Origin of the sequence: Paenibacillus sp. UNC451MF, assembly GCF_000686845.1 — a bacterium.
Lineage (GTDB): Bacteria > Bacillota > Bacilli > Paenibacillales > NBRC-103111 > Paenibacillus_S.
Genome location: NZ_JMLS01000003.1, coordinates 346029 through 403699, shown reverse-complemented (window position 1 = coordinate 403699; position 57671 = coordinate 346029). Strand labels below are relative to the sequence as shown.

The following is a 57671-nucleotide window of genomic DNA, read 5'->3' as shown; positions in this document are numbered from 1 at the left end:
GAGACAAGTACACGCTTGCCAGCCAAACGGACCAATTCCTGAAAAACGGTACGGCAGCCATGTACCTCTCGCTGAGCGGAACGAGGCCGGAAAACTTTAACTGGGATATAGTCTCGCACCCGGTTTACAAAGACAAGCCCGGCATCGGACCGCAATCGTACCCGACCTACTTCTATATTACGAAAACGTCCAAAAACAAAGATGCCGCATTCCAGGTGCTTGATTATATCGCCTCCGAGGATTTCCAGAGGTTTATGGTCAAGGCAGGTACGGCAAACACCATTCTCAAGGACGGCGCCAAATTCGCCTCCGATTTTGGCATAGACGATCCGAAGTTGAAGGGCAAAAACTTCAAGTCGCTCTTCCCGCAAAAATATGCGGCGCCGACAATTAAGACGAAGTACCAGGGTTTGCTTGAGACTGAACTGTACACTGCGCTCATGGAATACCAGAAGGGCAGCGATGCCAATACGGTGTTAAGGGCTGCTGCCGAGCGAGCGGATAAGGCTATTCAGAGCGAGATAAAGAAATAATCGCATAGCACATGTCAAGGACTTGTATGCCTATCCAAGCCTTTGGACTTGACTAGGCTGCTGTTGGGACAATTCAAGTGTATGGGGAGTGACACATGGATATCGGGACGCGCAGCGGCATTTACGGCAGTAAAGAAGCTTGGGAAGCATGAAGGAGTTGAGATCCATGAGAACTTTAGTCGCCCATAACGGTACTGTCATTATGCAAGACGAACCGGTTCCCGACTTTGGCGAAGAAATGGTGCTGATTCGAACCTCTTATTCGACGATTAGCCCAGGTACGGAGATGACGGCTGTCGGCCGAAGCGGCGAATCCAAACTGAGGATCGGATACAGCGCAGCAGGAATCGTCGATCAAGTCGGGAAGAAGGCGAAGCAATCGTTCTGGCCGGGTCAGCGAGTCGCATGCTACGGCGGACCCTATGTGAGACATGCGGAATATTTGGCCGTGCATAAGCATTTGGTAGCGACCGTTCCCGATCACGTTTCTTTGGATCAGGCTTCAACCGGCGGTTTGGGTGCGATAGCCATCCATGCAGTCCGGCAGGCGGGCTTGCAATTTGGGGAAACCGTCGTCATCATCGGCCTAGGCATATTGGGCCAAATCATTGCAAGAATATGCCGCGCGGCTTGCCTAAGAGTGATCGCCTGCGATCATGTTCCCGAACGTCGAACGGCTCTGTCCGAAATCGAAGGCATTCGCATATGCTCTAAGCCAGAGGACATCCAGCTTGCGACAGCGGAGGCTTCTGGCGGTATCGGTGCCGATGCGGTCGTCCTGTGTGCCAGCGGAAAGCAGATGGAGCTGCTCGACTTGAGCTTCGACTGGATACGCGACCGCGGGAAGATCGTCATTGTAGGGGACCTGCATATGGAATTTACGCGGGCCAAAATGTTCAAGAAAGAAGCTCAGGTGCTCATTTCCCGAGCAGGGGGCCCCGGACGATACGACAGTATGTATGAAGCCCTAGGCTTCGATTATCCCGCCGGCTATGTGCGCTGGACGGAAGGCCGAAACTTGGAAGAGTACATCCGTCTTTTGGCCGAGCATCATATCAATATCGGGAATCTGCTTACGAAACAGGTTCCGCTGGCAGAAGCACATAGAGTGTTCGACCTGTACAAGCACGATCCCGCAAGCATTCTCGGCGCCGTGCTCGACTATAATTCAGAATCGTAACAAGGAGGCTGTTCCAATGAAGCAAATGAATATCGGTATTATCGGCCTGGACACTTCTCATGTCGTACAGTTTACGAAGCTGTTGAACGATCCGAGCCACGAATTTCACGTGAACGGCGGCAAAGTCGCTGTCGCGTTCCCTGGCGGCTCTCCCGATTTCGAATTGAGCCACAGCCGCGTTGAAGGGTTTACGACGCAGCTGAGCGACGAATTCGGCGTAAGCATCGTCGATTCGCCGGAGGCGGTGGCCGAAGCGTGCGACGCCATTCTGCTGGAGTCCGTGGACGGCCGCGTTCATTTGGATCAGTTTCGTCGGATCGCCTCTTACCGCAAGCCGGTTTATATCGATAAGCCGCTGACAGTTCGGGCGGACGAAGCGCAGGAAATCGTCACCATCGCCAAAGCAGAAGGCATTCCGATTATGAGCTCCTCCGCGCTGCGGTTTGCCGAAGGAATGAAGGCCGCAGTCGCTCAGACGGAGCTTGGCGACATCATCGGCGCGGACTGCTATGGCCCAATGGCGCTGCAGCCGACTCAGCCCGGATATTTCTGGTATGGCATTCATTCGATTGAGATGCTGTATGCGCTGCTTGGCAAAGGCTGCGCCGAAATATCGGTTAAAGCGAACGCGGATCACGACGTCATTACAGCCGAATGGCAGGACGGCCGCATCGGCACCGTGCGCGGCAACCGCAAGGGTAGCAGCAAGTTCGGCGGGGTAGCGCATAGAGTCAAAGGCTCAATCTTCGTTGATGTTTACGCTAATCCGAAGCCGTATTACGCGAGTCTGCTGGATAGTATTATCCGCTTGTTCCAAACCGGTTCCGCCGACGTTACGATTGAAGAAACGCTAGAGATCATTCGTTTTATCGAAGCAGCAAACGAAAGTCGCGCCACTGGAAAATCCATTCGCTTGGCCTAAACTATCGAAGAGGTGATTTTATCATGGAAAGAAAAATGCGTTTCGCCCTAGTCGGAGCAGGAGTCATTTCAACAAGCCATGCCAAAGCCATTACAAGCAACTCGCACGCGGAGCTCGTCGCGGTATGCGATAAGGAAATCGAAAAAGCTCAAAAGCTGGCGGAAACGTATCAAATCGGTTCCGTCTACCAGGATTATCAAGAAATGCTGAAGCGGGACGATATCGACGTCATCAACGTCTGTCTGCCGAGCGGCATGCACTCCGATTACACGGTTGAAGCTGCGCAGGCAGGCAAGCACATTTTGTGTGAAAAGCCGCTTGATATTACGAGAGAAAAAATGGACCGGATGATAAACGAAACGCGCAGCCGTGGCGTTAAGCTCGGAGTTATCTATCAACGGCGCACGTTCCCAGCGGCAGTCGCCACCCGCAATGCGATTCAAACGGGTAAGCTCGGCAAAATGGTGCTCGGGGATGCATACTTGAAGTATTACCGTTCGCCGGAATATTACAAGAGCGCAGGTTGGCGCGGAACGTGGGCGCTTGACGGCGGCGGCGCGCTCATGAACCAAGGCGTGCATGGCATCGACTTGATCCAGTGGATGATGGGCGATATCCATTCCGTGTTTGCGTATTCCTCTGCGCTTGTTCGTGACATTGAGGTGGAAGATACGGCAGTGGCGGCAGTCAAGTACAAAAGTGGCGCGTTCGGTGTCATTCAAGGAACGACCTCCGTATATCCGGGACAGGAAACCCGTTTCGAGGTTCACGGCAACGACGGTTCGATCATTTTCGGAGACAGCGGCTTCAAGCAGTGGAAATTCCAGGGCAGCGACGAAGAGGCGCCGCAGGTGGAAGCTACGGCATCGGCAAGCAACGATCCGAAAAACATTTCGGCGAACGGCCATTTCATTCTAGTAGACGATATGATCAAGGCGATCTTGGATAATCGAGATCCGATGGTCACCGGCGAAGAAGCCCGAAAAGCAGTTAACGTTATTTTGGCCATTTACCAGTCGGCGAGAGAAGGCAAAGAAATTGTTATCGGCTAACTGGAACGATAAGGAGTGGGAACGGCTGAAGTGTGGACAAGAATGGCCGTACTTAGCCAGAAAGGGCTGCTGACTGGAGATGCGGACGCTTATTTGAAGCAGGCGCGGCTTACTTGTAGACAAGATGGATGGATAATGACATTAAACTAATCCCTAGTCAAGAAGTTGCGACATTAAAGTAGTCCCATACAATAAACTGTATTCCTACAGAGAAACAAGTGAAATGAAAATAGTACTCCCATATATATTTGGGAGTACTTTAGTGTCACCGCGATTGCGATTAAATTTTAGGGAATGGAACCATTTTAATGTCAATTAAGAGGACTACTTGACAAGTGTCCAATGACACAAATAAAAAAAAGTTATGATCGTGATGAATTCACAATGGCGATGTGTGCTGAAGGCGGCGAAGGTGCAGATATTGAGTATGTCACGCCGAGGGCTTGAACCAATCGTACGCTTCGTCCTAGTTCTGGAAGTCCGGCCGGATCAGCCTGATAACATCCCGGTCGGCTGCTAGGTTGCCGATCTAAGAAGGTATCAAGCCAACTTTGAAAGATGCCACATTGCGAGGTGGCTAGATCATCGTGACAAATTTAACGCAAACGAAATGATAACAAAGATGAAGCAGTTGTCTTTAAAGGAAGAAAATCGCCAATAAGGGATTTATTTTTATGCAAGGCACAAATTAAATCACTGCCCGATCTTTAAGTTCTAACGGCGAAAGATAGCGCCGCGATGGAACAGAACGATTACTGTTTTTAATTGTTGCGCCGTTTGGCTCACCTAACGGGCAGCAGGATAGGGAAGCTTACAAATAAGGGGAACCTTAAGATGTCGGAATACAAGGAACAGAGGAAAGAAAAACAAAATCGTTATGTGATATCTATTAGTGACCCTGACAAGAGAGCAGTAAGCATCATTACGGAGGTTAATCCTATGAAAATCAAAGGCGTTGCCCATCGCGGATACCCGGTCAAATTGCCGGAAAATACGCTGTCATCCTATAAGGCGGCATGCGATATGTCGTACACCCATTTAGAGCTGGATGTGCATTTAAGTAAGGACGGTGTGCCAGTATTGATGCATGATTACTCAGTCGACCGGTTGACGAACGGTAAAGGTTTAATCAAAGAACATACACTGGATGAATTGAAGCGGCTGAAGGTAAAAGGCGTGGAAACGATTCCAACACTAGAGGAGACGCTACAGGAGTTGAAGGGCCGCATCTCGATTCTGGTCGAGCTGAAGCAGGCTGGCAACATCTACCCGGGACTTGAGGAAAATACGCTGGACCTCATCCGCAAAACCGGCACGTTGGACCAGGTAAGAATCATCGGCTTCGACCACTTTTCAATCGCGAAAATGCGTCAGCTCGATAAGGATGTGCGCATAGGCATGATTTGCAGCGGCAGCATGCCGTACGTATTTCCGTTCATGAAGGAAATCGACTGCGATTTCCTAGGCGTTAATTTACGGTTTATGACGCCTCAATACTCGGATATGATCGAGGGACGAGGCATCATCTCAGCGCCATGGCCGGTCGATACACTGGCTGACATGGAAATGATTGCTGACAAATACCCAAATGCGTTAATTACGACCAATGAGCTAGACCGCTGGGCCGAGTTTTACCGCAATCATCTTGTTTTGCATGAAAAGTTCTGATTTTCGATATACGGAACCGTAAGCTTTTGGCTTATGGTTCCGTTTTTTCTTAAAATGCAGTAAAATATAGGGCAAAGGCAGGTGAACAATGTGGAAAACAATACTCCAAGCACCCAAAAGAAAGTAGAGTCCATGACTGGAAATGACCGAAAAAAAGAAATCATCTCTTTGCTTGAGGATTTGGGTATCGTACGCGTTTCCGACATGAGCAAGCGATTCGGCGTAACGGAGGAGACGATTCGACGCGATTTGGAGCGTCTCGAGAACGAAGGACTGTTGCTGCGAACGCATGGGGGGGCGGTACTGAACCGGAAGGATGGGCCGGAGCTGCCTATCCTGCAGCGCGAGCTCGTAAATCTGGAAGATAAGAAGCTGATCGGCGAGTACGCCGCTTCAATGGTTAAGGACGGCGAAGTGATCGCAATGGACGCCAGCACAACCTGCCTTCAAATGGCCAAGTTGCTGCCTAACAAGGAAATTACCGTTATCACGTATTCGATCGCGATCACCTACGAATTGATCAAAAAGACAAATATCCAAGTTTTCCTCATCGGTGGATATTTGGACCGGCATTCGCTCGGCAACACCGGAACGCCTGCGGAGAAAATGCTCGAAGGCTACCATGCCGACAGGTTTTTCTTCTCGTGCCAGGGTTTTGATCTGCAACGGGGCGTCAGCGAGCCATACGAAGCGCATGTACAGTTGAAGAAGAATATGGCCGCTATTGCCGACCAGCTCGTTTTGATGGCGGATAGCAGCAAGTTCCAGCGCAAATCGTTAGTCCGGTTGATAGAAATGGAAGCGATCTCGACGCTGGTGACGGATCGTCAACTGCCCGAGGAAGAAATGCAGGAAATGGAAGCATGCGGGATAGAGGTTGTTGTTGTCAACTAGTAGTATTCAAGAAGCTAAATACCCTTCACCTTGTCTCTCGGCAATGTGGAGGGTATTTGTCTTTTACAAAATCAATATATTCCGAAAAATAAATTAAATATTGGGTTGTTGCTTTTATATGTTGAAACCAAAGAATAACAGGTGTATAATTTTGTTATCCGGTTGGTTTTTCAACATTTTAGTCCGAAACAAATATATAACAATTTCAAAACTAACATTTTAGATGAGGAGGGGTTAGTTCTAGAATGCAACCGTATTGCAAGGGGGATGTTCAGACCTGGTACTGCACGGTGATTTGACCTTGATGAAGCTGGATGCCCCCGAAAACATCGTCGGTCATATGTATCGGAGAGGTTTCGGCCACGTGTGGATATCCTGAAAATGGAAACTAACTTTCGTTATTCTTGTAAGCGTTTTATTGGACAGAGTCTGATTTTGTCGATAGACATTCCAGATTCCATATCCAATTTAATTAAGACCAAATCAAATGATCGTGGAGGAGCTTAATATGTTGAAGAGAAAAAAAAACATCCCATTGCTAGTCACTATGTCTGTTCTGGGGACGTTCATCCTCGCAGGCTGCGGAAAAGAGGCTGCGACAGGTGAAGGAAAAGCCGTCAACCCGGATGCTTACAATAACGAGCCGGTCACGCTTACCATTTACTCCTACAACGCCTCGGTACTTAACGATACCGATTTGGAGGAGCTTGTCACGAGATCAATTAAGGCTAAATTCCCGAATATTACACCGCAGCTGATCCCCCAATCCGCAACAACCCTGGATAAAATGATTGCCTCCGGCGAGATTCCCGATATGATCTTGTCGACAAGCTATTGGTATTACGATCTGTTGGATAGGGGGCTTGTTTCGGATCTGAACTCGTTTATCAAGAATGAGAATATCAGTTTCAGCAAGTTTGAGCCAGAAGCAATCGATGTTATGAAGAGCTTCAGCGATAAAGGGGAAATCCTTGGCATGCCTTATTCGATCATGTATAACATGCTGATATACAACAAGGACATCTTCGATAAATTTGCAGTTCCCTATCCGAAAGACGGCATGACCTGGGATGAAACGATCGAGTTGGCTAAAAGGGTAACAAGAGTGGAGCAAGGCGTTCAGTACGTCGGTCTGGATATCGGACCGCCGACGAGGTTGACCCGTCAATTAGGACTTCCTGCTATCGACGAGAAAGGCGAAAAGGCCGTTTTCCAGACCGAAGGATACAAGAAGGCATACAGCCTGCTTGAAAAATTGTACGGTATTCCAGGCATTGTGGAGCCAAATAAACGATATGAGTACGGCATTGATTTCTTCCTTAAAGATCAAAAGCTCGCCATGTATCAATTCAATACTGCAGCAATAACAGCCCGTCTTCCACAATTAAAGGAAACCGGTAAAGATTTCAATTGGGATGTCGTGTCGTTACCGACATTCGAGGATAAGAAGGGTTACAGCAGAGAGCCGGAAGTACAAATGGCAGCGGTTACACCGAACAGTAAAAACAAGAAAGCGGCATATGCGGTTATTAAGACGATGATAAGCGAGGAAGCGCAAAGGGCTATGAATCGTGGCTCAAAAGCAACTGTTCTTGCCGACCCCGCCATGAAAAAAGAATATGCTTTAGACACAAAGCTTTACGAAGGCAAAAATATAAAAAATGTTTTCGTCCCCAAATTAACCAAGGTACCACGGCAACACAAATACGATATTAAGGTCTATCCCTTCCTGAATGAAGCCGCCAAAAAAATCGCATACGAGAAGAAGGACATCAATACAGTACTTCGGGAAGCAGAAGAGAAAGCAAACAAATGGATTCAGGAAAACAAATGATCTATACAAACAGTCGATTAATTGGCGGTAAGAGCAGCTAACGCAAGGGCAGCTAGTGAAGGATGGCGGTTTACATGAGACAAAACAATTTGAACCTAACGTGTCTTGGTTATTCCGGCCGCAACAGTTTGTGCAAGCGTATTTTCATGCATGCTGTAATTGGCTTCATTGAAATCATACGCGAGAAACATCGCGGTACGCCAATCGCTGTAATGTCGCCGATTTGCACACCAGTTTTGGAGCGACTAGAAACGTCTTCGTCTCCATAGCTTGGCTTGGAGCATCGGCAAATGACACATGGCTATATAAAACGAAGGAGGTAGCAGGTTTGACTACTCTTTATATCGTCCGGCATGGAGAAACAGAGTGGAACAACGAGGATCGTTATTGCGGGAGAACGGATATTCCATTGTCAGATGTAGGGGTTGAGCAAGCGAAACAAGTGGCATTATTCCTGAAAGGTGTCCCTATAGATGTCATGTATGCATCTACAATGATCCGGGCGAAGGAGACAGCCGAGCCTATCGCGAGCGTCAAAGGTTTGCATGTGAAGACTGATCGTCGCATCATAGAAATCGATTTTGGTTTGTGGGAAGGCCTGACAGCTCGAGAAATTCGTACTCAATACCCGCAGCCATGGAAGCAATGGCATCAAGCGCCGGAATCGTATCCTGCGGGGATAACAGGCGAGAATGCCGATGCTGTTTTTCGCCGGATGACCCATTTCTTTAGAGACATTGAAGCAAGATATCCGCACGAACACGTGCTAGTTGTCGGACACAGTGTGTCGATCCGCATATACTTGGCTGGCATAATGTCCATGCCGATGCTCGCTTATCGCCGTTTGGTCCACAGTAACACCGGTATTTCGGTGCTAGAGACGACGAAAGAAGGGCCGCGCATCCGTTTATTAAATTGCCGATACGATACTTTTACAGAACAGCAGTACACTGCTGGTCAATAAATCTACTTTTATTGGAGGGATAGTGTATGAATCATATTTTTAATGAATATACACAAAGGTCTTTGGGTCGCAACTATCGATTTATCTTAACTGTAGTCCTTATTCTCTGTACCGTGATTATGGTTCCGGTCACAGCCAGTGCAGCCTACTATAACACTTACAGCACTGTCGCAACACTCGGCAATGCCAATAGTTGTTTCTCCTCGCAGGGGTTTGCTGTAGGCTCCACTTACACTTATTCAATTAAAATTAACAGTGATGAATCCAAGGCCGTAATATACCGCACCAAGATGAGTGATGGAACCACTACACTTATGACAAACGGTGATACATCAACAACTTACGCTACCTATCTCGGCCACGCGAACGATATGGTGCTTAGTACCATCGACGGAGAATTCTACATGTTCATTCTCACTACGTACACCGGAAGCATGAGTCTGGTAAAACTGAAATATGTAGATTCGACCTTTTACAAAGTGGGAAATTACACAATCAAATACAATGGCACAGATAAGGGAATGTCCGGAGTGAAAATTACAAGCAAAGACTCTAGCAACATTAATTTCCTCTTTAAGTCCGGAAAGACCTTTTACAATGGCGCACTTCCACTGACTGCAAACAGTGGTACCATTGATGTAACCAGTGCCTTTTCCATTAATATTGAAGATGCCTTAGTCAATGGAAATACTGTCTCAAATATCAATTCGTTTTTATTCCAAGGCTTCGCTTATTACAATAATACGATTTACCTGCCCCTAACCTATGAAAATATTAGCATTGTACTTGTGTACCGCAATATATCAGCCGCTACCGGCACCATCTATTCGGATGCTGACTTGTCATTCCGTATTACGTCCTCCGCGTACTCTGACCTTTTTGAAATAGAAAGCGTCGGCATTGCAAATGGGGGTAAACTATGGTTTAACACCAACCGTAGAGCGGATTCAAGTGATACCACTAGTGATGGTGTTCACTATTTCAACGATTACACTGCCTCCTAACAACAAGGATATAACCGATATGTACTAATTCTGCTTAAGCTTAAAAGGAAAAGAAGCACTGAGCTACTCCCCGGTTAATGTGAAAGGGGATATGCTGCAAATGCTGAAGAAGCCTCAATACAGGCTTCTTCAGCATAACGAACAATGATTTGGAGAGATTCTTCCATCAAACGAGGGTGGAGCATCGTCGTATTATCGGACCATAATTGGAGTACATACATCCAGCGTAATGTCGAGATGATCGTATTATTGAGTGACGCATTTTAATGAACCAATTCTTGGAGGTCTGCCATGAAACAAATACTTAATGAACCTTACAGTAGCAGCAATCACGAGCTACAAAAGATGGACTTGTTCATACCGGGCGACAACGCCAACGGTGTCGGACTTTTTTTCATTCATGGAGGAGGCTGGAAATCTGGCAACCGAAAGCATTGGCATCCGGTTGCTGCCTATTTTTGTGCGAAGGGGTACACGTGCGTCTCCGTAGGCTACCGGCTCGCGCCTAGATCGGTTTATCCGTCACAAATCGAAGATGTCCGGCTTGCCATGTCCGTATTCATGGAACGTGCGGGGCAGTATCGTTTTGATCCCAGCCGGATAGCTGCTGTCGGTTCATCGGCGGGAGGTCATCTGGCCGCATTGCTGGGGACGATAAATGCTGGTGACAAGCTTGGCTGGACACCGGAAATGCCTATACTTGATACGAGACCAAATACACTCATACTCTATTATGCAGCGACCAATCTGCATCCCAAAGACAATTATGACAATACGAAGGAGCTCATAGCCGGGCTGTTCGGACGGTCTGACGAAGAAGCCGCAGGAGTATATGAATCAGCATCGCCGGTTGACCGAATCAACGGCAGCGAGCTCAATGCTTTGCTTATTCACGGCGACGAAGACCACATTATTCCGCTTGAGCATTCCATCCAGTTTCGCGATAAACTCCTTGACCAGGGAGGGGAGGCGGAACTTGTGGTTTTGTCTAGCGTAAAGCACGGTATAAAGCACAGTATTGGAAGCGGAGTAACAACCTCCGCGCAAGCCGAAGCGCTGCAAGCTGCAGATCGATTTTTGACCGATCAGTTTTTTTAATCTGGAATCGATCATGAAATATTCAAACGATTTTTGGAAAAGTCGATTACGATAAAAGAATTAGAAAAGATGGCTGAATGTGAATCTATATAGATGAGTTTGTTGAGAAAAGAAGTCAGTTGATTGAAACGATGTCTGCAATCGACAGTGATGTAAAATTTATTATTGGTTCGGGAAAACGCCAATTTACAGTTACCAAGATACAGTATTGGTTTCGTGAAAAAACTTCAGTAAAATACAACAACAACACCTATTGTAATTGGATAATACAGTAAGGTGTTGTTTTTTTTTGCTCACTTTTGATTTCAGGGAGGAAACAATCGGACAATGTTTGTGTCGTCCGACAACTGTCCAGTGACACAAAAATGCCAACATAAAAATTATTGCAAGAGCTTGAGAAATCATGCTTTTTTATTTTTATGTAGACACATTTATCTCATCTAAAAATGCACAAATGTGCCTACATTGTCTTACAGTGACACAAATTAACTCACATTGTGGCAAAGTAAATGGATTTCAATTTTTTGATACTGTGTCAGATCAAGGGATGTAAGTCACATTTTGGCGAATAGGGGGTCATTTATGGTTTCGTCCGATGTCGGGTGACAAGAACTTGATCCCATTCACAAATCAAAATGAAGATAGCTTTTATCCGACCAAATGACAACGTTAGCTTTTGTTGGGTTTCTATGATGCAATAACACGTCCCTTGAATTTCGCAGAATGAAACATCTGTTGCATTTTAATTTTTTGAGTGGTAATCTGAAATCATCTGGAACAAGGGGGCATATGTTTTTTGGATAAGGATCGCTCTTGGATTGTTTTGTCTTATAAGGTACCGTCCGAACCATCCACTATTCGAGTGAGGGTTTGGCGTACATTAAAAGCGCTCGGTGCTGTTTATATTCAGCAGTCCGTTTGTGTTGCACCAATTACTGTCGAAGTACTAAAGAAATTACAATCTTTAAAAAAGCTCATCGAATCAAATGAAGGCGAAGCGCTTTTGCTTGAAGTAAATAAATTCTCCCCCTCTACTGAGGAAGAGCTGATAGTGATTTTTAATAACCAGCGGATAGCGGAGTATGAAGAATTTTTAGAGGGCAGTAGGAACTTTTTAAATGAAATCGAGACTGAAACAAAAAAAGGAAAGTTTACTTACCATGAAGTCGAAGAAAATGAGGCAGAGCTTGCTAAACTGAAAAGATGGCACAACAAAATTTTAAAAAGAGATTTTTTCTCTTGTACAAATTCAATTCAGGCAAAGCAAAAGCTCAATGAATGTGAGCAAAGATTTGGTGAATTTATAGAAACTGTCTATGCGACAGAAGGTCAAGTTGAAGGAGAAGTAGCAAAAGATATTGGAGGTTATTATGGGAGAAGCACGGGCGCTAGAAAAAATAAAGAATAAGGCAAGAGAGATAAAACGAAATGTTTTCGTTCTATATTTAGCCTACAAAGATCCAAGAGTCCCGTGGTATGCAAAATTGTTTGCAGCATTAGTAGTCGCTTATGCTTTCAGTCCAATCGATTTAATTCCGGATTTTATCCCCGTTTTGGGTTATCTCGATGATCTAATCATCGTTCCATTAGGAATTGCGCTAGCCCTTAAATTGATACCACAACCTATTATTGCGGAGTGTAGGGAAAGAGCCGAGGAAATAAGGAAGAATGGGAAACCGAAAAATTGGTTGACCGGTGCATTATTCATATTAATTTGGGTCTTAGTAACAATTTGGATCGGAAGTATCTGTTATAAAATTATCACATAAGGTGAGTCGTCTTAAATGAGATAAATATATTTTTCATTCTCTTGCAAAGCGCATATTTGCAATAGCGTTACCAACGATCGGTGAAGTCAATCTACAAAGCCTTCTGGTGTGCTGGACGCATTTTTTATCGCAAGGCTGTGCCTTCTTTCCATGCCGTTGGAGGAGTGAAGCATCGCATCGAGAATCCTTTCAGCCTCTGAGAGTGGGGGACAAAGACCAGGCAAGCTGGGCGATGAATCACAGGGCGTAGGGCGTTATTTTAGGATTACCAAAAGGAGCAAGGCGAGTACGCAAGAACAAAGGGGTTACAATCGGCATGTCCGAGATGTAACCCCTTTTCATTTGTATTAGTTAATGTTACAAGCTAAGCCAAAATTGATTAGAAAGATTTTTTCATTCATTAAATAACATAATGGGCAGCCAAACAATGCAGGAAAATTTGTGTCAGTAAAAAATGCACAAATTCCCTACATTGTAGTACCGTGACACAAAATCGTCAACTAAAAAGGAGATAAAAGAAAATCACACACTAAACTTTTTAATTATTATGGATTCCATGTAATTACAAATATTGTAGACGAGAACAAAGTAATTGAGTGCAGGACAAGTCGATAAGGGAGCGGTATTAAACAATTTTATTTACATATGTACAAAATACTATGTAATCTACATTTACTTGTTCGACAGGAAATGCTAGTGTTTAAGCGGGTTTTTATGGGTTGTGTCACAATATATCAAAAGCAAAACTAAAGGCTGAGGAAATTCTATTTACGGGCAGCGGAAACGTTGTCTTATTTCGTCGTTTTAGAGCTATGTAGTCAATAAGAATTGTGGTAGAATTTCCTAATAGAGGCGTTTGTTGTTAACCATAATTCAGTAATAGGATCTGTAATTAAACACTTTCAGATATGAGGAGATAAAGATATGAGACTTGCTAAAGTGAAGTTGCAGAATTTTCGATCTTTTAGTGAAGAAGAAGTAATTACATTAAGTGATTTAACCGCGATTATTGGAAGTAATAGCAGCGGTAAAACGACATTTTTTAATGCGTTGCTTAAATTATTTGGAGAGAGTAGTAAGGATAGAGAAATAACACGAGCTGACTTTCATCTACCTGTGGGTACTACCCAGACGGTCTAATCCAAAGCGAACTTTGGATCGAATCAATATTTGATTTCCTCGAAGTAACAACAGAAAATGGAATTGAAAAATACACTGGCCCGCCCTTTTTTAACAATTTCGTTATTGAACCAGGGGAAGGAAATCCCCCTTATATTAGGATTCGTTTAGAAGCGACTTGGCAAAGAAGCAATCAACCGGAGGGGATAGTAGTAACTAATCTTTATTTCGTTACTGCTCCTGAATCAACTCCATTAATTCCTCAAGATAAAAGACCCATTTCTCAAACACAAATATCCCAAATAAAAATAATATATGTTCCTGCACTTAGAGATCCCTCTATTCAACTACGCATGGTATCAGGAACTTTGCTTTGGAGACTTATTCAACGTATTAACTTTGATAGTTCTTTCAAGCTTGAAATTAGTCAAAAAATGCAAGGGGTCAAAGAAATATTAAATAAGCATCAAGGTGTTGCTCAGGTAAAAGAGATTATTGGTAAGACATGGAATGAATATCACGCGGATTCACGTTACACTGACGTTGACTTACATTTCAATACACAAGATATTGAAAGTATATTAAGAAAAATAGATCCTTTCTTTTCTCCTACAGAAATTGAGAATGGTTATACAGTTGATTCTTTAGGCGATGGTTTACGATCTTTGTTTTATTATCATTGGTCGCCTCATTACTAAAAACTGAAGAAATAACACTTAAAGAGATGTTAGAAGATCCTGATAGATCGATAGATGAAAGAATGTTCAGTATAATTCCTCCATGTCTAACTATTGTATGTGTAGAAGAACCGGAAAATCATGTTGCACCACATTTACTGGGTAGAATCATTCAAAACCTCCAAACAATATCGAGTAATAGTAACTCTCAGGTAATCTTATCGTCTCTTAGTCCAGCGATTATTAAGAGAATAGACCCTTCTCAAATTCGTCATTTCAGAACATGCAAAACTAAAAGATCAACGCTAATTCGCTCTATACTACTCCCAGATGATAGTGAAGAAGCTTATAAATATGTAAAAGAGGCGATAAGAGCCTATCCTGAAGTTTACTTCTCAAGTTTGGTTATCTTAGGTGAAGGCGATAGTGAAGAGATTATTATTCCTCATTTCATGGACTTAGTTGATCTGAGGATAAATATTCATGAAGTTTCAGTTGTACCACTTGGAGGTAGACATGTAAATCATTTTTGGAAGCTTCTTTATCAATTAGATATACCGTTCATTACACTCCTAGACCTAGATCTTGAGCGAGATGGAGGTGGTTGGGGACGTGTAAAGTATTGCCTAGTACAGTTACTTGAAAATGGAATAGATAGAACAGTATTACTAGAAACAGCAGATGGAGAGACACTTAGCAACAAACAATTAGAAGGTATGCATTTATGGGATCCCCAAAGTGAAAATTTACAAACTTGGGTAGACTTTCTGGAATCGTATAATATTTTCTTCAGCGCGCCGCTAGATATTGATTTTCTTATGTTAGAAGCTTACTTAGATTACTATTTAGCTGGTATTAGTGATAATGAAGGTCCGGCTATAAAAATAGGTACAAAGAGTAAGAAGATTTTGAAATTAAGCGATGCCGAAAAAGCATGTGCTGAATTTTTAACGCGTATTGATACGGATGTAGCGACTACTCTAAAAGACGATTCCAAAAAAGGTGAACTTTACTCAGAACAGCAAAGAAATTTAATGATTTGGTATAGATATTTCTTTTTATATCGTGGAAAGCCATCAACACATATGAGAATCCTATCGGAAACAGAAAATGACACGCTTTTAGCGAATATGCCGACAGTATTCAAAAATATTGGGAATATAATTAAGCAGAAATTAAACATAAAGGATACTACCAAATGATACGATACACATCGAGTGGAGAATGGAAACCTGTAGATCAAATGTCTTTTGATCCCACTACCCTGAATATTATTAAAGCTGAAGTAAATACAATGGTTTCTGCTGGTTCCGGAGCTGGAAAAACCGAATTGTTAGCACAGAAAGCCTCATATTTACTTCAAACAAACAAAGTTGGGTATCCTAGACAGATTCTAGCATTGAGTTACAAAGTTGATGCAGCAAAAAACTTATCGAGACGAGTTACTGATAGATGCGGCGATACTTTTTCGAGAAGATTTGTTTCTAAAACCTATGATGCCTTTGCTAAGAACATCCTAGATCAATTCGGTAATCTTTTACCTGATGACCTTAGGCCAAGATATGACTATGCAATTGCCACTGATAGTGATGTAACTGCTGCCTATGCTGGCGGTAGGATATCAAAAGATAATGCAAAAAAAGAGGAATTTCTACTTAAGAACATATCTAGTACAGTATAAATTGCCATTTGTTGAGACTGAATATGGGGACATAGCGAGGAGAGTATGGCCATTACTAGCCCAGATGAATGGACTTTTTTAATTAGAAGCTTAAAGCATTTGTTTGGCTTTAATTCAAGAACTTCAACTTCGTTGCTAGTTGATTTAGAAACCCAGTTAACAAACTTTATATTACTACTTAAGAAAAAAATAGACAGTGTAACCTCGAAAGAAGAATTAGACCAAGCAGTAAACTTAGTAATTAATTTCTTGGACCCTGCTAAACTGATTGCAGTTTACAAAAATTATGATCAAAGATATCTAGAGAATTTAAAAAATGAATTTGTAAACTTGTTATGGCATGAATATAGTATTTGCAATGATTGACAATTGTCTATACAAAGATTCAAGGGATCTCACTCTATCCCGATAATGTCCATACATAAAAGTAAAGGATTGGAATACAAAGCAGTATTTCTTATTGGGCTAGAGGATTCTGCATTTTTCGGAAGCAACATGGATGAAGAACTTTGCACTTTCTTTGTGGCTGTTTCAAGAGCAATTGAACACCTGTACATAACAAGGTGTGTAAAAAGGAATGACGAAGGAAATACAGTTTCAAAAGTAAAACTTTTTTGATATATGGTGTGAATCAGGAGTTGGGCAACAGGTATTATTTAAGAATTTTGAAGATGCAAGCAAAAACTATTTTAATAAAGACTCTTCAAATTTTATTAGCAATTAATATAAAAGAGGCAAGTGAATCCTGAAAGGATGTTCACTTGCCTCTTTTAATAATATTATAAATTTCCATTATCATTCTAACATCTGAAATATCTCTCGATAACAACTCTCCACAAAACACTTCAATTAACTCTTCTTTCTTTAGTTTATCTGAGGTAATGATTTCTCCAAAACTAAAAAACTCTGAAAAGACATGTTAAGTGCCTTAACATTGCTGCCTCGATTCCCGATGGGCCGGATCGGTCTTCCAGAAGATGCAGGCCGTCTGATCGCTTTTCTAGCAAGCGACGATTCCCATTTTAAAGGTGTCTTAAAGAAAGCGAACTCAAAAAGGGCCATCCGCGTGTGTTTCGGGGTGGCCCTTTGGTCAAATCCTACTATTTTCTAACCACAGGAACCCAAAATTCACCGTAGAAAGTGCCGTCACCGTTTTCTTTGCGATAAGTCGCATTGGGACCGCCGATGTAAGCATAGTCAGTGATTTGAGACAATACTTCGCCAAAAGCACGATAAGTCAACTGATCAAACAAAGTTTCCTTGTCGCCGGTTCCTGCGAGCACTATGTACTCGCTCTCTGGAAACTCGATGATGCGTGTTGCGTCAGCCACCGATTTGCTAGCTTCTACCGCGAAATAATTCCACGGTCTGCCTTGATAAACCTCGTTAACTGACCATTCGCGATCATCTTTTGCGGCCGCTTTGAGCTTATCAAAACGCCCGTCAGCCTTGAGTCCTCCCCAAAACTCTGCTTTTTCCTTCTGCAAAGCTGGCGCGTCTTGGAAATTGGATTGAATAGAAAAACCATAAGCGGTCAATGTAAATGATTTCTTATGTTCAACTGTGTAATTTGCCATGGGAGTGCTCCTTTGACTGAGATTAGACTGCTACTTTTTTTGCACGAAGCCACATTTCGCCGTAGAATGTACCGTCTTCAGCTGCTTTGACGAATGTTGAGTTACCAGGACCAACGTATTTGTAGTCTGTGATTTCTTGCAGCAGGCCACCGAAAACCTTGCCTGTTATTTCGTCAGCAAGGCGGTCTTTGTCAGCGCCTGTGCCACGCACCACAAGGTAGTCCCCAGCGAGGAAGTCAAGAACGACCGCGCCTTCCACGTCGTATGCACCCATCACGCCGAAGCCGCGCCAAGCCTTGCCGTCGATGACGTAGTTGATTTGATATTCTTGCCCGTCAGCGAGCGCGAGAAGTTCGGCAAGCTTGCCGTTTTCAGTGATTTCAGCTTTTTTCGCTGCAGTTTTTGCTGCATTGCCTGCCCAGTCGTTGTAGTCTTCAAGTAAAACACCGAAAGCAGTCATTTTGTAGTTTTCTGAGATGGTTTGGATGGAGTAGTTAGACATCTTAATCTCTCCTTAGCGGATTTGTTTTTACAAGATTGATAATATTTTCTAAATGTATCAAAAAACGATACCTTTTATCGAATATCAAAAAGTATTGCAAAAACAGAATCAAAATCGGTACTGGTGCTACATTTCTGATACAATAAAATCATGAAAAAGACAGAACGAGTGAACCTGATCATGCGCTTCATCAATAACCGCGCGCATTTTACGATTGCAGAGATTCAGCGGGAGTTCAAGATTTCTCGCGCGACGGCGATCCGCGACATAAACGAGATTCAGGCGATGGGTTTTCCGCTGACGACCGAGCTTGGGCGCGGGGGCGGCTACAATGTCCTGCAAAATCAGTATCTGTCCGCCGTCCGTTTCACGCCAGAAGAGCTGAAAGCGATATTTATCAGCTTTATCGCCTCGAAAAATTCGCAGCTGCCTTATTTGCAAAATCGCCGCTCCATCACTGAAAAACTCATCGGCATCGCGTCGCAAACCCAGCACGACGAGCTGATCGAGCTGAATAATATCTTGCTTTTTGAAAATACAAATCCTGCTAATCCGAATCTTTTGGAACTCGATGATGCGGCGCCTGCGGAGTTGAACCAGCTGATTTCGCTTGCCGCGCGGGATAAGCACTTGCGCTTGACGTATGAGCCGAGTCCTGGCTGGCCGCAGTTGATGGATGTTTTTTTGATTCATATTTTTAACTCAAACGATCGTTGGCTGGTCGAGGTTTATGATCTTGATACCGATGAGTTTCGTTATTTGCCTGTTGAGATGCTGCGGGATTCGGCCATTTCTGAGCAGAAGATGAGGCGGTCTGAGCAAGAGATTTTAAGCAAAAAACGGCTTGGCGCACGTGAGTCCAATCTGATTGTAAAGCTTGATACGACAGGGATTCAGCGCTTTAAGCGCTTGCACCCACCGGGGATTATTTTGTCCTTTACAGGGATGTTCCAGTCGAGTGGGATTTTCAATGCTCAGCTGGATGTGACCGATGTTGAGGCGCTAGAATATTATGCGGATTGGCTTTTGTTTTTGGGGAAAGGGGTCGAGTTTGAACGGATTCCTGATGAGCTGCGCTTGATTTTGGAAGAGCGGTTAAGGGGAAGTGCTGACACTTTAACAAAAACACGTTAGGCCAATAATCGGACTGCAACGTTTGCGAGCCCGAGTTGGCTTGGTGCGCAGCAACCTAAAAATTTTAGCGCTCACTCTATTTAACATGCGAAATATCAGAACGCCGCGGCGCGCTGATATTTCGCTTTAGAGCTGATACGGGGAACCGTACCACAAATAGTGGTAAATGTAGGAGGATAAGAACATATATGCATAAGAAGCCGCGGTTTACGCGTTTTTTGACACCCCCTTCACCGAATCGAATACTTAAACTGTATATACTATACCTTATAGAAATAATCACTTCAATTGTAATAAAATTCCCATGACGGAGGGATATCCAAGCACCAGCCCCATTTATCCCTCAATGATACCCGTCCAAGAATTTTGAACTCCCTTCACATATATTGATTTTGGGAATAAGCATTCCCTTAAAAAAGAGTGTTGAGAGGAGAATCGACTATGGGTTTTGGTTTAGGTGGAGTTGGTGGCAGCTGCTGCGGAGGTATCTTTACAAGCACAGGCGTCATCTTGGTACTGTTCATACTTCTGGTCATCGTAAGCCGTTCTTTTATCTAATCGTCCAATAATGCAAATAACCAATCCTTGTCCATAGATGGGGATTGGTTTTATTTGTGTCTCCCACATACCAGCCTCATGCCAAGCTCTTCTCTTCCATACGACCGTTAATATCGCGAAACGTAAACTAGCGGACACCCCATGGCTTGGACTCGATCTCTTTAATGATCTTAGCACCCTGCTTCTTAATGGCGTCGCAGCCGCTTCTTCCGGTTATGTCTCTCGGCATATCTCCATAATTAACCCATACATATAGGAATGATTTACACAAACAATGAAGGAGTTGATTCCGTGACAAAAATATTATTAATTATTCACCTAATTGCCGTTTGTTGTTGGCTCGGCGGGGCGATATATGAGCGAATTTTTATAGTTGGCGGCATTCACAGGGCGAAGGGAACTGAATTGGAGGCTTCCCTGACCAAGCTCTTGTTATCTACGGTAACGTTCTTTTTAACGTCTGTGTTGACCATTCTAATTACTGGTATTATCATGACGGTGTCGAGCGGCTATGGGTTTCTTGAATGGACGTGGATCGGGGTCAAACAGTATATTCTATTGGCCATCATCTTGGTTTTCTTCCTCTATATTGGACCGCGAATGGGGCGCATAGGCAAACAGTTAAAAGCAAGCTTGGAAAAGAACGAAGGTGTCGATGAGGAAACCCGCTCGTTGACGCGTCATAATGCCGTTATTTTTGATATAGTCCATTTGGGCGTTCTCATCAATCTCATTCTTGGCGTTACGAAGTTCTTTTGATGCTTAGCAAGACCAGCAGCTAGAGCTTTCTATGAGACATTGCATGGTTTAGTTAATCAGAAGTGGGTTAAGGAAACAGCTTCATAAAGCTAAACCTGGAAAAAGGGGCTGCCGTTGTTGGCAGTTTTTTTGTCTTTTACATCTAAACAAAACAAACACATCATATGCGGATAAGGGGGTGTACAGCGTGAGGCTAGTAGACCGCATTGATTTGTTCTCGAAATTGAAGGAGGAAGACAAGAGAACTCTCGAAGGCGCAATGAGAACCAAAACTTATGCTAAAGGAAATAACATCTTTCTTGAATACGATCCGGCCGATGCATTGTATTTCGTCTTAGATGGGATTGTATCGATATACCTCGATCGGACATGCTATGTCTCTCACAAGGGCGAATTTTTTGGAGTAGAGGGTGTTTTTTCCGATGGGCTCTTACATCTGGTTGCGGCAAAGGCAGAAGAAAACACAAAATTGATCCTCCTTTCAAGTGCTGTATTCCTGAAGCTGTTCGACGACAAGAAAGAGGAAAAGGAAAAGAACGGCCGGAACGTACATCTTCTTAAAACTATTCTGCTACATACAAATCGTCGTATGTATCAATCATTCCATAAGATCCACGCGCGGGCAGGCGGGAATATCGGTGCTGTGGCCAATATGCTTAATATCTATATCGAAAAGGGAGAATACACGGTTACGGAAAAAGGAAAGAAAATAAAGCACAAATTAAGTGAAAGGTGGATAGCGGAGTATTGCGTATGTCATAGATCTACTGTCCAAAGAGCTTTGTCACAATTGTATGAGGAAGGGAATATCGAAAAGCCCGATCGATATATTACCATTCTGGATTCGGAATGATTACGAAAGAAACAATACGAAGAAATTTAGGAGGAACATAAATGATGAATAAAATTCGAGAGATCGGAGCGGATCTGTTAGATTACATCTTAAATAACATTACGCGGATCGGGTTATTTTGCATTTGTATCTTTATTATAATAATACTGCTCTTAGACTACGAGAACTGATCCAGCACGGTAGGAAACCTCGCAGCGCAGATTGATAATCAGGAGATCAAACTAGAAGTTGCACACTATATCATGGATTCGCTTGCGTAAAAAATGCTTCTCAATTCAGCAGTGAACTCAACCTTTTCACGGACTTGCTGCTGAAGAATTTAATGCAGCCTTGCTTTGGTTACGTTAATAAAATTAAGGATTCCGACATATTTTTACAGTAGATTTAGGGTTTGTTGATAATGGCATGACCGAGTTTCAAACTGTGTGATGTCATGGATTGGAGGTAGACAAATGTTTTCTCAAGGTGAAGGGGTACTGGCAGTCGGTTCCGGAACCGTCTTGGTTGCGCTGGTTAAAGCATGGTATGAATCGCGTTTATCGAAGCTTTCCGTATTGGCAATCAACATACCACTTGCAGAAGCGGAGCAGCTTAAGGTGGTCTGGGAACAGGCGCTTCCGAGCGATCCGGAAACATCTCTGGATATTATCCTAGCCGAAGCGGAGGGCGGCAAGGTGAATTGGGACACTGCAATCAGGCCGTTCTCATTTATTTTGTATGCTTCTCAGCATAACGACCTAGAGGAACTTGAAAAGCTTCAGAGCACATGCATAGCCGAAAAGAAACCGCTGCTCCCTGCAATGGATCTACGAGGAATAGGCATGATCGGGCCCCTGCTTTACCCGGACGGAGACGGGTGTGGGAAGAGTGCGTGGCGACGCATTCATGCGTCCGTATTCCAACCTGGATGGGAATTGTATCCCTTCTATAGGACGACCGCAACTCTCTTATCCAATCTTATCGTATATGAATACCACAAGTGGCTTGTCGGAGAGATCGAGCCGAGTAGCAATAATCATTGTTATATCTTCAATCCGCTCACGCTGGAGGGAAGCTGGCATCCGGTTCTCCCGCATCCTTTCTTATCGGGTCACGAAGCGGTCCGCATAACGACGGAGCTGGAGCGAAATCTTGAATCGGATCAGGAACCTGATGTGGAGCAATGGTTTTCTTGGTTCGAAGGGCTAACCTCCAAGGTCTCGGGCATTTTCCATGTTTGGGAGGAAGGAGCATTGGAGCAGCTTCCGCTGGCACAATGTCTCGTGCAGTCCGTAGACCCGCTATCCGAAGGCTTTGCGCAACTTTTGCCTGCCATATTCTGCAGCGCTCTAACGCATGTAGAGGCCCGCCGGGAGTCCGGTCTTACAGGGGTAGAATCCTATGCCGCTCGCATGACCCCGTTATGGATACCTTGGCTATCCTCGAGCCAACAGGAGGACATCAGTATCGGAGCAGGACTCACGTTCGCTGAAGCGGTTGGGCGCGGGCTGATCGCTTGTTTGACCAAAGTGCTAGACAGACGGACCCTTCATCAAAGGAGAGTTCTCACTCGCATGGAAATTGACCGTATCGAAGATGTCCATTGCCGTTATTATTTGCAGGCTCTGAATATTAAAGATAGCGAGACTCTCATTGCATCCGGAAAGCCACTATTCGGATTTCCGGTCGTGTGGGTCCTCTCGGATAATTCCTGGTATGGCTGTATAGGCCTTGATATGACCTTAGCGCTTCGCCGAGCGCTGCAAAATGCTTTGATGAAAACGGAAATAGCCGCGGTTAGTTCCGTTATTTGGAGCGACGATAAGCCGCAACGCATCACCATTTCTTCTGCAGCTTCCATCAATCAGGCCTCAAGAATGCTTTCAGCGCTAGAAACCTTGAATCAGCATCATAAACGGCTGGAGATCTTCGACATGCGTTGCGAGCCTTTTCTGAAAAAAGGGCCGCTTGAAGTCGTTGGCGTACTGCTCGCTGAGGAGGTATCCCTATGAATACCGTCGTTATTATCGGAGAGGGGCTGTTGGCGGATACAGTGTGCAGGTATTTGTCAGAATTCCCGATAGTACGCAGATCCGCTTTCGGTGAGGATTTACCTCCTGCGGGGCTGGTATTGGTGCTGGGAGGGAACTCCTCCGTTCATCTCCAAGCAGAAGAGATGCTGCAGCCGCTTGGCATCCCATGGCTACGCAGCTATGTATCCGATGGAGAAGGGGTGGTTGGGCCGATAGTCCGCCCCGGAACGGCCGGCTGTTCCCAGTGTGCGGAAAATAGGTACTCCATGGCGAGGGAAATCAAGGAAGATATGGACGATCTGATCATGAGACTCATCTCCCCCGATCCTCTCCCTAGACAGGTTCCAGAGGTATCTCCTTTGGCATTGCGACATATTGCAAATATAGTCTCTGTTGAAGCGGCTAAGGTGCTTCAAGGAGATAAACCGTATTCCGAAAACCACATCTATTTAGTTAACTTGATTGATCTGAATACGACAATTCACTACATCCTGCCGGACCAATCTTGTCCGGTTTGCGGCCAATGGCCGGACGATTCGAAGGAAGCAGCCCAGATAACATTTAGATCTTGCAGGAAGCTGAGCAGGGACAATTACCGCAGCCGTTCGATGAACGATTTACAGAAGGTTCTGGTTAAGGATTATTGGAACAGCCGGACCGGGCTCTTCAACGTCAGGGAGGTGAGCTTCCTGTCCACTTTTGCATGCGCGGCTGTGAATCTTCCTTTGCCTATGTCGAATGAATTGACAGGAGGCCATTCGCATTCGTTTGCAGATAGTGAGCTGGCTGCCATCCTCGAAGGATTGGAGAGATATTGCGGGGTCGCTCCTCGAGGAAAACGAACGGTTGTGCATAACAGCTTCGTTAACTTGAAGGATGATGCCATAGATCCGTTGAAGGTGGGGCTCCACACGCAGGAGCACATGGATCGGCCGGATTTTCCCTATCTACGGTTCGATCCTGATGCGGATATTCCTTGGGTGTGGGGATACTCATTACTGTATGAACGTCCGATTCTAGTCCCCGAGCTGCTGGCTTATTACAGCCCGAGTTATGGAGGAGGCTTTGTATATGAGACTTCTAACGGCTGCGCGTTAGGCGGGAGTCGGGAAGAAGCAATCTTGTACGGCATTTTGGAAATTGTTGAGCGCGATTCGTTCTTGATGACCTGGTACGCCAAGTTACCTGTTCCACGGCTCGATTACCGTTCGTCTGGCGACAAAGAACTGATGACGATGATCGAACGCATAAGAGCCGTAACGGGATATGAAGTGCTGTTGTACAATACGACGATGGAAAACGGCATTCCAAGCATCTGGGCTATAGCGAAGGGGGGAGCGACTCAGGCATTGAACCTTGTGTGCGCCGCAGGAGCCCATCTGGATCCTATTCGTGCAGCCAAGAGCGCCTTGTATGAGCTGGCTGGGACGATCACCAGGGTTGAGGCAAACTGGGAAGAACGCCGAAATGATGCTGAAGCTATGTTTTATGATTCATTCCTGGTAGAAAACATGGAGGATCATTCTATATTGTATAGTTTGCCACAAGCGGAGGAACGACTATGTTTTTTGCTAGACGAACAGCGTCCTCTACGGACTTTCGGCGAAGAATTCGGCCCAGTAGCGACTAATGACGATTTAACAGATGATCTGAAGCAGGTTCTTGAGGTGTTTCGCAGTTTGGGGTTGGATGTTATTGTAGTCGACCAGTCAACGAGCGAGACGCTTCGCAACGAACTGTACTGCTTCAAAGTGCTGATACCGGGAATGCTGCCGATGACATTCGGACATACGCTTACCCGCTTGGCGGGTCTGAACAGAGTGTTGGAAGTACCGATGCAGCTGGGATATGTCGATCACAAGCTGTCGCCGGAGGAGCTGAATCCCTATCCGCATCCGTTTCCGTAGGCATGTTGCGTAAGTCTTATCGGTATAAAGCAAGATGCGCTGTCCTCATTAAGAAGTGAACCTCTGGTTGATCATCCATTCCCAGAATCTGCTTTTCCCATAACTGGTATAAACAACTATAAAGGCCTTCCTCTTTATATATAACGGGCAACTCTATTTTAAATGGAGGACACGGATGGGCAACCAAAATTCTGACTGAAACCGCCAAGATAAGAAGTCAAAAAGATAAAGTTTGTAGATATTGCGTTAGATACAATATTATTTGACGAACCGTACGATACATTGATTGTAAAAATTGAATATGTCAATGGCAAGTGGTTGATGGCACCAGGACTTTATGATTATGAGCGTACTACCAAGTAAATAAAAAGTCATTAGAAGCATTAAAAGGCCCTATAATCGATTTTCTTTTCCTTTATCGAAGTCACTTCGGAAAGAAAAATGAAAAAGGATGACAAGGGCCTTTTAATCGTTTAATCGCTTTTATGGTAATCGTGGATACATCATCACAAAATAAGATATTTGATACATATGTCCCATAGTTATGTAAGTAAAGATAGACGGTGCGTTAGCGACCGTCTACTTCTTAAGAAAGGCATACTATGAGTGGAGCAGGGTGGAGTAGGTCCCTACATACCTAGTTTATGAAAATCTAATTGACTCCGGAACGATGGAATCACCCTGATAATTCGTACATTTTAAAATACGTCCAATCTGTTAATAGCTTGAACTCATAAAGGCAGAAGAAGATGGAAAGGAGGAGCATCGATTCAAAGTGTGAACCTCCCCCCACCATCCACACTGAAGGAAGCGGGAGATAGCGATCAATCACAGCAGAACTGACGGTTCAGGACAGAACTGAAGAGTCCAATCCAATCACTAGCTAATTTTAACTTTTAACGTTGATGCTCTTCGTTATCCCTGGCCTTCCGACGCAGTATTGTTCATGAAGTTTATCGCCCACATATGGCCGTCCAAGTCCTCGAAGGCCCATGATAAATGAACCCATAATCCTGCCTATTTATTCTATTGAGGCTGTCCGCTTCATTGCATATAATGAAGGTACTACCCTTCGGGGAGATCGTTAAGGGAGGCCGCGATGAACGAGAAAGCATTTGACGAACCATTATTTGCAAGCTTGAAGCCAGGCTTAACCTCGTTCTGTTACCGAATGCTAGGCTCCATGGACGATGCGGATGATGCCGTTCAGGAGACGAGTATTCGGGTCTGGCAGAGCTGGAGCACGTTCAGACAGGATTCCTCGTTCAAAACTTGGGTCTATCGGATTGCCTCCAACCTGTGCTTGGACAAGCTGAGACAATCCAAACGCCGCGCGCTTCCCGTTGACCTGTTCGATCCGGCCGTCGCCATCGTCGAGCCGCGCGACACGCTGCCGGACTCTGCCTGGATCTGGCCGTCTCCCGACTTTGGGGGCAATCCGGAGGATCGGCTCGTCCGCAGAGATACCCTTCAACTGTGCTTCATCGCTCTCCTGCAGACCTTGCCTCCGCGGCAGCGCGCGGTACTCATTTTGAAGGATGTATTTGAATGGTCCTCCAAGCAGATCGCGGAAACGTTGGCAATGTCGCCGGCAGCGGTGAACAGCGCCTTGCAAAGAGCCCGAGAGACGATGGACCGGGCGCAGCTTCGCTCGGATGAGCTCAGCAGCATGGACGTTCAACCGGAGCAGCAGCTGCTGTCCCGGTATGTGGAGGCCTTCGAGCAATTCGATATTGCTGCGCTCGTCGCGTTGTTCCACGAGGAAGGCTGCATGTCGATGCCGCCCTTCGAGATGTGGATCCGCGGCAAGGAAGATTTGTCCGCCTTCTATTCGCTTACTCGCTGGCATTGCGAAGGTTCGCGATTTGTGCCCATTACGGTGAATGGCGGTTATCCGGCGTTGGCCCAGTATATGCCGGGCAAAGAGGGCTCTGGCCTGGTACCCTGGGGCATCCACGTCATCGAAACCAAAGAAAATCAAATCCTGCACGTTCAAAACTTCATTCATACGCCATTATTTTCGCGATTTGGGCTGCCTGAGCGAATTGACCAATGAATTTCGTCATTGGCTTACGTCTATATCATTGAGAATAACCAAACGACGAATATCATGAGAGAGGTGTCTATTTAAAATGGAAACGAGTCAACCGACGAAAGTAACCGTGCAAGCCGTCATTCAAGCCCCTGTCGAGAAGGTATGGCGCTATTGGACCGAGCCGGATCACATCACGAAGTGGAATCAAGCGTCCGAGGACTGGCATGCGCCGAGAGCCGAGAACGATCTGCGGGTCGGCGGCAAGTTTCTGACACGGATGGAAGCGAAGGATGGCAGCATGGGCTTTGATTTTGGTGGCGTCTACGATGTCGTGAATCGGCATGAGGCGATCGGCTACACCATGGAAGACGGAAGAAGAGTGGATATTGCTTTCGTCGATCAAGGGAATGAGACGAAGGTCATTGAAACGTTCGACGCGGAAAGCTCCAATCCCGTCGAGTTCCAGCAAGCAGGCTGGCAAGCGATCATGGACAATTTCAAAGCCTATACCGAACAAAACTAATCATCACGAAGAAGACGCCGGGGAAGATGCCCGGCGTTTTTCTTTTTGAACCCTAGTACGAGCGTGCTCTCCGTTAGCCTTAACCTTGTGCCGCATCCATGTTCATGTAGTTAATGGCCCACAGATGGCCGTCCAAGTCCACGAAGCCCCAATGATACATGAACCCATGATCTTCAGGTTCAGCGTGCAATTTCCCGCCCAAGGAGACCGCGGTATTCACGATTTCATCGACCTTTTCCCGGCTCTCGAAGGCCAATGCGATCGTCATCTGCGCATACTTGCTCGTATCGACGGATTCCTTCTCCGTGAGCGTATTAAAGAATGCTTGATTGATCAGCATGACCTGTAGGTTGTCGCCGATCACGATGGCTACCGAATTCTCGTTCTCGGGGAATTGCGGGTTGAGCTCGAATCCGAGTCCGGTGAAGAACGCTTTCGATTGTTCTACGTTTTTTACAGGCAGGTTGAAGCTCGTGAATGCGGACGTTAATGCCATTTTCAAAACACCTCTTCGTCAAATTAGTTTGTGTTCATATATATAGACGACAGCCGATCCGGGAATTCATCGGTCTTATGGATTCGGAAGCGTAAATTTTGAAAAATAACTTGGTATTGAGTTCGGATACCCGCCATTCCCGTAAGGTTGCTTATTCTTATTGTGCAGGGATAAAGATTGAACCTCTCTAAAAAGGAATTCGTCTGAATATATGACAATTAAAGGGTGGGTATCGAGTGACGGAATGAGGGAACGGTATGGAAATTAATGATAAAACCGAAGTACGAAAGAAAAGTTCGAAACCGTCGCCATTTCAGTATTAGGTTAAATGTCTTTTCATGCTTACATTTCTCCTGTTCTCTTCACTAATCGTACGTTTTGCTTATCTACAGTTCGTCGAGGGTCCGAGTCTCTAGGAACGCCAGACAACCATGATCATGAAGGGCGTATCCATCCCGCCAATCCGCGGCAATATTTACGATTCGGCGGGACAGCAGATCGCATATTCGATCTCAACTCAGTCCCAATACCTTACTTTCAAAACAAGCTTTAAGCAGGAAGCGGCGGAGGCGCTGGCTGCAAAACTCGTGCAGCTGTTTAACGAAAAAGGCGAAGCGAATTCCAAGCCGTTGACGATTGAGGAAGTTATCGAGGCTATGGACATCAAAGGCAGAACGCATCTGCCATTCCAACAACGACGGATCAAATCGGGACTGTCAAAAGAAGAGATCGCCTATCTTAGCGAGCACCGCGACGAGTATCCGGACATGGAGATCGTGGAGGAGCGCATCAGCCAGTACAGTCCCGACCGGGTCGCCGTTCAATTGGTCGGCTATCTGAACAAGATGAAGGGAGCCAAGGAGAATTTGGACTTTTACAAAGAAATCAACGCGGATCAATCGGATCCCACGCTTAAGTATTTGGATTCCGAGGAGGTCGGCTACGACGGCATCGAGTTGATGTATCAGAAGGAGATGCGGGGCCTTAACGGTTATAAATCCTATCAAATCGGACAGCATGAGCCGGATCGTCGGCGACATGAAGCTGAGCAAGCCGGTCAAGGGGCAGAATCTGTATCTAACGATTAATCGCAAGGTGCAGCTCACCGCGCAGCAAGCCATTCTCGATCAGATCGCGACAACCCAGTTAATTAAACAGCCTGCCGGCGAGATCCTGCAGGCTGTTCAGCTCCCTCGAAACGATTCAGTTTCCTCACTCAAGCTCATGAATTCGCAGGAATACGCACTTCACCTCGTGACGCATTGGTCGCAGATTCCACAACTAAAGAAGAGCGTGGAAGAGCATTTGGATTTCGCCGTGTAATGGATGCTCTCGGAGCCGCACTTGGACCGTTAGTTGCATTTGGGATACTTGCTATATATGCAAACAATTTTCACCTTGTATTTTGGCTGTCAGTTATACCAGGACTCGTTGCGGTTGCTCTTACTGTATTTTTCTTAAAAGAGAAAAGACATGACGAAAATCAAAAGAAAACATCGCTTCCGAAGATAGGATTTCGTAATTTAAACCGCCGCTTTATTATATTCACTTTAATATCTACTTTATTTGCTGTTGGGAACTTTTCTGATGCTTTTTTGGCTTTACGCGCACAAGATGTAGGAATGCTTCCTGCACTGATTCCTCTAGCCTTTTTTGCATTAAATATGAGCAGCAGCATCTTTTCCATGCCTATAGGAATGTTATCTGACCGGATCGGTCGTCGACCGGTATTAATTTATGGATTTATTATGTTTGCATTGATTTATTTTGGTTTTGGGATGGCAAAGAGTGTCATGTGGATTTGGGTATTGTTCATATTTTATGGACTTTATTATGCGTTTACAGAAGGTATACAAAAGGCATACATTGCCGATATTGTACCTGAAGGACAACGCGGAACTGCGATGGGAACTTATAATTCAATGATCGGAATAGCCGCATTACCAGCCAGTATAATGGCAGGATTCCTGTGGCAGACGTTTGGTCCTATGGTGGCTTTTAGCACAAGCAGCGTCATAGCGATCATTGCTGCATTGCTAATGATTATTTTACGCTGAGGTAGGCGACATTGGTCAGTACCGTCATCCAAAACAGAAGCAATCGGTTTTACTGTTTCTTTGTTTTGTTTTACAGCAATCCAGATTCTTTAACATTGGCATAGAAACGGTTGAATTCATCAATGTTAAGTTGTTGTGTAGCATCGGATAAAGCTGTTTCAGGATCTGGGTGGACTTCTACCATAACACCATCAGCACCAGCCGCGAGAGCCGCTTTTGCACATGGCGCAAGTATATCTTTTCTACCAGTTGAATGGGTTACATCCACAAGGACAGGTAAATGACTTTCTTGCTTCAGTATTGGCACTGCGGAGATGTCCAGCGTGTTACGAGTCGCCTTCTCATAGGTTCGGATTCCACGCTCAATCAGCATAACTTGGGTGTTGCCTCTGGATATGATATACTCTGCTGCATGTAAAAACTCGTCTATTGTCGCTGCCAGCCCTCGCTTTAGGAGTATTGGTGTCCGGGCTTCGCCTGCAGCTTTAAGTAATTCGAAATTCTGCATGTTGCGAGCCCCGATTTGAATAACATCTATATATTCAGAAGCAAGTTCGATATGTCTCGGGTCTACAATTTCACTAATCGTCTTCAGGCTGAATTCGCTTGCAGCCTCTTTCAAAATTTTCAGGCCTTCGAACCCGAGACCCTGGAAATCATATGGCGATGTCCTAGGTTTGAACGCTCCTCCGCGTATCACTGTAATGCCCGCCTCCTTTAAAGCTTTTGCCACAAGTCGAACTTGTTCATAGCTTTCGACCGAGCAAGGACCTGCGATTATTAATGGATTTGATCCCCCGACGGCTACATCGCCTATATGAACGATAGTGTCTTCCTGTTGCTTCTTGCGGCTGACTAGTAAATGTTTCTTATGCTCGGATTCTTGAAGATTTAAAGAGGCTTGAAAAATCTGTTTGAATAAATGTTGGATCGTTTTATCATCGAACGGTCCCTTGTTCGCGGCAACCAATTCGTCCAGCATTGCCCTCTCACGAAGAGGATCGAACTTAGGCGTTCCTTGTTTTTCCTTTACTTCACCGATTTCTTTGACGATGCAAGCCCGATAGCATAAAAGCTCAAGAAGGTTATGATTGATGATGTTTAGTTTGTCTCTTAAGTGCTCCAAGCTGGATGTTTTCATTTAAATCTCCCCTTATGATCGTAATAGAACAACAAAATGACTCCTGTCTGAAAGGGACGAGGAGCCGTGGTACCACCCTTATTAGAAATGACGCTTACCCAGAGGCATGCCCCATTTCTCACTTTAACCTCTTTAACGCAGAGAACCACGGGTATACCTAGCGATCTCAGAGATTGAGATTCGTTCAGCAAACCAACTCAGGAGTGAACTTCGGCGGATAGATTCATTCGGGTGCTCTCAGTCAGTCGGCACACCGTCCCTGTCAAGAACCTTAAACCGCTTACTCTCTCCTTCATCGCTTTTGTCTTTGTTTGAACTGTACGCACATCATTTAACGTGCATTTATTTTATCTCAGTACAACCTTTATACGTAAAAAACGTTGAACTAACGGAGATCATGTCTGGAGGGGCAGGTGTTGTAGAGGTCCTCTTCGTCATTAAGCTAAATGGGCAGGATTACATGGTAAACGCGAACAGCTAGCTCAAAGAAAGATACCATGGTAGCCGATCAAAGCGGGCGACAACCTTTTTCATACAAACGGAAGATATCGTTACTTATAACCTTTTATAGGAACACATATTTCGCAAAAGCCATTGTTAACCATATTACCAGTGTATTTTTCTAAAATCGGTTTGTTTACAATAAAAAGTCCTATTTTGTGGAAATTTGGAATAATTAAAAGCCCATTCTGTTTTAATATCTTCTGCTTTATGTCTGCAATGGGGGCAAGAGCACGATTATGACCGGCTTGTGCGAAGTCGTCTTGCTTGGGAACGTCGGACCGAACGAGGCGTCCTTCCACGAATCTCCGTTGCCACTGGTGTTCGATGAAAATAAAGTATTAGGAGTTAGTGGGATTATAAATGTAACCCCATGTCAAACGTCCAAACATTATATATTATTCCGCATAACTTGATTTTGGGGTAAATACCTCAAGACAAATTGGAGGGAGGACTCAAAAATGGGTGGAGTAGACGGAATATTTACAAACTCTGCAACTATTTTGGTTCTTTTTATTTTGTTAGTCATTGTCCTTTGCGGCTGTTTTATCTAATCTTTTTAGCCGTTGCTCCTAATTACTTGGAACATGGGCCATCTCTCTATTCAACCGGCTGGCTGATGCATCCTGCTCGTTCGTATAACGCATGCAGCCAGTCTACAACTTTATTTTCACGGTCTAATACTTTATTTTTCAGTTTATTTTCATCTGACAACTGATCACAAGGGAATCGGGCGTCCAGTTCTGCTGATGATTAATCGGAATCTTCGGAAATCCGGGCCAAGCTGCCGTCGTTGTGAATACCAATAAATTTTTGTGCGCCCCTGCAGTATCTTATCGTCCGAAAACTCTGCACCATACAGCAGGTTGGAAGGGGAGAAAACCAAGTACTGCCCCTTGGTACGAAGAAGAAATGTGTTTAGATCAAATTTGAGATAATGAAGAATTATAGTCTAATATAAAAATAAATAGGGCGAGGCTTCCGAGGTGGATCGGGAGCCTCGTTATGCTAATGTTTATTATTGGGGGTTCATAATTTTATGGATTAGCCCAAATTCAGGTAGGTATCTCGAGTCTGTCTTGATCATGAACAACATTTTAAATCATAAATGCCAAGAATCCAGGAGTTCAGGTAGATCAAAATGAACAATGCCCCTTACACAACGACAAGTTGTAAGGGGCATGAATTAAGCTGCTGGCAGCTGTGATTGAGGTTGGCTGAGAACTTTGGAATTAACGGCAGCGAAATCCACCACAATGAAATCCACCACAACGAAATCCGCCACAGCGGAAGCCACAGAAACCCCCACAAAAGCCACTGCAAAAACCGCTGCAGAAAACACCGCAAAAGCCTCCACAAAAACCCGCACAAAAACCAACACATAGTCTTGACGGATCATTCGGATTTACACCCATCGGGAATTGACCTGCCTGATACTGGCTTTCATCGATCCAAGGTGTCATGTCACTCGCCTGAAACTGGGTAACGTCCAACTGTTGAAGATCGTTTATAAACTCATTCATTTGAAAAAACCTCCCATTATTGTTTTCCGTAAGTAAACAAGGGCATGATAGAAAAATCGATCACTTCTAAACATAATTCCAATGTATGGAACATATCCGCATTTGTTACTGAGTCATACACCCATTTTATGGGCATTTGCACCAGAGTGAGCTATCGGGTCACGAAAATAACGGTAAAAAATGATCTGATACATAAGGGACTAATGGTCTCAAGTGAATGAACATGAAAATCAATGATAGATAGCGATGAAATGAGACTAAGCATGAGGTATGTATTGGCAGGATACTAACTTGAGGTTAAAATGAGAGAAAAACCAAGATGAGGAAAATACAAATGAAACATTACTTGGTATTGGAAGAAATCGACAATCGTTTATGCTTAGTCATATGTACTTTTCGGGTTTCATAAAAATGAAGCATCCACCAGTTTGTACTGGTGGATGCTTCATTTCACTTCAAATACGGGGATCAAAAAGCGAATGAGCGGCTTCGCTACAAAATATTATAACCATTTACTTTAGATTAGGTGCCTGGACACCTGAAAAAAATGGGTTGGAATTATCTTAAGGATTTTAATTTCTATGATAAATGTAACCCCATGTCAAACGTCCAAACATTAGATATGTATCCTGCATAACTTGATTTTGGGGTAAAAACCTCAAGACAAATTGGTAGGAGGGTTCAAAAATGGGTGGAGTAGGCGGAATATTTACAAACTCTGCAACTATTTTGGTTCTTTTTATTTTGTTAGTCATTGTTCTTTGTGGCTGTGTTATCTAATTTTTTGGCCCACGTTCCAAGTAACTAGGAGCATGGGCCATCTCTCTATTCAACAGGCTGGCTGAATACGAAATTAACTCCGGGTACCGGATAAATAATATACTTGCTTGCCATTCATACAGTGAAGAGGGCATCATGAAAAAGCTCACAGGAAATTTGTCCAATGACACAAAAGTGCCTACATAAACCTATCCGAAAAAGCTTGATTACTCAAGCTTTTATTATTTTTATGTAGGGAATTTGTGTCAGTACAAAATGCACAAATTTCCCTACATTGTAGTATTGTGACACAAAACTACCTACATTGTAGATTTACGAATCTTGGCAAGGATCCTCGAACAACGGAGACTTGATCAAGGAACACTTGATTATTATTTTTGAAGTAGTCTGGACAAGTTTAGTCACTTCAACCAATTTGGGCCAGAATACTTAGCATTTATCTACGCCACAAAACGAATATGAAAAAGCGTTCATTGTACCTGTGGCAACTGAAAAAACATTAAGTCTTCAATGTCAGATCTGGTTTAAAAGCGCTTGAAGCGGGATTTTCTTCCGTAAAAAGGGACTTTAGTAACTGATTGGAAGTAGGTATCTTTTCCCTTGAAGTGTTCTTTTCAAACAATTAGAATTTAAATAAAGAAACAGCTACGTCAATACGATCCTCTACTTGATGACCCGTCGTCTGGCTATATTGCCGCCTTCCTTTCAGCCTATTATTCACATCTTAACGATCCTCGGCAATCCTCTCACATAGCTTTTGACCCGAATTGCCGATCTGCCCGATCAGGTCACCGATGATATCATGGCACTTATCCAATCGCCAACTTTTACCATAACGGAATATGGAATGGTAGTTTTTTTTCACCAAAGAATGAGTGAATCCTCCATGTTCTGGGCTTGTTCGCACGATACCATTATCATCGAAAGGATTTGATCTATATATCAATAATCGAATGGAGAATAACAGCACTCATCTTATCAGCCGTGCTGTCGATTTCGGTATTGCTCCCCACCCTTGCCACAGCAGAGGAAACACCCCATCTAAAGCTTGATTTGAAAGTTCCAATTGATTCCAAATCTTATGAGTTCATCACACCGTACTTAAGCGGTATTCCGATAGGTAAAGCAAAGTGGGAATACAACTACTTTGATGCCAACATAACTACTTCTCCGATAATATCTCCGGACGGTACCATCTATGTGGGAACGGAAAATAAAAAGCTGTACGCAATTAACCCTGACGGAACTAAACGTCGGGAGATTTCATTGGGAAGTACAACCTATGTCCCTGCCGCCTTCGGCTCCGACGGTACGATCTATGCGGCTAGTATTGATGGCAACGTGTATGCTATAGATCAAGCCGGGAATAAGAAGTGGGAATTCGCCAGGGGAGGTTCTTTAACTGCATACGACTGTTGCATGAGCTTTGAACGGTATAGATATAAATCACCGGTAGTTGGAGCTGACGATACGATCTATGTAGGAGGAGCAACTGAGCTGTATGCACTTAATCCGGATGGCACGAAACAGTGGGTATTCCCAACGGGAGGTGAAGTATATTCCCCAACTGTCGGAAGCGATGGAACGATTTATGTCGGAACCGAAAAGGGCGATCTTTATGCAATCAAACCGAATGGAAAGTTGAAATGGTTATTCCGTACACCTCAACTCAATACAATATTTAATTCTCCCGTGTTAGGAGCCGACGGTACCGTATATGTGGAATCGTTCAGTTCATCGGGTGATACTATTTTTTCCATTAATACATTTGGTTCAGAAAAATGGAGTAAAAACTATCAAACATATTCCACACCAACCGTCGGAACAGACGATATCCTATATATTTGGTCCGACATGAAGCTGCTTGCAATCCATCCGAACGGAGCAATTAAATGGGGAATGGAAACCGGAAAACCGTATCTATCGAAAATGTCATTTTTGTCTGCAAGACAATCGTTTTATCCAGCCCCAGTGGTTGGGAGGGATAAAACGATATACGCTGCAGGAGCGGATGGCACGAAAATCCCAGGCTCCACTAATAATAATTTATTTTACGCAATAGACTCTGACGGCAAAGTAAAATGGCAATATTTCGCCAAAGGCTTTGGTTTGCAAAGCCCATCCGTCGGAAGCGACGGCACGGTCTATATGGTATCGGAGAAGTCATTATTCGCTCTTGGCACCGACGCCACAAGCGTCAATTTGAACAAGAAAGCAATGAACCTGCAATCAGGAGATAGCGAAACGTTGACGGCAGCGGTTGTCCCTGACGCGGCATTGAACAAGAAGGTGAAGTGGACCAGCAGTGACAGTACGGTTGCTAAGGTGGATAATGAGGGAAAAGTTACCGGAATCGAACCGGGTACGGCGAAAATTACAGTCTCTACCGAGGACGGAGGATTCATCGCCGTATGCGCCGTAACGGTTACGCCATCATCAAAACCGGCTGCTTCGCAGGATCTTCCATTTTCGGATATTGCGGATCATTGGGCAAAAGCGAACATCATTAAAGCTGTCGAGCTTCGTATCGCTAACGGTTACCCAGACTTCACGTTCCGACCGGATGGCAACGTTACACGCGCTGAGTTTGCCGTCTTGCTTATGAATGGGATGAAACCGGCAGCAGAAGGTGCAAAGCTCGCTTTTGCAGATCAAGACAAGATAGGAGAATGGGCCGTAAAGGCAGTATCACAGGCTGTACAGCTTGGAATAGTTAGCGGTTATCCGGACGGCACCTTCCAACCAGACTCTAATATCACCCATGCGGAAATGATCGCCATGGTCGTCAGAGCATCCGGTCTGCCTGTCGACGAAAAGGCACAATCCGGGTTTGCCGATGACACCGATATTCCAGCATGGGCTAAGGGTGCCGCAGCAGCAGCAAAAAAATCCGGCATTGCCGATTTTATGCGCGATAACCGCTTTGCAGCGGATAATAAGACGACCAGGGCAGAAGCTGTGACGGCCATCTTGGCTATGTTGGGCAAAAAGTGATTTTGAAATACTCCATGTTACGAATAGGTCAAAATCCATTATATTAAGGAAGGGCGAGTTCACATTGAAGATGTTTTTTAGGAAAATGAAAATGGTCAAGATTGCTTTATTTGTCGTTGCGATTGTTGCCAGCTCCTTTGGGTCCGCCTATGCGGCGGTTAATCTGGAACCGATCAATGCATTTTTTAACAAAGGAGTATCATTTGTACTGAAAGGAGATTTGTGGCAGCCCAAGGACGAGTCAGGAAAACCGCTGACCCCAATTTTTTATAACGGAAATAACTATTTGCCGGTACGCGCTGTGGCTGAAGCGCTAAAGATACCGATCGATTATGATGCTGATTCCCAAACCATTTTCATTGGAGGAAAACCAGGAGAGAAAAGACCGATTTTTGCCACTCCGATGGAGATTGATAACATCTATGTGACGCAGTCAAAAGACCCCAATGAAACAATGGTGAAAGGGAAACAGTTCGAAGAAGTATTAAAGATCGACCAATATGGAGATGTTGAGTTTACGATTGACCGTAAATTCAAGCGACTCCTCCTGGATGCAGCAGTCATAAGCCCTGGGGAGCATGAGGTGGAGTTTTCGCTTTATAATTGGGGAACCGCTGCAGGAAGCGCAGCCTCGACTGTTTTGGAAAAGCATACAATCAGTCCAGAAGACGGTATTAAGCAGCTTACATTTAATGTAGAGGGTCTGGAAAAAATCAAAATCCATGTACAAAGTCCGAACCTAAATCCTTATATTTATGCCAGGATTCTAGACACTTCTTATTTTGATAACGGAAATGCTGCCGCTAAGGATAGCTCGAAATAGACTCTTATGGAGCGCCGAGGTAATATGAAGAAAAACCGTCAGGCTTCCTCAGTCTGACGGTTTATATTATTTAGCTGCTATTGCTTTAATTATTTTTTTTGGTTTCGTTTAATAAAATAAGAAAGAAACAAAGATTGAAAATCCATAGAGAATACCGAGGCATCCTTGAACTAAAGGACCCACAAATACGAAAGAATCGGGGGCCGAGGCATCCTTGAACTAAAGGAATTGACATATGTACAAAATACGGGTTTTGTGTAAATGTAATAAGTTTAATTAAAAGTTTAATTAATTCAGCCAAAGCTCTTACAAGCCATTTTACGATTTTTTCATTTTACTATTCACTAATTGCTATTCTTGTTTTTGTTTTTTAATCCTTTTTTTGTTTTGTTTTTTATTACTACTTATTTGTTTTTTTCATGTTTTGTTATTTATTTGTTTTTTGCGTTATAAATAATCAATCAGGATTTTTGTACAATCAAAATTTTTATCAAATTAGTTTCTCTGTAATTTCATTTAACTTTTACGTATCATTCACCATCCATTTAATGGTAAATTATCCCAACGTACTTTTTTTCTCTATTTAAAGCTGATTCACACTCCCAATCCTAAAATAAATAATTAAGTGCTCCACATTTTACGCTATAGTAATGAAAGTATTTCTTAAACTCTTCCACCCCTTCCTTATAACCATTGTTGACACGCAGACAGTGCCTTCCATAATTCTTCATTTTTGAAACGTCTAGAGTGAGATGAAAATGGACGATTTATCATACCATTTGGCGAATATTAACTTTAAACTTAAAGATTTTCATTCATTAAAAGCGCTAAATGGAATTGATTTTGCCATCCTTTTTACGTTTACCTGCAATGAACAGCATGATAAGAAATACAATGGGCAGCCCGACACAAAAGCTCATGTCGAACCACGGATAATAGTTATTTAGGATATCGTTATATACCGTAATATTCGGTGTACTGACAATCGCACTCACAAGCAGAATCATACCAATCGGGATCGTCAGCATATGGCTCTCCTTAAGCCGTAGCAGCTGCGCAATTCCGGTCGTAAGCGCGAAGTAATTAAGCAGCGTTTTATAAAACACGGTAATAATCCATAAAAAGGCGATGATTGCTTCCAAGCGTTCCAGGAAATTGCCGACCTGAATTTTTTGCGCTAAGACAAACGTTGGATAATACTTCGTTTCCATTAAGTTAGAGCCGAGCACCAATACGCAAAAGAGAACCACCAAGAACAATATGGTGCCCCCCAGTACAAAACTCGTCAGAATCGGTTTTGTCAGCTTCGTATTATCGACAACATGCGGAACCAACATTAGAAGAACAACCATTTCAGCAAATCCGAATGTAAATGCAGGTACTATTCCATTCATTATCGGACCCATTCCATGGCCAGCTATCGGTAGCAAATTCGATGTATCCGCTTGAGGAATCAAGAAGACGACAAGAAACACGAACAGCATCATAATGATCGGAAAGAGCAGCTCACCCATTCGCGCGAAAGCTTCTAAGCCATATCTGTATGCAATAATAATAACCGCAATAAAAAACAAAATGATGGCATTGACAGGGGTCTCTGGCATCATCTGTGTGGTCATAAATTGACTCATCTCACTTAACAGCGTTAGATCGCACATATAAAATTCAACCAAAAACAGAATACCGAAAAAGCTCCCCCCCCATATCCCTAGCTTTTCTCGTGCCCCTGTTATAAGGCTTTTCCCTTGGAGCTTATTTGCAATTGCCCCAAAAAGGATACCTGAAGCCAATCCAAGTAGTAAAGCAAGCAGCATGGATAGCCAAGCATCCTGTTTAGCCGAAGCAGCAACAATGGTAGGAAGAACAAGAATCGAATCTCCAATAATCCCAATCATAATTAAGATTGAAAACTGACGTACGGATATTTTGGCATTGTCGTATCTGTCCATCTGTTCCTCCTTGTCCGTCTGTCAGTTTTACTTAAGACATTCCTCTATACATAGTCTTTAAAATACTTAACGGGTTCGGAAGACGTACTTCCATTGCCAATGCCGCGTAAAGTGTTGTCCCCACAAGCAGCAGAATGATGAATACAACTAGCTCCAATCTGTGTTTTCGGCGAATAAGCCCTGGTGCTTCCAGCCAGAAGGTGCCGACCGCCAATGCAATGACTGCAATTATGGATGACAAACGGAGCACCTTCTTTACTTCATAGTCGAATTTCCTATCGTTCCCGTCTTTCGAATAAACAGATCGATCTCGTAATGAACTTTGGTTCGAGGGAATCCATCTTCGTTCCAATTGTCCTTGGCTTGCCTCCAGAAATCGGGATAATCCTTCCCAAGCTGGCTCCCAAAACCAAGAATATCGGACTTCATCTTCTTGGCTCGCTTGACGGCCGCTACCGCATTGGATTGAATAATTTGTTTCGTCTCATCCTGAAGACGCTTGATCGTCTCGGGATCGGTTAAGTTGACATCTTTGCAGGCCCTATCAACGATATTCGCCTCAGCCCTAATGTGAATGTTAACCTCCGGTACACCATTTTGAACCTTCGTTTTCAATTTGGAATCCGATGATGTAACTTCAATCCCCATATAGTTTTGACCACCGCACGCTATCTCTATTGAGGTGCTATCTAGATTGTTTGTAATATCTGTATACCCTTTGCTTTCTTTTTCATTCAACCATCCAATCAGTTTATCATCCTTAAAAGCAGCCATACCCGTATAACGGAAACGGCTTGGAGGCAAGAACCGCTCTATGTTTTTTTTGGTTTCACCCACTTTGGGACTGCCGATCATGTTGATTCCGGTTAATGCAAGCTCTTGACCATCTCCGGACAGCTTATTCAGAACCTCGTCCAATGTGATAGCTACGGTTGGAGCCCAAGACTTTGCAGAGGTTCGGAGTGATTGCTGCATGCTATAGCTAGGCAGCTTCTCAAGCGGCGTATACAGCTTAAGAACATTCTCCGCCTTCATTCCTTTTGCCACAACAAGGTTGAAGTCCATCCTCAATTCATTATCTCGCATAGCATTATCAATAAATTCACTTATGCCCCTTCTAGCCAATTCTTCACCGATTACATAGATTTGAAGATGTCCCATATATACTTTCCGTGGTGCTTCAGCTGTTAAAGACCTTGCTGCCTCAAACAGTGTTTTGCCTCTACCCTGATAGAGTGTACTGGGCGGACGTTCACCGCTTTTTTTTTGCATCGAAATCTCGCTTGGATTGACGACCTGGAACGATACCAGATATTCACCATCTTCCCAGTCAATACCGACTCCAAGTACAATTAGCAAATCATTGAGTTCTCGTCTGCTCCAGCAGCCGGTTAGCATGAGCAAGCAAAGCACAATAACCGCTATTCTGTACATCATGATGCTTTCAACTCCTTACCAACGCTTACGAAACCTTCCGCCGCCGTTTCCCAATGAAGTGCCGGGCCGTTTGAACATCAACCATCTTGGCAGGCGTACAATCGTGTCCTCTAAATCCGTTTTTCTGTATGGTGAAAACGGAGACATGTACGGTTCTCCAAAGGATTTCAGTGCGCATAAATGAAGTAGCAGTACAAACAAACCCATGATAATACCGAATAACCCGAAGCTAGCAGCCACGCCCATAAACGTGAAACGGAGAATCCGAATCGGGATTGACATACTATACGACGGAAGCGTAAATGTGGAAATGGCTGTGACGGAAACGACGATGACCATCGCTGCAGATACAATCCCCGCTTCAACTGCAGCTTGTCCAATAACAAGCGTACCGACAACCGATACCGCCTGACCTATCGCACGGGGCATGCGCAAACCCGCTTCACGTAAAATCTCAAAGGTTACCTCCATGCCAAGAGCTTCAACAAATGCCGGAAAGGGTACTCCCTCTCTCTGTGCTGCCAAACTGATCAACAGCGATGCCGGGAGCATATCTCGATGAAAAGTCGTAATAGCAATGTAAAGGGAAGGAAGCAGAAGCGAAATGAAGACACTGCCAAATCGCAATAGGCGCAGTAAGCTCGCATAAATAGCAGGTTGGTAATAATCCTCTGTTGATTGGAAAAATGTAACTAGCTGCGTCGGCACAAGCAATATGTTTGGCGTGCCGTCCACCAAAATGGCCACTTTTCCTTCCAACAGCTGTGCTGCGACGTTATCCGGCAGTTCAGAGTTATAAATTGTAGGAAACAGGGATAGTTTATTGTCCTCAATCAATTCCTCGAGAAAGCCGCTATCAAGGACGCTATCAATGTCGATGGATCTCAATCGCGAGCGGGCCAATTCAATAACTGAAGGCTTGGCCACTTCCTTAATATACATTATTGTGACATCTGTCTTCGTCGTCCTTCCAATCGAAATCGTTTCAAGCCTGAGCCTAGTATCTTTAATTTTACGCCTTATTAACGACGTATTAATACGAAGTGTCTCGGTGAAGCTTTCCCTCGGACCCCGAACAGATGTTTGGTTCGTCGACTCCGTCACATCGCGACCCTTCCATTCACGAATACAAGCGAGATAGGCTTCGTCGAAGCCGTCCAGGAAAATGATTGCTTCTCCCGAAAGTAAATATTTGTATAAGGAAGCCATTTCCGATTCTGTGTGAATCGAACCTATCCCTATAAGAAGCTCTTTAGCTAGGAGCGCTGTTTTCATACCGTCCGTCGGATTTGAATGGGAAACCATGTTTAAGGAGTGCCTTAATACATCATTAATATAACTGTTGATCGCTGAGGAGTCCGACATGCCGTCTATATATACAACAGCTGCTGCAATCGACTCCGTCCCTTCATAAGGAATTTTGCGGATGACCACATCGTCGCTTCCACCGAAATCATTCAGAATACGTTCTAAATTATGTTCAACCTTAGGGTCTATAGGAATCTTTGCATACTCCGGTGAGATGAAAGTTTCATCTATATTACGACGATCTGTTGATGACTTTCGATACATAAGCAAGCTACCTCCCAAGTCTCCTACTCCTCATTATGACCATTCAGAAATGGAGATAAACGCTGCACATTCTTTTGTTAGAGGAGTATTAGAATAGATTAGGATTATATTTTTACTATAAAAAAATATCTATTATTCTATTTTAAACTTGCCTTAAAATTAGATTATGTGAAAGAACATGTTGAAGCGGAAGGAGATATTGTAATGACTGAGAGTCACAATGATTTTAGTTCTGTTCCCAACAAAAGCCAGCTAAGCATGAAAGCGGACTGTGAGAATTGCTTCGGCTTATGCTGTGTCGTGCTGCCATTCTCAGCCTCTTCAGACTTTGCAAGGGATAAAGATGCAGGACATGCCTGTCAAAACCTGCAATCGGACTTCCGCTGCGGTATTCATAATAGGCTCAGGGAGAGCGGATTTCGTGGTTGCACGGTTTATGATTGCTTTGGTGCTGGGCAAAAGGTCTCACAAGTTACGTTTGAAGGTCGTGATTGGAGACGAGCTCCAGGCATCAGAGAACAAATGTTCTATGTGTTTCCTATCATGCGACAACTCCATGAACTGATCTGGTATTTATCCGAAGCACTGACACTTAGGCAAGCTTATCCAATATACGATGCACTCAGCTTGGCGCTAGACAAGACGGAACGACTCACATACCTTAATCCTGATTCACTCTTAGAACTAAACATCCCAGAACATCGGGCAGAAGTTAATAAGCTGCTCCTTCAAACTAGTGAGCTCGTACGTGATGAAGCCAGGCAGCGGTATAAGGATTCATTAAAGCGGAAGAAAAATCATGGCCGAGGAATTGACCTTATTGGCGCCAATCTCAAAAGAGCCGACTTTCGATGCGCTAATTTGAGAGGGGCCTATCTGATCGCTGCGGATCTAAGAGGAGCCGACTTAAGAGCTGCTGACCTCATCGGTGTGGATTTCCGAGACGCTGATCTTAGAGGGGCTGATCTAACGGAGAGTATTTTTCTTACCCAATCGCAGATCAACTCCGCGTTAGGCGATGCCGATACCAAGTTGCCTCCATCACTCACCCATCCGTTGCACTGGTTCGATCCCGATAAAAAGAAATGAGCTCATCACACTTCACAAATGTACTTCACATCTGAACTAAAACGCCGCTCTCAGCATCAACCGAGTGCGGCGTTTCTTATCTTTACAATTTGAGATTTGGGTTTAATCCTGAACTCTTAATTTCTTCTTGATTCTCGAAGCAATCACTTCAAGCAAGACGGCGAAGGCAAGGATCAAATAGGTAATAGCACCAATTTCCCGAACATCATAGTAATAGCCGCTGGCCATAAACATATCGTAGCCGATACCGCCCGCTCCTGCTGCTGCACCCATGGCAACCGCAACTGCAAAGTTGATCTCAAATCGCATAAACGTCCATGAAATCAGATAGGTGATGGATGACGGAATAACAGCCTGAAATACAATCTGCCACCAATTGGCGCCACTTGCCTTAAGCGCTTCAATAATACCTTTATCCAGCTCTTCGAATGATTCTGAATACGCTTTTACAAGGTAGCTGATAGAATGAAAGGTCATACCAATAACCGCTGCAACACTTCCCAGTCCTGCCGCAACAGCAAAAATCAATACCCATAATACAGTCGGAACCGCTCTAATAAAAGCAACGATACCTTTAATAAAGATCGAAAGCCTGTAATTAGATAAATTATGTGCAGCTAACAAGCTTAGGAACAACGCTATGACGGCACCGAACAGTGTCGTGAGAAACGCAAGCCCCAGTGTAATAACGACCTGCATAAGCGCCTCGACAAAAGATATGTGATTAAGAAACGGCTGGAAAAACATTGTTTTGATCGTGCCCGCAGTGGAATAGATGGCATCTAAGAAGTGAATTTCCTTATAATCAAAGGTTACAAATCCATAGACTGTCAACATAGCTAGAGCTGCCAGAGTAAGCCGGATAAGAAAAGTTTGCTTATTAAACGGCTTCGATTTTATCCGTTCATCGTTGGAAATGTCCCGGCTGCTGCCTTTGTTATAGGCGGTTCTGACGGATTCCTGAATTTCCATATTACAAAATCACCCTCCTTACATAGTTGGAAACCGATTCAATGATCATGATGGCGATGACAATGACAATGACGACCAAAGAAGCGGAACTGTAATTCAAGCCTTTGTAATACAGACTAAACAAGAAGCCGATGCCAGTACCGGTCAAAATACCAATCAGAGTGGCTTGACGGATGTTGGTTTCCACCATAAACAGGATCCAACTGAGCAATTGGGGAATGCTCGAAGGAATCACGGATTGAAAAATGATAGAGAAGTAGCTTGCTCCCGTTGCCTTTAATGCCTCTACGGAGCTGTTGCTTACTTCATCAATCGACTCCATAAATGCACGTGTCAAAAACCCGAATGAGCCGAAGAAAAGTGCAAAATAGCCTGTCAGCACGCTTTGACCGAACGAAAAAAGCAGAATCATCGACCAAGCAGCGACATCAATATTACGAAACAAAGTGGCAATCGATCTGCTTATAAAACTGACGACTCCCCCCACCCCGGTCGTGTTGGATCCAAGGATAGCAAACAGCAAGGCGAAAACAGCGGCAACAGTGGTAGAGGCTATGGATACGAGTACCGTTTCAGACAAACTGCTCAAAATCGCAGGAAGACGCTTCATTGCTTTTTCACTCGGATAAAAATTACTAATAGCCCACTCCACCGCTTTCGGTACGGAGGTAAAGCCTTTGATTACGTTATAATCCGTAATGATTATGGCCACAATCGTTACAGTTACCAGCAAGGTACAGAAGAGCAACGAATTCATGCGTTTTCTGGCGAAGAAGTTATACTGCATAGGAATTGTCCATCTCCTCTACATGCTCATCCAGTTCTGAGCCGTAGATTATTGCAAGCTGTTCGCGCCTGATATTAGCCGGAGGCCCATCATAGACGATGGAGCCCTTGTTCACTCCAATGATCCGATCCGAATATTTGAGGGCTACATCCACCTGATGCAAGTTGATTACAACCGTAATCCCCATAGTGGAAGAAATGCTGCGCAAGTGCTCCATAATGACTTTGGAAGCGTTAGGGTCTAAAGATGCGATCGGCTCGTCGCACAGCAGCATTTTGGGTTCCTGTATAAGGGCACGTGCAATCCCTACCCTTTGTTTTTGTCCGCCGCTTAGCTGGTCACAACGTTTGTACATGTGCTCTTCAAGTCCGAGTATTTGTAAAATGGCGCAGGCTTGATCCTTCTCCTCTTTAGAGTAAAGCCCGAGGACTCCCTCCAAGGTAGACTTGTAACCGAGACGCCCATGTAGGACATTCTCGATCACAGTCAGCCGGTTGACCAAATTATAATGCTGAAATATCATGCCGATCCGGGTTCTGAATTTCTTCAATTCCATTTTCTTAAGTCCCATTACATTAGCGCCATCAAAAATGATCTCTCCACTGCTTGCGTCAATCATACGGTTAATGCAGCGAAGGAGAGTGGATTTGCCAGCCCCCGATGGACCGATGATGGAAACGAACTCTCCTTCTCTCACAGCGAAATTAACATCCGATAACGCTCTAGTATCTGTACCGTATTGCTTCGATACCTGCTTGAATTCCAATAACGTTGTCATGGTTAACTCCCTTACTAAGTATTGTACTGTTGAAGGAATTGATTATTTAGACAGCTCTCTGACCGGATTGAACCACACATCTTCTACAGGAAGAAATTTTTCTTTGCCCGTCTTCTGCTTGAACAACCCGGATTCTTTGGAATCACTTGGCAGGAAAACCTTAGGGTTCTTGGTTACCGCATCAGAGGTAAAGGCATCCTTCAGCTTCTTCTGGTCTTCCGCACTTATAGTGCCAGTGTTGATCGCGAATGGCGAGTTCAAAACTGGAGTAACAGAAATAACTGTAAATTCTTTGCCGATTAATGTGTTAAAAGGTTCGGCCGCACCTTGTTTCACTTTGTAGACTGCTCCTGGCTTGTTAGCCGTACCTGTAGACAGCTCTACATAGTTGGCAACACAAGTATCACAGAACGCAGCAACATCAGCTTTGCCTGTTAATAGATTTACTGCGGCTCCTTGGTGGGTACCGCCAAACAACACTTCACCGAAAAATTTATCCTTGCCTCCTTGAAGCAGATCATCCACTGTTAGATTCTTATATTTGTCTTTTTTAGCAAAATAGCTAACAATGCCTGCGGATGGAACTTTAAATCCGGAAGTAGAGGAATTGGAGACGAAGGAAAACTTTTTGCCGGCAATGTTATCGATAGCAAAGCCGTTTCCGCTTTTATACGGCTCTTCCTCCCCTTTTCTTACATTGAGCCAGCTGAAGTATACCGCATCGTCCAAAGTACCCGACTCCCCACTCGATACGACCAGAGGCAGCACTTTCTTATTTTTGGCATTGGCCTCAACATATCCTTGCGGCCCCATAAAAGCTAGATCCGCACTGCCGTTGGCAATAGCTTCAATAGCGATAATATAGTCGGTCGTTGTCTTGTGCTCTACTTTTTTACCTGTTGCGGATTCTATGACTTTTCCCAGTTCATCGCGAGCGTTCTTCAAATCTGCGCCAGATTCATTAGGATACCAGGCAATGGTTATAGTATCCTTTGTTTTGACGGAAGCTGCCGCATTCTGTGCATCCCCGGCTTTGGAGCCGCAGCCTGATGCTACTGCAACCAGAGATAATGAAATAATAAGAGTCAAAATCTTTTTCACTTTTAAACTCCTCCCGATGAACCCATGGTTTTTATTTTGGACAAGTCTAGTATAGTTCCCAACTATTATCTGAATGTTTTGACTACTTTAAGATGTTGTAAGCTTTTCCTTTTTTTCGGATGTAAATATGTTCCCATCTCTGATTTGATACTCTCTATCGCATAAATGCTGCATAAACTCCAAGTCATGAAAGATGCCTAGCATTGTGGCACCCTCCTTCATTAGCTGCTCTATCAATACCTTCACTTTCAGTTTAGAACCATGATCAAGGCTTGCCGTAGGTTCATCCAGCAGCAGCAGCCTCGGACGTTTAACCATCGCTCTCGCGATATTTAATCGAAGCTTCTCGCCTCCTGAGAAGGTTGCCGGATAGCTGTCCCACAAGCTTCGATCCAATTCGAAATGCTCCAGCATCTTCACCGTTTCAATATCTGCGTAGTCCGTGTCATGCCCCATTTCCACAATGGCATTTCGTACCAGCTCCCTTGCTGTCGTGCGGGGCATAACGTTCAGAAATTGGGATACATAACCGATTTCTAGCTTGCGAAGCTCAATGATGGTCCGTTCCGTAGCAGAAGCCAAATCGATGCGGCCAAACCTTTCCGAGTTGTACCAGATGCTCCCTGAATGAGGCAGGTAGGTACGGTAGATGCATCTTAGAACGGTAGATTTGCCGCTTCCGCTCTTCCCCGTTATTCCCACAAATTCTCCTTCTTTAAGATGCAGACTTACATCTTCAACCGCAGAAATATGTTTATCTAGATTGTGCAGCGTAAATGATTTGGACAAATGTTCTATCGACAGCAGGTTCTCCATGCCATCACCTCCTGTTAGTTCCTGTAATTCATTTTTTGAATTAATTTCCCGTCTACGATCACAGCAGTCACGACCGGAAACTCGTCTGGCTCCAATCTCTCAATGATAAGCAGGTCTGCTTTCTTCCCTTCCCGGACAGAGCCGTATTCCGCATCGATGTTGACCGCTTGTGCAGGGTGTAGTGTGACGAGCTTGAACAACTCTGCTAATTCCTGCCCAGATGAACTCGCCAGTTGGAATACCGCGTGAAGCATTGCTGCAGGATAGTAATCGCTGCACAAAATATCGATACATCCATCTTGAATTGCTTCTGCTGCACAAAGATTGCCGCTGTGCGAGCCGCCCAGAATGACGTTCGGCGCACCCGCTACCGTGAATAATCCCTTCTCTTTCGCTTTTCGCGCAATGTCGAGTGTAATAGGGAACTCACTAATGACAGTGCCGAAGCTCTGTACCAAATCCAGCTTCTCTAATGAATCGTCATCATGTGAAGCTATTGCAATGTTTCTTTCTCTTGCCATTTCGGCGATTTCCCGTATCGCGTCAACCGTCATTTTCTCCTTCGTCTGATGATTGGCTATGAGCACGGCTATATTATCATCGGTCAGATGGTCGTAACCACGGACCGTCTTTTTATACACTTCCAAATCTCTGTACTGTCCTTGTCCAGGGGTATGATCCATAAACGAAACCAGGTGTACTTTTTCTTCGTTAATATAGCTTTTCAAATTGTCGATTTGATCCAGATTGTCAATCTCGAATCTGGCATGAAACCGATGACGGATTAAATGCTTGCTGTAATGTGTCCGATCAATCAAATCGATCAGCTTACGGACATTCTCCGGTTCACGGATAGGACGGTACTTGTAATCCGCAGATTTGAAGATGGACAAGGAATGATACATCGTCGTAATCCCGTGAGACACAAGCTCTCTCTCCGTTTCACGAAGACCCAGCTGAAAATCGATTAGCGAAGTCGGTCTTGGTGCCGTCATATGCTCGATGTAATCCGAATGGATATCAATCATCCCCGGTGTCACATAGCCTCCACGCGCATCGATGACTTCCGTTCCGATAGGTGGGACAATCTCTCCTTGGTGGGCGATCTGAGCAATACGATCCTCTTCAACGAGAAGATCAAAACCTTCCAAAAGCGATTCTTCAGTAACAATGATGCCGTTCGTTATAAGATACATCCTATGTCCTCCTATCGTGGATTCGTTACAACAAGGAATGAACCAGCTGTTGGGTATATGCGTGCTGTGGATCTTCAAGGATTTGATCCGTCAAGCCCTGCTCGACTACTCGGCCATCCAGCATCACCATCGTTCGATCCGCAAGCATCCGTATTACGCCAAGGTCGTGTGACACAAGCAGCATGCTGATGTTCAGTTCTCTTTGGAGATGCTTGATCAAATCCAGAACATTTGCTTGAACGGATAAGTCTAGACCCGTAGTTACTTCGTCCAGTAATAAAATGGGCGGATTGTTGGAAAGTGCTTTGGCAATCTGAACCCGCTGCTGCATACCACCGGAAAAATTTTTTGGGGCTTCCTTCATCCGATAAACCGGTATATGAACCCTCTCCAACAGCTCACTACCGCGCGATTCCATGGCTGCAACATGACGGTTTCCGGCTGCAATCATCTTTTCTGCAATATTACCTATAGAGGAAAAATTCATTCTCAAGCCCAGTACCGGATTTTGATATACTTTGCCCATCAGATGGTTTCGGATATATTTTTGTTGCTGTGACGATTCCTGAAACATATTGGTATCGCCGTCCTTGTAAGGCTGCAAATAAGCCTCGCCTCCGGTGACTTCCTGGTCAAAATAGAGGCACCTCATCAGTGTCGATTTGCCGCTTCCGCTTTCGCCTACAATTCCTAGAACCTCTCCAGGATAGAGATCGAACGTAATATCCTGGCATGAATAGACCGTGCCGCAAGCACGACAGTAATTTTTCTCAAGTTGTCGATTCTCCGGGCTGCTGCATTGATCACAGCCTGTACCGAATTGCTTATTCATATGGTTTACACTCAAAATGGGAGATGCGAATGAACCCATCTTTACGTCACCTCTTTTCTTTAGAAAGACTGCTGATTCATACGTGCCAGACAATAGCTCGTATCGTTGCATTGGTAATAGGTTTCGTCCATCTCTTGATGGTATAGCTCATCCATAAACACATCACGAGCACCGCATTGCTTACAGCTTTTTCCTGGAAAAGACTCGGGCTCGAAGGGAACGTCGTCAAAGGCCAATGAAACAACCTGTGTATAGGGAGGAACGGCATAAATCTTTTTCTCCCTTCCCGCTCCCAGCAAGATTAATGCATCAGAGAAGTTCATCTTCGGATTGTCGAACTTCGGTATAGGGCTAGGTGCCATAACATAGCGATCATGCACCATGACTGGATGATCTGCCCCCGTGGAGACACTGCGGTATTTCATAATTTGCTCGAACAGCATCAGCCATGCACCGCTGTAGTCTTTTTCCCCATGCAGGCGTTTAGTCTCAAGCTCACTGGATTCATACATCCGCAGCGGTTCCGGCATCGGAACCTGTAAGACCAATATTTGCTCCGGCTTGAGCGGGATTTCCGGAATTCTATGCCGCGATTGGATTAGAGTAGCTTCCTGAGTAGCATCTACAGTAGGAACACCTGTCGTTTTGTCAATCAGCTTCTTGATACTAACCGCATTGACCGACTCGTCCGAGCCCTGGTCAATCACTTTAAGCACATCACTTTTCCCGATTAAAGATAAAGTGAGCTGCAGCCCCCCAGTACCCCATCCACGTCCAATGGGCAGTTCGCGCGAGGCAAAAGGGACCTGATAGCCTGGAATAGCAATGGCTTTTAACGAAGCACGGCGGATCTCTCTCTTGGACCCTTCATCCAAAAAGGCAAAGTTGTATTGTGTTCGCATTGACATTACACCTCCTCGCTTATGTCGTTTGTACTTCTTCTCGTCTTGCGAACATCGTTCAACTTCGACTGGAAAGTAATGTAATGCGGCATCTTCAAGTGGGAGATGAACCCTGTTGATTCCACAGAATCGATATGAAAAAGGACGAATTCCTCGTTTTGCGTCGGGATGGTTTTATCTCCTCTTTCCAGACTCTTATCCAAAATGCTCATGGCAATCGCTTTGGTCTCATTTTGCCCGTAACAGAGACCGTAACCGAACTCCAGCTGAAGCTCCTTTCTGCCGTTCTCTTTCTCTACCGTTGCCGGAACCAGCATCTCAACTTCCGTTACTTTGATGTCTCCGATAAAATATGATTCATCCTCTTCATTGGAGGGAACCAGCGGACTGTCAACATAAACCGGAATTTCTCCGACACGCAGCTCTCCAACTGTCGGGTGGACCATCCCGTAACCGCGAATGACGGCGTAAGCTAGAGAGGTAACGGCACCCGTCTGTCCTCTTGTCAAGATTTGAAGCTTTTCGCTACGGCTCGCAGGAAATGTAAGACTTGTTCGGGTAACATCGTCCGGCTCGGCTGGATTGATGGCGCAATCAGTAATAAGGCCTTCTTTTCTCAAATAATCCAGAACCTTGGGAAAACGGCTGTCCTCTTCTGCAGAGCTTTCATCGCTCGTAGTATCTTCCACCTTGTGATATTCCTGCAACCAATCAGCAATAGTTTCTTCGGTTTCATTGATGAGGTCGAAGTCAAGCAGTCGGTGGGAGTAATCCGTAGAGGCTCCAAGAATTTGCCCGCCTGGAATGTCCTTGAACGAAGCGGAAATCCGTCTTTCCACTCGCATTTCCTCAGAATGCACTGTTCTGGAGTAATGCTTTCGTGGAAGTGTTGAGCGGTAAGCCCGGAGCAGAAAGACCGCTTCCTCCGGATTGCCTTCCGCTTGTTTAATGGCTAATGCGGCAAGCTGTTCGTTGTACAGGCTGCTCTCCGACATCACTTGATCAACAAGCCCTCTCATCCCGGCTTCAACAGCCTCAACATCCAATACTTTGCCCTTCCGCAATCGTTCGTATTGAATTCGTTGTAACGATTCTTCAATTGCGCGCGTTCCGCCTTTGACGGCAACATATCCCATAATCAGACTTCCTCCTTCACTACCTGAGTCGTCCTAGGCAGGGCAAGCACACGATGAAACTTATCTATAAAGATCATGTCCAACCCTAGCGGAAACTCGGCATTTCGCACAGCTCGAGCGTCAGTCCATTCATCACTTATGAGCATCTCTGCTCTTGAGCTGGTTTGAATACCAGGACCAGCCAGACTCAGCTTGATTCCTCCGAATAAGCTCTCGGTTTCCATGATGATGGTCGAAGAGCTGTGCGGATCCATTAAATCCCCAATCTTTGCCGTTTCCAGTGTGCGGAGCAGCTCCCCTTGTGCAGCGTCACTCATCACGAATATGAAATCTGCGGTATCCAAGACAGCTTCTTTAGCGTAAGTCCATTGGCTTAACAAATGAGCAATCTGACTTTCCCGTTCCGACACCACCTTGAAGGTGACCTCCGTATCGAGCAGCATTTGAGCTATAATTAAGGTTGCCGGCAGGAGTCCTTGAACCATGTCGAGCTTTCCAGCTTCTAGGGACAGGTCAGAAATGGTCCCTGGCCTTGACATGGAGTCAATCAATTTTCTATAGGCGGTTTGTATGTCGTGTACCATATCCAGCTTCATGGGATACACTCCTTTCAATCTGTGTCCATGGTTTCAAAATCAACCTTGGTTCGTAACACCTTCACTTGGAACGCGTGCCGTTCCGTCTCGATTCGCTCGATTTCCGATTGTAAAACAGCAGACCAAGCCGCCGTTTCCTCCAATTGGGCTGCATAAGCCGCATCTATGACGGCTAGGTCATAGGCTTTCTCCGGTTCGTCACCTTTTACAATACCTACACCTACCGCACCATTGATCCGAACCTTGCATTCCGTTACAAGCACTTCCCCCAAGTAAAACAAGCTTTTTTGTGCGGTTTCTCTTACCTTAACCATCACCAGACCGTGATTCGGTTCTTCAATCAAATCTACTTGATATCGACTTTTAATATCGTTAGCCAAAGCCGCAGCTATATGAGGCGAACCATTAATCAACGTTTCCGTTCTTAGCTTTCGTTTCACGTTTATGCCTCCTTCCGCTTGAGAAGCTTAACTTCCCACAACACACTTTATCTTGTTGCCAGGCTGGCAGCTGTTAAGTTTGTGTAAATCCTTTTTTTCTATATGACGTAGGTGAACAAGTCTCCACGGTACATGATTTTGCTGTATTCCAATGTCCGGCCTGATTCGCCATCCATACATTCGGATTCGAGCACAAGCAAAGGAATCAGACTGGAACAGGCCAGAAGCTCTCTTTCATATTTGGTAGGATACGTTAATCGAAGAATGGTTTCACTTGATTGAAAATGATAATAACCTTGGCTTTGGTAATATTGAAACATCGAAGTAATCTCATGACCATTGCTTCCGATACCCGGAAACAGCGACTCGGCAACATAAGAGATATGCAGCGCTATCGGCCTATCATCAATAATTCGCAGACGGCCGATTTTATAGACGCGCTGGTCTTCCTCCGCACCAAGAGACTCATAGATCTTGTTATTAAACTCGATAAGGTCACAAAAAATATTTCTTGATTGATACTCATAGCCGAGCTCGATCATTTTCTGACTAAAGCTCTTGTTTGCAGAGAGCACCAGGGGTATGCGAAGATTACGGTCCTGGACAAAGCTGCCTTTACCCTGCTTGGAGTAAATATAGCCTAGCTCCTGAAGGCGTTCGTAGGCTTTGCGCGCCGTCATACGGGGCACTTTAAAACGGTCGGCAAGCTCGTTCTCGGACGGTAATTTATCGTCAGGCTCATATTTCCCAGCTTGGATCGATGCGATTAGATGATCCATAATATCCATTTCTTCTGACATGCCAGTCACCTCCGAATGGATTAGCCATATTTTTTAACGAATTCGTTAATGTTATTGAGTTCATAGAACCTTTCCTCCAACAATTCGCGTGGCCAATCCCACCAAGCAATCTGCAGCAGACCATCAACAATTTCTTGAGGAAATCGTGTTTTGATAGGCTTGGCCGGAACTCCTACTACAACCGTATAAGGTTCGATATCCTTCGTAACGATGGCTCCCGACCCGACAACCGCACCTGTACCGATATGGACTCCCTTCATGACAATTGCTCCGTGTCCGATCCAAACATCATGACCGATAGTGACACGATTGCTTTTTCTCCAGTTAAAAATATCTTCGTCGTCCGTTTCTGCAAATCCGTAGTCAGCTCGTCGGTAAGTCATATGATGCTGTGTGACCCTGTCCATTGGATGATCGACTGGATTGATGCAGACATGAGAAGCAATGGATGTGAATTTACCCACCTCAGTATAATTAATGGTCACATCGTCCATCGTGTAGGTATAGGCTCCAATTCTCGAATCGATCACCTTGTTGTTAGGACCGATGGAACACCATTCACCGGCAAAGCTGTTCAATATATGACTGCTTTCGTGAACAGCCGGCTCGGATGACGAAGGAATACTGGAATGGGTTTGATGAATGTGCTTCACTCATAGTCATCTCCTTTAAGTTAAATTCGACTATCTTCTGGACAATGCTACTTTCCGCGCTTTGAGCTCATTCACTACAGTTAAGCCGGGACTTTTGCTGCCTAGCTCCACTTCTTTCTCACCGTAAAATCCATGAAAATCCGAGCCACCGGTCATAATGAGGTCGAACTCCAATGCAAATTCACGGGCTCTTATTTCATCTTCGTGGTCATGCAGCGGATGCCATACTTCAATGCCTTGAAGACCCGCTTCTACTAGCTCCGGAACAGCCTCGAAGCTTCTGTATTGTCCCGGATGTGCCAACACGGGGACACCTCCAGCCTGCAATATAACCCGAACGGCCTCGCACGCATCGACATACTCCGTCGGAGTATAAGCAATACCTGGCTGCTCGCCGTTCTGGCCTCGGGAAAACAACTTTTTATATAACTCGCCATAGATCGTAGTCGTGTAGCCTTGGTCAATTAAAGCATGCATAATGTGCTGCTTATAAACGCCTGTTCCGCTTTCTGCATATTTCAAAACATCATCCCATGTAATGGAATATCCGGCTTGGATCAATCGGTCTACCGCATGGCGACACCCTTGGTGACGCCTCTCCAGCAACGGACTGCACAGCGACTCAATCGCCGGATTCCCGGGCTCGATATAGTATCCCAGGATATGAACCCTACGCTCTCTCTTAAAATCAAATCCCGATACTTCAATACCCGGGATGATCTCTATGCCTCGCTCTTGTCCGGTTTTGACCATTTGCTCAAGTTCACGAGTGGTATCATGATTTGTTATAGCTACATGAGTGACCCTGTTTTCCAAGGCCTGTTCCATTATTTCATCAAATGTCAATGAGCCGTCAGACAACCTGGTATGGCAGTGCAGTTCTACTTTCATAAATGCCTCCTTGAAAGAATGGTATTGAAAGGTCGATTGAGATTCGGATGTACTTTTAGTGTTTCTAGTCGTTCTATAGAACAAGTCTAACTTGATGCCAAGTTACAAGGGTAAATACTGTGTAATGCCCAGGTTAAGAAATTGTAAGGAAATCAAATTAAAAACAACCGACTCCAAGACTTGTTTGAATATTAGAGAACATACGATCTGTTATTTCGAAATATTTTTCTTCATCAAAAAACAGAAAACAATGCAAAAAAACCACAACGCAAAAGTTATTTGCATTGTGGTTTTCTAGTGTCAGGAAAGGAAATGCCCCTTAATGAACTAGGGTCAGCTTATCTGGATTTACTACTATATAGACGGCTGCGATCTTTCCATCATCGATCCGGAAAGAAAATACGCTGACAGTGATTCCATTAGAGTAAGTAACAAGCCCAGGCAGGCCACCTACAAACGCAAGTTTATAGGAGTAGCCGGGCTGGAGCTTTTTCAGCAGTCCTTCGAAGAAGATTGCGATGCGCTCCGCGCCCAGAATCGGACGTCTGGCGGCAGTCACCTTACCACCACCATCAGAGTATAAGGTGGCGTCAAGCGACAAAACAGCCATTAGTTTACTCATATCACCGCTTGATAGGGCAGCTATAAACTTTTCAACCAGCATCTGGTGATTGGTTGAAGCGGGTAATGCTGTATGTTCATGATCAGTATGAATGCTTCGCTTGGCGCGATGAAAGATTTGACGGCAATTGGTACTACTCTTTCCGACGATGTCTGCTATCTCATCATAGTCGTATTGCAGTACTTCACGCAGGAGGAAGACCGAACGCTCCACCCAAGACAACTGCTGCAGCAGGAGCAGATAAGCTGTAGAGAGCGATTCATGCTGTATATATGCTTGGGATGGATCGGCATTGACAGGTTGTTCGGTGACAAGTGGTTCAGGCAACCACGGCCCAACATAGATTTCACGCTGCTTCTGGGCGGAACGAAGCCTATCGATACAACGATTCGTGACGATTTTGCACAAGTACGATTTAAGGTTCGTAATCTGTCCCGGATCCGTTCCTTGAAGGGACAGGTAAGCCTCATGGACGATGTCCTCCGCATCCATGACGCTCCCCATCATTCGATAGGCAAGTGAAAACAATAAT

The 57671-nt window shown here is 44.6% G+C and carries 59 protein-coding genes and 1 pseudogene (2 of these 60 cut by a window edge); 34 read left to right on the top strand and 26 right to left on the bottom strand.

The window, feature by feature from the left end; all coding sequences use genetic code 11:
• From BP97_RS0107260 to BP97_RS41680, 20 genes and pseudogenes are all read left to right on the top strand, one after another.
• Nucleotides 1–533, top strand: partial view of an ABC transporter substrate-binding protein gene (locus tag BP97_RS0107260; RefSeq protein ID WP_028548494.1) — the end only. 793 nt of this gene lie to the left of the window's left edge; only the last 533 of its 1326 coding nucleotides appear in the window; the start codon falls outside the window, past its left edge; it ends in the stop codon at nucleotides 531–533.
• Between the two features lie 166 nt (nucleotides 534–699).
• Nucleotides 700–1713, top strand: coding sequence for a zinc-dependent alcohol dehydrogenase (locus BP97_RS0107255; protein ID WP_028548493.1), 1014 nt, complete (start codon nucleotides 700–702; stop codon nucleotides 1711–1713).
• Nucleotides 1714–1729: 16 nt separating this feature from the next.
• Nucleotides 1730–2635 (top strand): Gfo/Idh/MocA family protein, encoded by a 906-nt coding sequence (locus BP97_RS0107250; protein ID WP_028548492.1) that lies wholly within the window; start codon nucleotides 1730–1732, stop codon nucleotides 2633–2635.
• Between the two features lie 23 nt (nucleotides 2636–2658).
• Nucleotides 2659–3687: a Gfo/Idh/MocA family protein gene (locus BP97_RS0107245; protein WP_028548491.1), complete on the top strand. Its 1029-nt coding sequence runs from the start codon at nucleotides 2659–2661 to the stop codon at nucleotides 3685–3687.
• 354 nt (nucleotides 3688–4041) lie between these two features.
• Nucleotides 4042–4125: pseudogene (locus BP97_RS41685) on the top strand (NucA/NucB deoxyribonuclease domain-containing protein); the annotation flags it as partial.
• Nucleotides 4126–4521: 396 nt separating this feature from the next.
• A complete protein-coding gene (locus tag BP97_RS0107240; protein WP_231506241.1) occupies nucleotides 4522–5355 on the top strand; it encodes a glycerophosphodiester phosphodiesterase in 834 nt (277 codons plus the stop codon).
• A gap of 90 nt (nucleotides 5356–5445) precedes the next feature.
• Nucleotides 5446–6249 carry a DeoR/GlpR family DNA-binding transcription regulator gene (locus BP97_RS0107235; protein WP_231506240.1) on the top strand — a complete coding sequence of 268 codons (804 nt, stop codon included), beginning with the start codon at nucleotides 5446–5448 and terminating at the stop codon, nucleotides 6247–6249.
• A gap of 508 nt (nucleotides 6250–6757) precedes the next feature.
• Complete coding sequence (locus BP97_RS0107230) at nucleotides 6758–8083, top strand: ABC transporter substrate-binding protein (protein WP_028548488.1); 1326 nt, start codon at nucleotides 6758–6760, stop codon at nucleotides 8081–8083.
• Nucleotides 8084–8157: 74 nt separating this feature from the next.
• Nucleotides 8158–8352, top strand: coding sequence for a hypothetical protein (locus tag BP97_RS40605; protein WP_197035420.1), 195 nt, complete (start codon nucleotides 8158–8160; stop codon nucleotides 8350–8352).
• A gap of 59 nt (nucleotides 8353–8411) precedes the next feature.
• Nucleotides 8412–9047 carry a histidine phosphatase family protein gene (locus BP97_RS35600; RefSeq protein ID WP_051620431.1) on the top strand — a complete coding sequence of 212 codons (636 nt, stop codon included), beginning with the start codon at nucleotides 8412–8414 and terminating at the stop codon, nucleotides 9045–9047.
• A 26-nt stretch (nucleotides 9048–9073) separates the two neighbouring features.
• The gene (locus tag BP97_RS0107220) at nucleotides 9074–10051 is read left to right on the top strand and encodes a hypothetical protein (protein WP_028548487.1); all 978 of its coding nucleotides are present in this window, start codon (nucleotides 9074–9076) and stop codon (nucleotides 10049–10051) included.
• 291 nt (nucleotides 10052–10342) lie between these two features.
• Nucleotides 10343–11149, top strand: a complete 807-nt coding sequence (locus BP97_RS38720; RefSeq protein ID WP_028548486.1) for an alpha/beta hydrolase — start codon at nucleotides 10343–10345, stop codon at nucleotides 11147–11149.
• 796 nt (nucleotides 11150–11945) lie between these two features.
• Complete coding sequence (locus BP97_RS35590; RefSeq protein ID WP_051620430.1) at nucleotides 11946–12557, top strand: Chromate resistance protein ChrB; 612 nt, start codon at nucleotides 11946–11948, stop codon at nucleotides 12555–12557.
• Nucleotides 12520–12918, top strand: a complete 399-nt coding sequence (locus BP97_RS0107205; RefSeq protein WP_028548485.1) for a YkvA family protein — start codon at nucleotides 12520–12522, stop codon at nucleotides 12916–12918. Before BP97_RS35590 ends, BP97_RS0107205 begins: the two co-directional genes overlap by 38 nt.
• Nucleotides 12919–13842: 924 nt before the next feature.
• Nucleotides 13843–14058, top strand: a complete 216-nt coding sequence (locus tag BP97_RS40950) for an AAA family ATPase (RefSeq protein WP_231506239.1) — start codon at nucleotides 13843–13845, stop codon at nucleotides 14056–14058.
• A gap of 347 nt (nucleotides 14059–14405) precedes the next feature.
• Complete coding sequence (locus BP97_RS40945) at nucleotides 14406–14735, top strand: hypothetical protein (RefSeq protein ID WP_231506238.1); 330 nt, start codon at nucleotides 14406–14408, stop codon at nucleotides 14733–14735.
• A 26-nt stretch (nucleotides 14736–14761) separates the two neighbouring features.
• The gene (locus tag BP97_RS40940; protein ID WP_231506237.1) at nucleotides 14762–15916 is read left to right on the top strand and encodes an ATP-dependent nuclease; all 1155 of its coding nucleotides are present in this window, start codon (nucleotides 14762–14764) and stop codon (nucleotides 15914–15916) included.
• Nucleotides 15913–16395, top strand: a complete 483-nt coding sequence (locus BP97_RS0107195; protein ID WP_028548484.1) for a UvrD-helicase domain-containing protein — start codon at nucleotides 15913–15915, stop codon at nucleotides 16393–16395. The genes BP97_RS40940 and BP97_RS0107195 overlap by 4 nt, the downstream gene beginning before the upstream one ends.
• A 45-nt stretch (nucleotides 16396–16440) precedes the next feature.
• The gene (locus BP97_RS0107190; RefSeq protein ID WP_028548483.1) at nucleotides 16441–16761 is read left to right on the top strand and encodes a hypothetical protein; all 321 of its coding nucleotides are present in this window, start codon (nucleotides 16441–16443) and stop codon (nucleotides 16759–16761) included.
• Nucleotides 16762–16764: 3 nt separating this feature from the next.
• On the top strand, nucleotides 16765–17013 hold the full coding sequence (locus BP97_RS41680; RefSeq protein WP_197035419.1) for a 3'-5' exonuclease: 249 nt from the start codon (nucleotides 16765–16767) through the stop codon (nucleotides 17011–17013).
• 482 nt (nucleotides 17014–17495) lie between these two features.
• On the opposite strand, the gene BP97_RS0107185 is transcribed toward BP97_RS41680, so the two are convergent.
• Entirely contained in the window at nucleotides 17496–17972 is a 477-nt protein-coding gene (locus BP97_RS0107185; protein ID WP_028548482.1) for a GyrI-like domain-containing protein, read from the bottom strand.
• Between the two features lie 22 nt (nucleotides 17973–17994).
• Entirely contained in the window at nucleotides 17995–18474 is a 480-nt protein-coding gene (locus BP97_RS0107180) for a hypothetical protein (RefSeq protein WP_028548481.1), read from the bottom strand.
• 150 nt (nucleotides 18475–18624) lie between these two features.
• Between BP97_RS0107180 and BP97_RS35580 the strand changes: the two genes are divergently transcribed.
• The 8 genes from BP97_RS35580 to BP97_RS0107135 all read left to right on the top strand — a co-directional run bounded on the left by BP97_RS35580 (nucleotide 18625) and on the right by BP97_RS0107135 (nucleotide 28255).
• Nucleotides 18625–19608: a helix-turn-helix transcriptional regulator gene (locus tag BP97_RS35580; RefSeq protein ID WP_064745673.1), complete on the top strand. Its 984-nt coding sequence runs from the start codon at nucleotides 18625–18627 to the stop codon at nucleotides 19606–19608.
• Between the two features lie 441 nt (nucleotides 19609–20049).
• Nucleotides 20050–20166: a YjcZ family sporulation protein gene (locus BP97_RS40935; RefSeq protein ID WP_231506236.1), complete on the top strand. Its 117-nt coding sequence runs from the start codon at nucleotides 20050–20052 to the stop codon at nucleotides 20164–20166.
• A 291-nt stretch (nucleotides 20167–20457) separates the two neighbouring features.
• Entirely contained in the window at nucleotides 20458–20925 is a 468-nt protein-coding gene (locus BP97_RS0107165; protein ID WP_028548480.1) for a DUF2269 family protein, read from the top strand.
• A gap of 187 nt (nucleotides 20926–21112) precedes the next feature.
• Nucleotides 21113–21778, top strand: a complete 666-nt coding sequence (locus BP97_RS0107160; RefSeq protein WP_028548479.1) for a Crp/Fnr family transcriptional regulator — start codon at nucleotides 21113–21115, stop codon at nucleotides 21776–21778.
• A gap of 452 nt (nucleotides 21779–22230) precedes the next feature.
• On the top strand, nucleotides 22231–23769 hold the full coding sequence (locus BP97_RS0107150; RefSeq protein WP_028548478.1) for a hypothetical protein: 1539 nt from the start codon (nucleotides 22231–22233) through the stop codon (nucleotides 23767–23769).
• The gene (locus BP97_RS0107145) at nucleotides 23766–25697 is read left to right on the top strand and encodes a TOMM precursor leader peptide-binding protein (protein ID WP_028548477.1); all 1932 of its coding nucleotides are present in this window, start codon (nucleotides 23766–23768) and stop codon (nucleotides 25695–25697) included. Before BP97_RS0107150 ends, BP97_RS0107145 begins: the two co-directional genes overlap by 4 nt.
• A gap of 1099 nt (nucleotides 25698–26796) precedes the next feature.
• The gene (locus tag BP97_RS0107140) at nucleotides 26797–27753 is read left to right on the top strand and encodes a sigma-70 family RNA polymerase sigma factor (protein WP_028548476.1); all 957 of its coding nucleotides are present in this window, start codon (nucleotides 26797–26799) and stop codon (nucleotides 27751–27753) included.
• A gap of 76 nt (nucleotides 27754–27829) precedes the next feature.
• Complete coding sequence (locus tag BP97_RS0107135) at nucleotides 27830–28255, top strand: SRPBCC family protein (protein ID WP_028548475.1); 426 nt, start codon at nucleotides 27830–27832, stop codon at nucleotides 28253–28255.
• A 79-nt stretch (nucleotides 28256–28334) separates the two neighbouring features.
• On the opposite strand, the gene BP97_RS0107130 is transcribed toward BP97_RS0107135, so the two are convergent.
• A complete protein-coding gene (locus BP97_RS0107130) occupies nucleotides 28335–28751 on the bottom strand; it encodes a VOC family protein (RefSeq protein WP_007729208.1) in 417 nt (138 codons plus the stop codon).
• A gap of 431 nt (nucleotides 28752–29182) precedes the next feature.
• On the opposite strand from BP97_RS0107130, the gene BP97_RS35575 reads away from it, so the two are divergent.
• From BP97_RS35575 to BP97_RS35570, 3 genes are read left to right on the top strand one after another with little or no spacing between them, the layout of a single operon-like run.
• A complete protein-coding gene (locus BP97_RS35575) occupies nucleotides 29183–29839 on the top strand; it encodes a hypothetical protein (protein WP_028548474.1) in 657 nt (218 codons plus the stop codon).
• On the top strand, nucleotides 29790–30074 hold the full coding sequence (locus tag BP97_RS40130) for a hypothetical protein (protein WP_156043161.1): 285 nt from the start codon (nucleotides 29790–29792) through the stop codon (nucleotides 30072–30074). Before BP97_RS35575 ends, BP97_RS40130 begins: the two co-directional genes overlap by 50 nt.
• Complete coding sequence (locus tag BP97_RS35570) at nucleotides 30014–30808, top strand: MFS transporter (RefSeq protein ID WP_231506235.1); 795 nt, start codon at nucleotides 30014–30016, stop codon at nucleotides 30806–30808. The genes BP97_RS40130 and BP97_RS35570 overlap by 61 nt, the downstream gene beginning before the upstream one ends.
• A gap of 70 nt (nucleotides 30809–30878) precedes the next feature.
• On the opposite strand, the gene BP97_RS0107115 is transcribed toward BP97_RS35570, so the two are convergent.
• The 4 genes from BP97_RS0107115 to BP97_RS40125 form a co-directional block, all read right to left on the bottom strand.
• Nucleotides 30879–31949, bottom strand: coding sequence for a bifunctional 3-deoxy-7-phosphoheptulonate synthase/chorismate mutase (locus BP97_RS0107115; protein WP_028548473.1), 1071 nt, complete (start codon nucleotides 31947–31949; stop codon nucleotides 30879–30881).
• Between the two features lie 1219 nt (nucleotides 31950–33168).
• Nucleotides 33169–33336 (bottom strand): catalase, encoded by a 168-nt coding sequence (locus BP97_RS40930; RefSeq protein ID WP_442952353.1) that lies wholly within the window; start codon nucleotides 33334–33336, stop codon nucleotides 33169–33171.
• A gap of 300 nt (nucleotides 33337–33636) precedes the next feature.
• Nucleotides 33637–33849, bottom strand: coding sequence for a hypothetical protein (locus BP97_RS0107105; protein ID WP_028548471.1), 213 nt, complete (start codon nucleotides 33847–33849; stop codon nucleotides 33637–33639).
• 1628 nt (nucleotides 33850–35477) lie between these two features.
• Nucleotides 35478–35621, bottom strand: a complete 144-nt coding sequence (locus BP97_RS40125; RefSeq protein ID WP_156043160.1) for a hypothetical protein — start codon at nucleotides 35619–35621, stop codon at nucleotides 35478–35480.
• Nucleotides 35622–35683: 62 nt separating this feature from the next.
• Between BP97_RS40125 and BP97_RS38710 the strand changes: the two genes are divergently transcribed.
• Together BP97_RS38710 and BP97_RS38705 are read left to right on the top strand one after the other, a co-directional pair.
• Nucleotides 35684–37747, top strand: a complete 2064-nt coding sequence (locus BP97_RS38710; RefSeq protein ID WP_156043159.1) for an S-layer homology domain-containing protein — start codon at nucleotides 35684–35686, stop codon at nucleotides 37745–37747.
• A gap of 91 nt (nucleotides 37748–37838) precedes the next feature.
• Nucleotides 37839–38570 carry a hypothetical protein gene (locus BP97_RS38705; RefSeq protein ID WP_051620425.1) on the top strand — a complete coding sequence of 244 codons (732 nt, stop codon included), beginning with the start codon at nucleotides 37839–37841 and terminating at the stop codon, nucleotides 38568–38570.
• An 827-nt stretch (nucleotides 38571–39397) separates the two neighbouring features.
• On the opposite strand, the gene BP97_RS0107080 is transcribed toward BP97_RS38705, so the two are convergent.
• From BP97_RS0107080 to BP97_RS0107065, 4 genes are read right to left on the bottom strand one after another with little or no spacing between them, the layout of a single operon-like run.
• A complete protein-coding gene (locus tag BP97_RS0107080; RefSeq protein ID WP_028548470.1) occupies nucleotides 39398–40519 on the bottom strand; it encodes a GerAB/ArcD/ProY family transporter in 1122 nt (373 codons plus the stop codon).
• A 31-nt stretch (nucleotides 40520–40550) separates the two neighbouring features.
• Complete coding sequence (locus tag BP97_RS35550) at nucleotides 40551–40760, bottom strand: hypothetical protein (protein ID WP_036745596.1); 210 nt, start codon at nucleotides 40758–40760, stop codon at nucleotides 40551–40553.
• Nucleotides 40761–40774: 14 nt separating this feature from the next.
• Nucleotides 40775–41956: a Ger(x)C family spore germination protein gene (locus BP97_RS0107070; protein ID WP_028548469.1), complete on the bottom strand. Its 1182-nt coding sequence runs from the start codon at nucleotides 41954–41956 to the stop codon at nucleotides 40775–40777.
• Nucleotides 41957–41971: 15 nt separating this feature from the next.
• Nucleotides 41972–43528, bottom strand: a complete 1557-nt coding sequence (locus BP97_RS0107065; RefSeq protein ID WP_028548468.1) for a spore germination protein — start codon at nucleotides 43526–43528, stop codon at nucleotides 41972–41974.
• A 204-nt stretch (nucleotides 43529–43732) separates the two neighbouring features.
• On the opposite strand from BP97_RS0107065, the gene BP97_RS0107060 reads away from it, so the two are divergent.
• Nucleotides 43733–44617 (top strand): pentapeptide repeat-containing protein, encoded by an 885-nt coding sequence (locus tag BP97_RS0107060; RefSeq protein WP_028548467.1) that lies wholly within the window; start codon nucleotides 43733–43735, stop codon nucleotides 44615–44617.
• A 102-nt stretch (nucleotides 44618–44719) separates the two neighbouring features.
• On the opposite strand, the gene BP97_RS0107055 is transcribed toward BP97_RS0107060, so the two are convergent.
• From BP97_RS0107055 to BP97_RS0106985, 15 genes are all read right to left on the bottom strand, one after another.
• A complete protein-coding gene (locus tag BP97_RS0107055) occupies nucleotides 44720–45589 on the bottom strand; it encodes a PhnE/PtxC family ABC transporter permease (protein ID WP_028548466.1) in 870 nt (289 codons plus the stop codon).
• A gap of 1 nt (nucleotide 45590) precedes the next feature.
• Nucleotides 45591–46376, bottom strand: coding sequence for a PhnE/PtxC family ABC transporter permease (locus BP97_RS0107050; protein ID WP_028548465.1), 786 nt, complete (start codon nucleotides 46374–46376; stop codon nucleotides 45591–45593).
• Complete coding sequence (gene phnC / locus BP97_RS0107045; RefSeq protein WP_028548464.1) at nucleotides 46366–47154, bottom strand: phosphonate ABC transporter ATP-binding protein; 789 nt, start codon at nucleotides 47152–47154, stop codon at nucleotides 46366–46368. The genes BP97_RS0107050 and phnC overlap by 11 nt, the downstream gene beginning before the upstream one ends.
• A gap of 42 nt (nucleotides 47155–47196) precedes the next feature.
• Nucleotides 47197–48255, bottom strand: a complete 1059-nt coding sequence (locus BP97_RS0107040) for a phosphate/phosphite/phosphonate ABC transporter substrate-binding protein (protein WP_028548463.1) — start codon at nucleotides 48253–48255, stop codon at nucleotides 47197–47199.
• Between the two features lie 87 nt (nucleotides 48256–48342).
• The gene (locus BP97_RS0107035; RefSeq protein ID WP_028548462.1) at nucleotides 48343–49071 is read right to left on the bottom strand and encodes a phosphonate C-P lyase system protein PhnL; all 729 of its coding nucleotides are present in this window, start codon (nucleotides 49069–49071) and stop codon (nucleotides 48343–48345) included.
• A 14-nt stretch (nucleotides 49072–49085) separates the two neighbouring features.
• Nucleotides 49086–50267 carry a phosphonate metabolism protein PhnM gene (phnM, locus tag BP97_RS0107030; RefSeq protein WP_028548461.1) on the bottom strand — a complete coding sequence of 394 codons (1182 nt, stop codon included), beginning with the start codon at nucleotides 50265–50267 and terminating at the stop codon, nucleotides 49086–49088.
• Between the two features lie 25 nt (nucleotides 50268–50292).
• On the bottom strand, nucleotides 50293–51138 hold the full coding sequence (locus BP97_RS0107025) for an ATP-binding cassette domain-containing protein (RefSeq protein WP_028548460.1): 846 nt from the start codon (nucleotides 51136–51138) through the stop codon (nucleotides 50293–50295).
• 20 nt (nucleotides 51139–51158) lie between these two features.
• Nucleotides 51159–52001, bottom strand: a complete 843-nt coding sequence (locus BP97_RS0107020) for an alpha-D-ribose 1-methylphosphonate 5-phosphate C-P-lyase PhnJ (protein ID WP_028548459.1) — start codon at nucleotides 51999–52001, stop codon at nucleotides 51159–51161.
• 5 nt (nucleotides 52002–52006) lie between these two features.
• Entirely contained in the window at nucleotides 52007–53137 is a 1131-nt protein-coding gene (locus BP97_RS0107015) for a carbon-phosphorus lyase complex subunit PhnI (protein WP_028548458.1), read from the bottom strand.
• A 2-nt stretch (nucleotides 53138–53139) separates the two neighbouring features.
• Nucleotides 53140–53733: a phosphonate C-P lyase system protein PhnH gene (gene phnH, locus BP97_RS0107010; protein WP_028548457.1), complete on the bottom strand. Its 594-nt coding sequence runs from the start codon at nucleotides 53731–53733 to the stop codon at nucleotides 53140–53142.
• Nucleotides 53734–53747: 14 nt separating this feature from the next.
• A complete protein-coding gene (gene phnG, locus BP97_RS0107005; protein WP_028548456.1) occupies nucleotides 53748–54173 on the bottom strand; it encodes a phosphonate C-P lyase system protein PhnG in 426 nt (141 codons plus the stop codon).
• 98 nt (nucleotides 54174–54271) lie between these two features.
• Nucleotides 54272–54973, bottom strand: coding sequence for a GntR family transcriptional regulator (locus tag BP97_RS0107000; protein WP_028548455.1), 702 nt, complete (start codon nucleotides 54971–54973; stop codon nucleotides 54272–54274).
• 20 nt (nucleotides 54974–54993) lie between these two features.
• Nucleotides 54994–55626, bottom strand: coding sequence for a DapH/DapD/GlmU-related protein (locus tag BP97_RS0106995; RefSeq protein WP_028548454.1), 633 nt, complete (start codon nucleotides 55624–55626; stop codon nucleotides 54994–54996).
• A gap of 30 nt (nucleotides 55627–55656) precedes the next feature.
• The gene (locus BP97_RS0106990; protein WP_028548453.1) at nucleotides 55657–56517 is read right to left on the bottom strand and encodes a PHP domain-containing protein; all 861 of its coding nucleotides are present in this window, start codon (nucleotides 56515–56517) and stop codon (nucleotides 55657–55659) included.
• A gap of 319 nt (nucleotides 56518–56836) precedes the next feature.
• A protein-coding gene (locus BP97_RS0106985) for an RNA polymerase sigma-70 factor (protein ID WP_028548452.1) crosses the window boundary here: on the bottom strand, nucleotides 56837–57671 show its 3' portion. It continues 47 nt past the right edge of the window; 835 of the gene's 882 nt are visible here — the last part of the coding sequence; its start codon lies off the right edge, out of view; its stop codon occupies nucleotides 56837–56839.

Bases quoted from the DNA above. Each gene is read 5' to 3' on its own strand.
- BP97_RS0107000 (WP_028548455.1), bottom strand. From the start codon at position 54,973: ATGTCAGAAGAAATGGATATTATGGATCATCTAATCGCATCGATCCAA.
- BP97_RS0107035 (WP_028548462.1), bottom strand. From the start codon at position 49,071: ATGGAGAACCTGCTGTCGATAGAACATTTGTCCAAATCATTTACGCTG.
- BP97_RS0107220 (WP_028548487.1), top strand. From the start codon at position 9,074: ATGAATCATATTTTTAATGAATATACACAAAGGTCTTTGGGTCGCAAC.
- BP97_RS0107145 (WP_028548477.1), top strand. From the start codon at position 23,766: ATGAATACCGTCGTTATTATCGGAGAGGGGCTGTTGGCGGATACAGTG.
- BP97_RS0107185 (WP_028548482.1), bottom strand. From the start codon at position 17,972: ATGGCAAATTACACAGTTGAACATAAGAAATCATTTACATTGACCGCT.
- BP97_RS0107240 (WP_231506241.1), top strand. From the start codon at position 4,522: ATGTCGGAATACAAGGAACAGAGGAAAGAAAAACAAAATCGTTATGTG.
- BP97_RS0107140 (WP_028548476.1), top strand. From the start codon at position 26,797: ATGAACGAGAAAGCATTTGACGAACCATTATTTGCAAGCTTGAAGCCA.
- BP97_RS0107150 (WP_028548478.1), top strand. From the start codon at position 22,231: ATGTTTTCTCAAGGTGAAGGGGTACTGGCAGTCGGTTCCGGAACCGTC.
- BP97_RS0107115 (WP_028548473.1), bottom strand. From the start codon at position 31,949: ATGAAAACATCCAGCTTGGAGCACTTAAGAGACAAACTAAACATCATC.
- BP97_RS0107015 (WP_028548458.1), bottom strand. From the start codon at position 53,137: ATGGGATATGTTGCCGTCAAAGGCGGAACGCGCGCAATTGAAGAATCG.
- phnM (WP_028548461.1), bottom strand. From the start codon at position 50,267: ATGTATCTTATAACGAACGGCATCATTGTTACTGAAGAATCGCTTTTG.
- BP97_RS0107255 (WP_028548493.1), top strand. From the start codon at position 700: ATGAGAACTTTAGTCGCCCATAACGGTACTGTCATTATGCAAGACGAA.
- BP97_RS0107195 (WP_028548484.1), top strand. From the start codon at position 15,913: ATGATACGATACACATCGAGTGGAGAATGGAAACCTGTAGATCAAATG.
- BP97_RS38720 (WP_028548486.1), top strand. From the start codon at position 10,343: ATGAAACAAATACTTAATGAACCTTACAGTAGCAGCAATCACGAGCTA.
- BP97_RS0106990 (WP_028548453.1), bottom strand. From the start codon at position 56,517: ATGAAAGTAGAACTGCACTGCCATACCAGGTTGTCTGACGGCTCATTG.
- BP97_RS0107250 (WP_028548492.1), top strand. From the start codon at position 1,730: ATGAAGCAAATGAATATCGGTATTATCGGCCTGGACACTTCTCATGTC.
- BP97_RS40950 (WP_231506239.1), top strand. From the start codon at position 13,843: ATGAGACTTGCTAAAGTGAAGTTGCAGAATTTTCGATCTTTTAGTGAA.
- BP97_RS0107180 (WP_028548481.1), bottom strand. From the start codon at position 18,474: ATGTCTAACTACTCCATCCAAACCATCTCAGAAAACTACAAAATGACT.
- BP97_RS0107080 (WP_028548470.1), bottom strand. From the start codon at position 40,519: ATGGACAGATACGACAATGCCAAAATATCCGTACGTCAGTTTTCAATC.
- BP97_RS35580 (WP_064745673.1), top strand. From the start codon at position 18,625: ATGAAAAAGACAGAACGAGTGAACCTGATCATGCGCTTCATCAATAAC.
- BP97_RS0107245 (WP_028548491.1), top strand. From the start codon at position 2,659: ATGGAAAGAAAAATGCGTTTCGCCCTAGTCGGAGCAGGAGTCATTTCA.
- BP97_RS40940 (WP_231506237.1), top strand. From the start codon at position 14,762: ATGTTAGAAGATCCTGATAGATCGATAGATGAAAGAATGTTCAGTATA.
- BP97_RS0107020 (WP_028548459.1), bottom strand. From the start codon at position 52,001: ATGCGAACACAATACAACTTTGCCTTTTTGGATGAAGGGTCCAAGAGA.
- BP97_RS0107050 (WP_028548465.1), bottom strand. From the start codon at position 46,376: ATGCAGTATAACTTCTTCGCCAGAAAACGCATGAATTCGTTGCTCTTC.
- BP97_RS0107060 (WP_028548467.1), top strand. From the start codon at position 43,733: ATGACTGAGAGTCACAATGATTTTAGTTCTGTTCCCAACAAAAGCCAG.
- BP97_RS0107070 (WP_028548469.1), bottom strand. From the start codon at position 41,956: ATGATGTACAGAATAGCGGTTATTGTGCTTTGCTTGCTCATGCTAACC.
- BP97_RS0107055 (WP_028548466.1), bottom strand. From the start codon at position 45,589: ATGGAAATTCAGGAATCCGTCAGAACCGCCTATAACAAAGGCAGCAGC.
- BP97_RS0107135 (WP_028548475.1), top strand. From the start codon at position 27,830: ATGGAAACGAGTCAACCGACGAAAGTAACCGTGCAAGCCGTCATTCAA.
- BP97_RS0107230 (WP_028548488.1), top strand. From the start codon at position 6,758: ATGTTGAAGAGAAAAAAAAACATCCCATTGCTAGTCACTATGTCTGTT.
- phnH (WP_028548457.1), bottom strand. From the start codon at position 53,733: ATGAAGCTGGATATGGTACACGACATACAAACCGCCTATAGAAAATTG.
- BP97_RS0107205 (WP_028548485.1), top strand. From the start codon at position 12,520: ATGGGAGAAGCACGGGCGCTAGAAAAAATAAAGAATAAGGCAAGAGAG.
- BP97_RS0107065 (WP_028548468.1), bottom strand. From the start codon at position 43,528: ATGTATCGAAAGTCATCAACAGATCGTCGTAATATAGATGAAACTTTC.
- BP97_RS35575 (WP_028548474.1), top strand. From the start codon at position 29,183: ATGATCATGAAGGGCGTATCCATCCCGCCAATCCGCGGCAATATTTAC.
- BP97_RS0107130 (WP_007729208.1), bottom strand. From the start codon at position 28,751: ATGGCATTAACGTCCGCATTCACGAGCTTCAACCTGCCTGTAAAAAAC.
- BP97_RS40605 (WP_197035420.1), top strand. From the start codon at position 8,158: ATGAGACAAAACAATTTGAACCTAACGTGTCTTGGTTATTCCGGCCGC.
- BP97_RS40130 (WP_156043161.1), top strand. From the start codon at position 29,790: ATGAAGCTGAGCAAGCCGGTCAAGGGGCAGAATCTGTATCTAACGATT.
- BP97_RS40935 (WP_231506236.1), top strand. From the start codon at position 20,050: ATGGGTTTTGGTTTAGGTGGAGTTGGTGGCAGCTGCTGCGGAGGTATC.
- BP97_RS0107025 (WP_028548460.1), bottom strand. From the start codon at position 51,138: ATGGGTTCATTCGCATCTCCCATTTTGAGTGTAAACCATATGAATAAG.
- BP97_RS0107190 (WP_028548483.1), top strand. From the start codon at position 16,441: ATGGCCATTACTAGCCCAGATGAATGGACTTTTTTAATTAGAAGCTTA.
- phnC (WP_028548464.1), bottom strand. From the start codon at position 47,154: ATGACAACGTTATTGGAATTCAAGCAGGTATCGAAGCAATACGGTACA.
- BP97_RS38705 (WP_051620425.1), top strand. From the start codon at position 37,839: ATGGTCAAGATTGCTTTATTTGTCGTTGCGATTGTTGCCAGCTCCTTT.
- BP97_RS0107105 (WP_028548471.1), bottom strand. From the start codon at position 33,849: ATGATCCGTCAAGACTATGTGTTGGTTTTTGTGCGGGTTTTTGTGGAG.